Below are 56,538 nucleotides of genomic sequence, written 5' to 3' on the forward strand. Positions count from 1 at the left end.
TATGCAAGCCTCGGCGTCACCGTCACGCGCGTCATGACCGACAATGGCGCGTGCTACAAAGCCAAGGACTTTGCAAAGGCCTGCAAGGCGCTCGGGCTCAAGCATATCCGAACCAGACCCTACACGCCCAAGACCAACGGCAAAGCCGAACGCTTCATCCAGACAGCCTTGAAGGAATGGGCTTATGCTCGCGCCTATCCCTCATCCGAGCATCGAAAAATGCATCTGCCCGTGTGGAACCACATGTACAATTGGCACAGGCCACATGGCAGCCTAAAAGCGCAAACACCTATCAGTCGCCTCGGTCTCACCGGGGACAACCTCTTGAGGCTCCACAGCTAGTCGGCTTCGACCCGCTAGCGCAGCTCCGTCTCGGACATTCCGGTCCGGTTTGCCTGCCGCTCCGCCAGTTGATACAGAAGCGGTGAGGCTTCCTGGTGATTGACGCGCGGTGCATAGGACAGATAGGCAACCAGCGCGATAGCGAGGGTTGCAAGAAGTCCTGCAAGCCCGAAGATCTTCACTTCCTGATCCATGCTGTATCTCCTTCCATCACGCGACATCATGTCGTGCTATGCGAAGCCCTGGAGCTGCGCAGGATTGGATCGCGCGCTACAAATTGATGGTTCGTGCGCATAAGCGACGTGTCGGACCCTGCAGCAACGTCGACAACATCGCGGGCCGGCGAATTGTTCAACGCACCGCCATTCGCAATCGCTGCCTGTTCTCAGGCTACCGGCTGGCGGCGTTTGGCCGCCATCAACAGGTCAAGCTCCGTAGCGGAGGGGCCGAAACGTTCGTAAAGCCGGCGCGCCTCATCGACAGCCAGCCCATAGCGCGCCTGAAATTGCTCCAGCGTGCAGATTTCGCCCCGTATGGTTTTGCCCCGAACGCCCTTCAGTTCCGTCATTTCGTTGCTCCGCATGCTCATTCTGCGTCCCATCAGCCTCGTCTCGAGCGCCAACTGTTCCGGCCGGTTCATTGCCGGCATCCCGTCCCGCTTGATGAGCCGCAATCAGCGGTTCTCTGCGGGATCTGCATCGACAACGCCGTGACGAACTGCTTGTTCCCCGCGCTTTCCGGGCGTCGCTGCGGATGTTTCCAAGTGCACTGCGGGCAGAACCGATGGGTGGTGTGCCGGCTTGAAGGGGGGAGGAAACGTGTGCCGCAGTTGACAGCGCGGTCGCGCTCTGAAATGGTCCGCGCTGACCGCAAATCGCCTCGCACTGAGGCTGACAAGACAGGCGGTCATCTGGATCATGCGCCGGGTAAAGATGCCGGCCATGTGTGACCAGAGTCTCTCTTTAGACCAGTTTCCAGGCAGCCATGCAGTTTTGGATTGTGGCGGAAATGTGGTATGCGCGTAGCGCATAGCTGCAATGCAGCATTGGATGTCGCCGATGCGAGAATTTCTGTTATAGTCATACTTATCGAAGCAGCGCACCTCCTCCCGCGCAGTTTCGTCTTGTCGATGATCCATCTCCTCCTCCCAAGGATCGTCGGCCCAAGGCCTACAGACCTCCTCCTCCCGTCTGTCGGCCAGAATCAAGAGCCTGTCGCACCTCCTCCCGCGACAGGCTCTTTTTCGTTTCAGCGCATGGTTTCGAGGTTTGCGAGAGCCTGAAGGACTCTGGCTCGATGGGCGCGGCGTGCTTGAAAGCATGGCTCGGCGCGCCATATCGATGAGAACATCAGGCCGAGATGGGGATGTCGTCGGCCAATTCCGTTTCCAGCGAAATCCCCCTTCACGCCGCCTACAAGCGGGTCTCCGCAATTATTGAACTTGCGACAGCATTCTCAGCGGTTCTTGAAGAGGGTGCTGTCAGGGAGGTGACATGCCCGCTCGCACAATGATGATCGCTCTTCTCGGCTTTGTCGTCGCCGCGATCCTCAGCATTCTCGTGATCCAGCGCTTTGACAGCGGAGGCAAGGCAAAGGACACCCAGCCGCCAACCCCGCTGACGACGACGCCGGAAAAAGCCGCCGAGGAGACGAAGTAGGCAGAACTGCCGTGACTGCTTCGTTGCGACTGGCCGTGCGATGCATTGATGCATCGCGTCTTCCCGCGCAAGCTGAGGCTCATTCCATGTGGTCGTGCGACATCAGGGGGTCGCTACGGCGGTCTGTGGCGTGGGTTGCGTGCCTGCCTCCGGCGGAGTCGAGGGCTGGCTTCTAAGCGCCTTCACAGCCTCGATTACCTCCGGCACCAGCCTTGCAGCGCCTTGGTCGGAGATGTGATTGTCGTCGAAGTAGAGCATCGAGCCTGCGCCGTCGGCATTCAGGCACCGGTCTGCAAGCGGCTGATGACAGAAGGCGTCTGCCGCTTTCACCTTGCGCAGCCGGGGGTGCTGCAGGGTATCGAAGGCATCGATCACCGCCTTGTTGCGCTCGACATAGCGGGCATAGCTGGTCGTGATCAGCGGAAGCGGGTCTCCATTCATGATCATGCGCGCAACCGTATCCGGCACGTTCCAGCCGGCTTCCGGTACGGGATAGATCAGGACGACGTTCAGGCCACGGTCGAGATAGGCGCGGATATCGTCGAGATAGGCCTTGAGCACGCGCGCGCGCCGTTCTGGATCATCCTGGGCCCCCATCGAATCCCGGCGATCAAAGAGGTCGACATAGGTCGGTCGGCGATGCTCGATGCCGCCTTCGCCGTTGTCGAAGGGGCTGCCATCGACATAAAGCGACCAGCGGCTCAGCATGATCACCGTCTCGATGCCGCTGCGCGCGATGTAGTCTTCGATGCCGGTGAAGAACCGGTTGCAGCGCAGATGATATTTCGGATCCGACACCGCAAAACCCGAAAAACCGACACAGGCCGAATGGGCCATGACATAAAGTGGCTCGCCCGCGGCCGAAAAGCCGCGCAAGGCTTCGCCGGCCATGGCGCCTGCGTGGGAATCGCCAATCAGGATGGTTGGGCTCGCCGCTGTTCCAGGTGTCAGGCATGCCTTGACCGGGTGGGGAAGGGCCGCTTCTCCTTTGTCGAACAGGCATGTGCCCATCACCGGATCTGTCTTGCCGGCAGCGGCTGCCGCTTCGCGCGCGGCGGCTGGGACACGAAAAGCGAGACCTTCGCCGCTCTGTGCAACGAGCCCGATGCCGATCACCAGCGCGCCGCTTGCCGCCGTCACGCCAAGCGCCGTGACACCCGACCGGCGCGTGGGCCGCGCGCGGCTGCGGAAAGGCTGCTCTACACATCGCCAGCTGAGATAGGCCAGCACGAAGGCAAGCAGCGTCAGCAGCAGCATCCGCCCAAGCGAAGGTTCTGTCGGGCTCTGGATGCGTGCAAAGGCGAAGAGCGGCTGGTGCCAGAGATAGAGGCTGTAGCTGATCAGGCCGATGCCGGTCATTGCCTTATAGGACAGCAGCCGGGCAACCCGCGTGCCCGGTTGGGCAAAGAGAATGATCGCCAGAGCGCCCAGCACCGGCAGAAGCGCATAAAGCGAGGGAACGGGCGTGCTCGCATCATAAGCGACGACACTCACCGCAATGGCGGCAAGACCCAGCATCGCCGCCCCGTCATGACCCTTCTGATTTCGCTCGGACATCCAGAACGCCGCCAGCGCGCCGGTCAGGAGTTCCCAGGCGCGCGTGTGCGGCAGGTAGAAGGCCTCGGACGGCGCACGGCCCACGGTCCATTGCGCCAGGGCCAGACTGACGGCCGCGACCAATATGAGAATAGCCATGCGGGTCCGCGCCGGCAGCCGCCGCGTTGCCATCATGATCAGCGGGAAGAAAACATAGAATTGCTCCTCGACCGCCAGGCTCCAGGTGTGTAGCAGGGGCTGAAGCTCGGCATCGGAGGCGAAATAGCCAGTCTGAAGGGTGAAGAGGATATTGGAGACGAAGAGACAGACGGCCATCAGGCTCTTGCCGAAACTCGCCATCTGCTCCGGCAGCATGGTGATCCAGGCAAACGGCAGACAGGCGAGAATGACCAGGAAGAGTGCCGGCATGATCCGCCGGACACGCCGCTCGTAAAAGGCCAACAGGGAGAAGCCGTGCCCCCGCTCCGACGAGAGGATGATGCCGGTGATCAGGTAACCCGAGATGACGAAGAAGAGATCGACCCCGACATAGCCGCCGGAAAAGCCGGGCAGCCCTGCATGGAACAGCAGCACGGGCAGCACGGCGAGGGTGCGCAATCCGTCGATCTCGGGTCTGTGCTGCATGGGGCAGGCGGTCTCCCAAAGGTGTATACCAGGACATAGGCGGCAGGGCCGCGATGGCGGGAGGCGCCGGATACCAACATGGCCAGCCGGCAACGCATCGGTACGCGGCATCCGTCCCGCATCGAGATCGCCGGATCCTGCTATAAGACAATCCTGAAGCTGAGCACAAAAGTCTCTCCTTGCCCGAGGACAGCTCGTGCCGCATTTCCTCATCGTGTGTTGCAAAGAAGATCCGTCCGAGCTGATGAACGTCGATCTCGGCTGCGGTGTCAGGACAGCCGGGAGATAAAGGCCAGCTTCAGACCGAAGCCGATCAGCAGGATCGAAAACATGCCGCTCTGCAGCCGCTGCGTCAGGGGGTGCCTCTCCAGCCACCCTCCCAATCTCAGGCCGGCATGTGCATAGATCATATCGAAGCAAAGGCCCATGCCGACCAGGATGGCGCCGAGCAGGAAGAATTGTCCGGCAAGGCCATGGGCAGTGGACACGATGAACTGCGGCAGCAAAATCGAGCAGAAGAAAAGCGCCTTCGGGTTCATGATATTGGTGAAGAAGCCTCGGGAGACTGCGGAGGCAACATCAGTGGTGCGGCTCGCGCCCTCCGCATGCGTCGGTTCGGCATGTGTCAACGCGGATGTGCGGACCATGCGCAGGCCTAGCCAAATGAGATAGAGCGCGCCGGCGAAGCGGAGGGTGTCAAAGGCGACGGCTGATGTCTTGAGTAAGGCAGCCAGGCCACAGGCCGCGAGGCAGACATGGCCGGCGCGGGCCAATGCCAGGCCGATCGCCGTGGCGATGGCTGCGCGCCGCCCCTCGCGTGCGCTGGTTTGAAGCAGCAGCACCATATCTGCCCCAGGCGTGACATAGACCATCGCCAAGGCGGCCAAGAACAATTCCGGATCCTTCATATAAACCTCCCGCTTGCCTGTAGCAGCGTAGGATGGTTCGCCTGGGCATGTCCTTGCGAAGATGCTTCTGCTAGAAGCGATAATTGGCAGGATCTGCCACTCGTTGCCGGTTTTTTGGATGGAGATGCCGATGCGGCTGGATGGTTTGGATCGCCGGATTCTCGCGGCACTGCAGGAAGACGGGCGGTTGACCAATGTCGATCTGGCCGATCGGATCGGTTTGTCGCCGTCGCCCTGCCTGCGCCGCGTTCGCTTGCTCGAAAGCGCTGGCGTGATCAGAGGCTATCATGCGCAGCTTGATCGCAAGGAGGTGGGGCTCGGGCTAACCGTTTTCGTCAGCGTGAAGGTGGAGCGCCATCACGAGGAACCGGCGGCGCTTCTCAGTGACCAGATTCGCGCCATGCCGGAGGTGGTCTCATGCCATCTTGTCTCTGGCGAGGCGGATTTTCTGCTCCAGGTCGTCGTCCTCGACCTTCCGGCTTATGAGCAATTCCTGGTCGGCACACTGCTGCGCATGCCCGGCGTCAGGGACATCCGCAGCAATTTCGCAATCCAGACCGTGAAGGATCAAGCGCCTCTGCCGCTGGTGCATCTTCCCGTGTCGGGCGGCGAAACGGCGTGATGCCCCTGCGGTTGTCGAGGCTCTGTCTCACCGTCTTCTGACGGTCCTCAATCCCGGAACAGCTTGAAGCGTGTCGGGCGGAAGGCGATGCGATTGCCGTCACTGGCTGCGCGTTGCGGTGGCAGCTCGATTTCGACACGGGTGCGCGCGGCCCCGAGCTCGACCTCGACATGGCGGGTGCCAGCCACGCGCCGGCTCTGAACGACGATTCCGGCGAGGCATCCGCCGCAGCCATCCACCAGCTCGATATCATGCGGACGGAAGAAGAGCTTGGCCGGGCCATCGGCCTCGCCGGGAGCCGACAGGCCGATCAGCCGATCTTCGAGCCAGATCTGGCCCGCCTCGACGCGGATCGGCAGACAGTTGGACTGGCCGATGAAGCCATAGACGAAGGGCGAATTCGGCTCGTCATAGATCTCGTCGGGCGTGCCCACCTGCTCGATCCGGCCCTTGCTCATCACCACCACGCGATCGGCCAGCTCCAGCGCTTCGTCCTGGTCATGGGTGACGAAGACCGTGGTATGGCCGGTGCGGTCATGGATTTCGCGTAGCCAGCGGCGCAGCTCCTTGCGCACCTGCGCGTCCAGCGCGCCGAAGGGCTCGTCGAGCAGCAGCACGTTCGGCTCCACCGCCATGGCGCGGGCGAGCGCCACGCGCTGGCGCTGGCCGCCGGACAGCTGGGCCGGATAGCGCTTCTCCAGCCCCGAGAGCTGGACGAGATCGAGCAGATCGAGCGCGCGGCGGCGTATCTCCGCCTTGGCGGGCCGGCGGGCGGCCGGGCGGATCGTCAGGCCGAAGGCGACATTGTCCAGCACGGTCATATGGCGAAACAGCGCATAATGCTGGAAGACGAAGCCGATATTGCGTTCCTGCACGGTCTTGGAGGACGCATCGTCCTCACCGAAATAGATCGTACCGCGCGTGGGGCTCTCCAGCCCTGCGATCAACCGCAGCAGCGTGGTCTTGCCGGAGCCCGAAGGACCGAGCAGGGCGATCAGTTCACCCGAACGGATGTTGAGCGACAGGTTTTCCAGCGCCGGCAGATGGCTGAATTCCTTGCGGATGTCTTTTACGCGAACGTCCATGAATTTCGATCGAACCTGTTGAAGCGATCCTTGCGGCAGGCTGGTTTTCCGCTGGACCGAGGAAGACGTCAAGGCGCCGCCCGCCCGATCTTTATCGGGTCAGGGCGGCGCGGGGCAAATATCGTTCAATGCCGGCGGCTGGCGGCGATCTGGGCGCTGTAGCGTAGCTCCAGAAGCGACTTGATGACGAGCGTGACTAGCGCGAGCAGGGCCAGCAAGGCCGCCACGGCAAAGGCCGCGACAAAAGAATATTCATTGTAGAGGATTTCCACCTGCAGCGGCATGGTGTTGGTGACCCCGCGAATATGACCCGACACAACGGAAACGGCCCCGAACTCGCCCATGGCGCGGGCGTTGCAGAGCAGCACGCCATAGAGCAGCCCCCAACGGATGTTGGGCAGGGTGACGTACCAAAAGGTCTGCCAGCCTGAGGCCCCGAGCGACAGCGCCGCCTCTTCGTCGCTCGTGCCCTGTTCCTGCATCAGCGGAATGAGCTCGCGGGCCACGAAGGGAAAGGTGACGAACACGGTAGCGAGCACGATGCCGGGAACGGCAAACAGGATTTTGATCCCATGGCTCTGCAGCCAGGGGCCGAGAAGACTGTGGCTTGAGAAGAGCAGCACGAAGATCAGGCCGGAGACAACAGGCGAGACGGAGAAGGGCAGGTCGATCAAGGTTGTCAGGAAGGCCTTGCCCTTGAACTCGAATTTGGCGATCGCCCAGGACGCGGCGATGCCGAAGACGAGATTGAGCGGCACCGAAATGCCGGCGACCAGCAGCGTCAGCTGGATGGCCGAGAAGGTGTCCGGGTCCGACAGGGCGGAGAGAAATTCCTCCGTGCCGTTGCGAAACGCTTCGGTAAACACGACGACCAGCGGCGCGACAAGGAAGAGCGCCACGAAGAGGAGCGACAGGCCGATGATCACCACGCGTGCCGCGCGGCTTTCGGTCGTCGCAGCCCGAACGTTCGAGGATGCCGGCGCGTCGGCGGCAGAAAGACTTGCGTCAAGCGCCATAGCCGTACCTCCTCCGGCTCCAGGCCTGGATCAGATTGATGACGAGCAGCATGGCGAAGGAGATCATCAACATCAGGGCCGCAATGGCAGTGGCGGCCGGATAGTTGAATTCTTCCAGCCGGATGACGATCAGAAGCGGCGCAATCTCGGACACATAAGGCAGATTGCCGGCGATGAAGATCACCGATCCATATTCTCCGACACCGCGGGCAAGCGCCAGGGCAAACCCGGTCAGCACCGCCGGCAGCAGGCCGGGCAGCAGGATGCGGCTGACGGTCTGGAAGCGGTTGGCGCCGAGCGTGGCTGCGGCCTCTTCCACTTCGCGGTCGATCTCCTCCATAATCGGCTGCACCGTGCGCACGACAAAAGGCAGGCCAACAAAGATCAGCGCCATGACGATGCCCCAGGGCGTGAAGGCGATCTTGATGCCCAGCGGCGCCAGATGCGCACCGATCCAGCCATTGGGGGCATAGAGCGTGGTGAGTGCGATGCCGGCCACCGCCGTTGGCAGGGCAAAAGGCAGGTCGACCATGGCGTCGATGATCCGCCGGCCGGGAAAGCGATAACGAACCAGCACCCAGGCGAGCAGGACGCCGAAGACGACATTGACCAGCGCTGCCAGGAAGGCGCAGCCGAAGGAGATCCACAGCGCATGAACGGTGCGCGGATCGGCCGCCAATGACCAGAAGGTCTGCCAGCCCAGCGAACTGGAGCGCCAGGCAAGACCGGACAGCGGAATGAGGACGATAAGGGTAAGCCATGACAGCGTGACGCCGAGCGCCAGCCCGAAACCCGGGATGACGCTCGGCTGCCGAAATTGCCAGCCTCGATCAGAGGTTAGTGCCATCTCGTCTTATTGCCCCGGCTTGTAGAGCTGATCGAAGACGCCGCCGTCGCCGAAGAATTTCGGCTGTGCATCCTTCCATCCGCCGAAGTCGGCAATGGTCACGAGCTTGACGTTAGTGAAACGCTTGACGTCCTTGGGATCGGCCGCATCAGGCCGGAAGGGCCGGTAATAATGTTTGGCGGCGATCTTCTGCCCTTCGTCCGAATAGAGATACTTCAGATAGGCTTCGGCCACCTTGCGCGTGCCCTTGGCGTCGACATTGCCATCGACCAGAGCCACTGGCGGCTCGGCCTTGATGGAAATCGACGGAGTGACGATGTCGAAACTGTCGGGGCCGAGTTCTTCCAGCGAGAGATAGGCCTCGTTTTCCCAGGCAAGCAGCACATCGCCCAGGCCGCGCTGGACGAAGGTGGTGGTGGCGCCGCGCGCGCCGGTATCGAGAACCGGCACATGCTTGAAGAGTTTGGTGACATAGTCGAGCGCCTTGGCGTCATCGCCATTGTTGGCGGCGCGCCCATAGGCCCAGGCTGCGAGGAAGTTCCAGCGGGCGCCGCCCGATGTCTTCGGATTGGGCGTGATCACCTGGATATCGTCGCGCACCAGGTCGTTCCAGTCCTTGATGCCCTTGGGATTGCCCTTGCGCACCAGGAAGACGATGGTGGAGGTGTAAGGCGCGCTGTTGTTTTCGAGGCGGCCCTTCCAATCGGCCGGGATCTTCCCCGTTTCCTTGGCGATGGCATCGATATCGGCTTCCAGCGCAAGCGTCACGACATCGGCGTCGAGCCCGTCGATGACGGAGCGCGCCTGCTTGCCGGATCCACCATGCGAGGTCTTGATCGTCACCGTCTCGCCATTGTCGGCCTTCCATTTGGCGGCGAAGGCCGTGTTGAAATCCTTGTAGAGCTCGCGCGTCGGATCATAGGAGACGTTCAGCAGCGTCTGGTCGGCGTAAGCGAAGCCCAGCCCGCCGAACTGGATGCTCGTGGCCAGCAGGGCAAGGGTGACATATCGGGAAAGTCGCAAGCGTCGCATCGGGGTCTCCACCTTTTGTTATGCCTACTCTACAGATTGGGTGGAATACTGTAACGCAGAACATTCCGTCATCCCCACTGGCCGCGAAACGGCTAAGCGTTCTCAGCCGCTTTGGAGGAATGGTTTTTCACGCACAGTCTCGAAACACCTCTTTAGAATGTTTTCTCCATGCTTCAGCGCATCTTTTAACATGCTTGCCGCAAATCCGCCGTGTCGGTCTGCCGAGACCGCAGTTTCGCGGCGCCTTGCAGCCGAATCGTTTTTCCCGACTGTATGAAATCTGCTCGCCCGATGATCTCTCGCTTCCTTCTGCTGATTTCCCTCCTGTTTGCCGGCCTGGGCACGCCTTGGGCCCAAACGGCCACGCCGTCCACGACGCCGCCGCCTGCCGCAGCAAGCGGGCAGGGCGCGGCCGGCACGTCAGCGCCCGCTCAACCTCCCTCGACGGCGCCGCCGCAGGCCGGGTATGCACAAGCCGCCGCTTCGGACGACTCGACCCCCTCCAGTCAGGCCGGCATCGCTCTGGAAGCCGCGCGCCGCTCGCTCGCGAAGCTGACGGAACAGGCAGATCGCGCCCGTGACGACGACAACCGCCTGGCAGAGGTGAAGGCCTCGGTCGATGACGTGGCGCGCCAGATCAGCGATATTTCCGGGGGGCTCAGGCCCCGTCTCGACCAGATCAAGGCCCGTCTCGGCGAGCTTGGCGATGCGCCGGCCGCAGGGAGCACGGAGCCTGCCGTGGTCAGCGACGAGCGCAAGCGGCTGGTGGCCGAACGCAACGAGATCAATGCCGTGGCCAGCGCCGCCGATGATCTCTCCGGAAGGGCAAACCAGCTGTCCGGCCAGATTACCGAAACACGCCGCAATTTGTTCTCGGGCACGCTGCTGCGCTATACGGAAATCAATCTCGATGTTTTCACGGAAGGCAGCAGCGCCATCTTCGGCGAGGCCTATGCCTTTTATCAGAATGTCTCGTCCTGGCTGATCTTCGTCGTCAGCTACAAGCGCGTGGCGCTGCTGTCGGCCATCGTTCTGTCGATGATTTCAGCACTGGTGCTTCTGACCCTGACGCGGCGGCTCTTCTCACCCCTCATCGGGCGCGGGCGGCGCGAGATCGAGCCCAGCTATATCACCAAGCTGTCGATCGCCTTCTGGTCCACCATGGTGCCGACCGTGGCCTCGCTGACCTTCGCGGCGAGCAGCTATTTCTTCCTCCAGACCTTCAAGGTGCTGCGTCCCGACATCGCGCCCGTCGTTGCCAATGTGCTGTTCGGCGGCGCCGCGCTCGTCTTCCTCTGGATGATCTCGCACGCCGTGCTGGCGCCGGGCCATGGTGCCTTCCGGCTGGTGCGCGTGTCCGATCGCGGGGCAAACCGGCTGGTGACGCTGATCGTCATCATGGCGGTCGTCAATCTCCTGGATTATCTCCTCGGCACGATCAGCATCACGCTGCGCTCGCCGATCGTGCTCACCGTGATCAAGAGCTTCGTCGCGTCGATCATCATCGGCGTCATCCTTCTGTGGATGGCGATGATCCGCCCGATGCTGCCGCCGGATGCCGAACGCCATGGCGCGACCGACGTGCCCGGCCGGCCCTGGCCGAAGCCCATCCGCTTTTTGCTCATAGGCGCCGGGGCCGGGTTGATTCTCTGCGCGCTCGGCGGCTATGTCGGCCTGGCCCGCTTCATCGCCAGCCAGATCGTCATCACCGGCGCGATCCTGGTGACGATGTATATCGGCATTCTCACCGGCAAGGCGATCGCAAAGCAGGACGGCTTGGCGAAGACCGTCTTCGGCCGCTACCTGCAGCGCCGCTTCAAATTCGAGCAGGTGACGTTGGACCAGACCGGCCTCGCCGTCGGCCTGTCGATCTATGTCCTGGTCTTCTTCATCTTCATTCCGCTGATCCTTTTGCTCTGGGGTTTCAAGATCGCGGATCTGGAGGCCGGGCTTTACCAGGTGCTGACCAATATCCAGATCGGCTCGATCTCGATCTCGCTGGTCGGCATTTTCGGCGGCATCCTGCTGTTCGTCATCGGCTTCCTTTTCACCCGCTGGTTCCAGCGTTGGCTGGATTCGAGCGTGCTGGCGCGCAGCCGCGTCGATCTGGGCGTGCGAAACTCCGTCAAGACAGGCGTCGGCTATCTCGGCATGGGCTTGGCCGGGCTGATCGGCATTTCAGCCGCCGGGCTCAATCTTTCGAGCCTCGCCCTGGTGGCCGGCGCTCTGTCTCTCGGTGTCGGTTTCGGTCTGCAGAACATCGTCTCGAATTTCGTCTCCGGCCTGATTCTCCTGGTCGAGCGTCCGTTCAAGGTCGGAGACTGGGTGATTTCGGGAACGACCGAAGGCTTCGTCAAGCGCATCTCTGTGCGCGCCACTGAAATCGAGACCTTCCAGCGCCAGACGATCATGGTGCCGAACTCGCTGTTCATCAACGCCTCGGTCGGCAACTGGACCCATCGCAACAAGCTCGGCCGCGTCGATGTCCCGATTTCCGTCCATGGCAGCAACGATCCGCGCCATGTGATCGCCGTTCTGCGCGAGGCCGTGGCCGATGTGCCCAATATCCTGCGCAATCCGGAGCCGCTGATCTATTTCAAGGATTTCAGTCCCGACAAGCTGGAATTCGAAGTGCGGGTCTATCTGCCGGATATTCTCAATGGCTTGTCGGTTCGCACCGAAGTGCGCATCGCCGCGCTCGAGGCCTTTCGCAAGGATGGTGTCGCCATTGGCGGGCCGGCCGCGCCCGAAGTGCCGGTCAAAATCAGTCCCGACACGGCGCGGCTGCTGACAGCGCTCCTGGAAAAGGGCCGGGGACCGCATGACGAAGGCGACCTCGATCTCTCCGCCGCAAGGCACGCAGAGGATGAGCCGCCGACCTCGCGCGACGGGCCTTGAAGCGGCCTGCGCGCGCCAGTCGCGACAACTTCGCGCCATGTCGCAAACGGCATAGGCCGGATGCCCCAAGAATTGCATAGTCGGCGGCATCGGGGGCTTGCGCCGCAGGATGCGGCAGGCCGGCAACGCGAAGGGAACGGCAATGAAAACTCAGGCGCGCGCGGTGGTCATCGGCGGCGGCGTGGTCGGTGTGTCCACGCTCTACCACCTGGCCCGGAAGGGCTGGACGGACTCGGTTCTGATCGAGCGCAAGGAGCTGACCTCGGGATCGACCTGGCACGCGGCCGGCCTTCTGCCGCTGTTCAACATGAGCTACTCGGTCGGCCAGATCCACAAATATTCGGTTCGCTTCTATGAGGAGCTTCAGGAAGAGACCGGCATGAATGTCGGTTTCTCGAAGGTCTCCAACATCCGCCTGGCGCGGACGAAGGATCGCTGGGACGAATATATGTATTATGCCGGGATCGCCGAGACGATCGGCATCAAGGTCAATATCCTGACGCCTGAAGAGGTCAAGGAGATCTGGCCGCTCTGCGAGACCGAGGGGCTGCTGGGCGCGATCCAGCATCCCGACGACGGCTATATCCAGCCGGCCGACCTCACCCAGGCGCTGGCCAAGGGCGCGCGCGACCGGGGCGCCACCATCTATCGCAACACCAGCGTCACCGGCATCGAGCAGCTGGAGGATGGCCGCTGGAAGGTGACGACCGACAAGGGCGAGATCGTTGCCGAGCACGTCATCTCCTGTACCGGTTCCTTTGCCCGCAAGACCGGCGAGATGGTTGGCATCAACGTGCCGGTCATCCCCGTCGAGCATCAATATATCGTCACGGAACCGCATCCTGCCATTCTCGAGCGTAAGGCCAAGGGCCTGCCGGAAATGGGGGTCCTTCGTGAGTCCGACAGCGCTTGGTACATGCGTGAGGAAAATGGCGGCCTGCTGCTCGGGCCCTACGAGCACGGCGCGCCGGTCTGCTATGTCGACGGCCCCTCGGATGAGAGCGAATACGAGCTGTTCCAGGAAGAGCTGGAGCGGCTGATGCCGCATATCGAAACGGCCATGGTGCGTGTGCCCGCCTTTGGCCAGGTCGGTATCAAGAAGGTCTATAACGGCGCTATCGCTTACACGCCTGATGGCAACCCGATCGTCGGCCCAGCGCCGGGGCTGAAAGGCTTCTGGCTCAACGAAGGCCATTCGTTCGGCATCACCGCCGCCGGCGGCGCCGGCTGGCAGCTGGCCGAATGGATCGTCGATGGCGAGCCGACGCTGGATATGATGGGTGTCGATCCCCGCCGCTTCGGCCCCTATGCCACGGAAGGCTATCTCATCGCCAAGAATGAGGAAGCCTATGCCAACGTCTTCACCATGCATTACCCCGACGAGGAGCGCGCCGCCGCTCGCCCGCTGAAGACCACGCCCGTCTATGACCGGCTGAAGTCGATGGGCGCCGTCTTCGGTTCCGTCTATGGCTGGGAGCGCCCCAACTGGTTTGCCCCGGAGGGTTATAGCCTTGACGAAAGCGAACTGGGTGTCGGCGTCGATGTCCTCACCAACCATAATTATGCGCCGCCGCTCGAAGACGGCCGCATTGTCGAGAAGTGGTCGTTCCGCCGCTCCAACTATTTCGAGCATGTCGGCAATGAGGTGAAGAACGTCCATGAGAAGGTCGGCGTGCTCGACATGTCCGCCTTCGCCAAGATGGAAGTGTCCGGTCCGGGCGCGCGCGCCTGGCTGGAATCGATCTTCGCCAATGCGATCCCGAAGAAGCGGGGACGCATCGCGCTCTGCCATCTCCTGACCGTGCATGGCGGTGTGCGGGCCGAGTTCACCGTCTATGAATGGGCGCCGAACCGCTTCTATCTCGTCTCGGCCGGGGCTTACGAGGCGCATGACCATGATTATCTGCGCAAGCTCGCGCCGTCTGATGGCTCGGTGCGGCTCAGTGCCATCACCCAGCGCATGGGCGTGCTCGTGCTCGCCGGCCCGCGCTCGCGCGATGTCCTGCAGAAGCTCACCCGCACCTCGCTCGACAACAAGAATTTCCCCTGGCTATCGGGCAAGGAGATCTCGGTCGGCGTGGCGAGCGCCCATGCCCTGCGCGTCAACTTCGTCGGCGAGCTCGGCTGGGAGCTGCACCATCCGATCGAAATGCAGAACTACATCTTCGACCAGTTGATGCAGGCCGGTGCGGAATTCGGCATCAAGCCTTTCGGCATCCGCGCCATGCTCGCCATGTCGGTCGAGAAATCCTATCGCCTGATCCCGCGTGAAATGTCGATCGAGTACAATGCCTATGAATCCGCGCTCGACCGCTTCATCAAGCCGGAGAAGGAGTTCCTTGGAAAGCAAGGCCTGCTTGCCGGCAAGGAGAAGGGCCTGAAATGGAACTTCGCCACGCTCATCGTCGAAGGCACGACGGATGTCGACGCACGGGGCTCCGAGGCGATCTATAACGAGGCCGGCGTGCTGATCGGTCGCGCAACCAATGGCGCCTATGGCTGGCGCATCGGCAAGTCCTTGGCGCTCGCCATGCTACAGCCGGGCTATGCCGAAATCGGCACGAAGGTGAAGATCAAGATCCTGGGGACGCTCTACGATGCGACCGTGGTCGAGGAGAGCCCATTCGATCCGCAGAATGCGGCGCTGCGCGCCTGACGGACCAAGCAGGAACCCTTTGATCGACAATGTCAGGCGCAGGGCAATCCGCATGGATTGCCTGCGCCTGAATGGCTTTCTTAACCCTCTCGACAGGTGCTGGCGGGCTTGTCTTGGAAATGCCCACAGCTCCGCTATCACCTCAGTTTTTCTTAACCGCAGCGAAATTCTTCTGTTCTAGCTTCGTGCTTGAGGACAACTTTTCGCGAGCACTCCATGTCATTCTTCGGCGTTTCCGGAATGTATTATTCCGGTGAATCCTTGCAGCAGCACCGTATTGTGCTTGCGGAAGACTCCAATCTCTTCGCTTCGATGGTGTCGAAGCGGTTGAAAGAATTGCTCGATATCGACGTGATCGTGTGTCGTGACTACGAGGAGCTGACCTTCGCGATCGAGAACGCATCCTTCCCCGCGACGTTGGCTATCTCGAACATCAACCTGCCTGGCGCCGAGAATGGCGAAGCCCTCAACTACCTCGTCGAGATGAGCGTGCCGACCATCGTCTTTACCGGCACCTTCCACGAATCGACCCGCGACTCGATTCTGGCGAAGGAATTGGTCGATTACGTCATCAAGGACAGCGTGTTCGCGGTGGACATGCTCGCGGAGTCGGTCTGCCGCTTCCTTACCAATCACCGGCATCATGTGCTGATCGTCGATGACAGCCCGACGGCGCGGGCGATGCTGACCACCCAGCTCAAGCGCTACAATTTCCGGGTCAGTGCTGCCGATAGCGGACAGGCTGCTCTGCGCCTGCTAGCGGAGCATCCCGATATCGAGCTTGTCATCACCGACTATAACATGCCCGATATCGATGGTTTCGAGCTGACGCGGCGTATTCGCACCCATTACGGTCCGCACCAACTGCGCATCATTGGCGTGTCGTCTTCGACAAATCGCTTGCTTTCGGCGCGCTTTCTCAAAGCCGGCGGCAATGATTTCGTGGTTCGCCCCTTTATCAACGAAGAGTTCTACTGCCGCGTCAACCAGAACATCGACACGCTGATGAAGGTGCGCACACTGAGCGAGCGATTGCTCGCCAAGCCCGACGCAGCCTGAGACAGGCCTCCCACACATCGAAAAGGGCGCCTTGGTCGGGACCATGCGCCCTTTTTGGTGTGATCGGTCCGGCTCAGCGCGCCGGCTGCAGCGTCAGCTTGCGATCCGCACGCTCCTGCTGGGGCGAGCGGTTGTACAGTTCGCGATAACACTTGGAGAAATGCGACGCGGAGACGAAGCCGCAGGCGACCGCCACCTCGACCACCGGCATAGCGGACTGCACCAGAAGGTGGCGCGCGCGGTCGAGCCGGATTTCGAGATAGTAGCGGGCCGGCGAGCGGCCCATTTCCTGGCGGAACAGCCGCTCGATCTGGCGGCGGGACAGGCCGGCGCTATCGGCAATATCGATCAGCGACAGCGGTTCGGCCAAATTAGCTTCCATCAGTTCGATAATCTGCAGCACTTTTGCGTTCTGCACGCCGAGACGGGCGCGAAGCGGCAGGCGCTGCCGGTCATGAGAGCCGCGCACCCGGTCGGTCAATGCCTGCTCGCAGACGCGGTTCACCAGGTTCTCCCCGAAATCCTCGTCGATCAGGTTCAGCATCATGTCGAGCGAGGCAGTGCCACCGGCGCAGGTGTAGATATTGCTATCGATCTCATAGAGATCGGCATAGACATCGGCTTGCGGGAAGGCTTCGGAGAAGCCGGGCAGGTTTTCCCAATGGATGGCACAGCGCTTGCCATTGAGCAGCCCAGCGGATGCCAGGATATGGGCGCCCGTACAGAGACTGCCGATCGCCACGCCACGATTATGCGCCTCGCGCAGCCAGGCATTGACCGACTTGTTCTGGAAATCTTCGACATAGATGCCGGAACAGACGAGCACCATCGATGGACGGGTGGCGCCGCCGAGTGCCTTGCGCTCGTCTGCCAGGGCGCTGTCGACTTCCATGGCAATGCCAGAGGAGGAAATGACCTTCTGGCCATCGACGGAGGCCAGGCGCCAGCTATAGGCCTGATAGCCCAGCATGCGGTTGGCAATGCGCAGCGCCTCGATGGCGGCCGCGAAGGGCAGCATGGAAAAGTTCGGCACGAGGAAGAAGACGAGAGACCGCTTCGGCGTAAGGGGCTTTGTCATCGGCGTGATCCATCCTGAACGGTGGTTTCAAGGCGCCTCAAAAACCTTTGCCCTGTCTCCTCAGACCTCAGGCCACACCAAGGTTTTCACTGGCTGCCCTATTCCTTGCGCTCGCCTCTCGTCGCGGGCGGCTCTTTTACGACATTCGCACGGAGCTGTGCGACGTCATAGCCTTTATTTTTTGCGACATGATCACATATGCCTGATGCTTATGCAGATGCCTTGCATAGGCGCCGAGAAAAGCACCAATTCTGCGCTCTTCGGCAATGAGGCCCCCAGATGGTGGCAGGCACTCGGTAAGCTACGTAAAGCTCGTGAACAAGGTTCTTTTTCATTTGCGACATCGGCCTCTTGTGCATCGCGATGTCGGAAAAGGATATGTGCTGCAATGCGAGAGTGGTCTGATTGGCCCCATGCGAAAACGGCGCCCTTTGCCTATCCACCAAGCTGCGCCGTTTACATCGTTGTCAGATCACTATGCGGTTTATGATGGCCCATGAAGACGACCCGTCAATCGCGCCGCTCGTCCTGTCCGGCCCGAAAGCCGATGTCCTTGAGAAGATCATATGGCAAGGCCTCGAACGACCGTGCTTCCCGCTCCGCCCGCCAGGCGGAAAAAGCAGCGCGAACTCGGCGCTGAAGCACCTGAGCGAAAGAGGGTGAAGACGGGACTGAAGGCCCCAAGCTGAGCAGTGCCATTGTTCTGGTTCCTTTTGATGAAGATGTCTCAAAAGGTCGCGACCATGAGAGAAGGATGCCGCAACCTCATGCATCAATCAAACGAATAAGTTTTATAGCTATGATCAGAGATCGTGATGTTCGCCTGCGCGGTTCACGCCGAGATCGGCACGCAAGGCGGGTGTCAGACGAGCCAGCTGATCTCTCAGACGCTGGCGCTCAACACGATGGCGATAGGCTTGAATGAGCCGGATGATGAACGTCGGTATGTGGAGCTGTGCAACTTGAACGCGTACCGCTCGGCTGTCTTTCAGCGCGCCTTGCGTCCATACCCAATCCTCCGGCTGTGAAGATTTTCTCATAACCGTTCCTCCGCAATTCATCGTTCTGATTGACTGTCGCGGGAAAATGATCTTCAATCAAACGAAATGATGTGGCCTTATGATTCATTTAAATTGAAGGATGTGGGCGATGAACATGGTCTTTCGGCATACGCTGCCGCTTCTTGAGCTTGATGTGCTCAAGACCTTCGTCGCCATTGCGGAGACAGGCAATTTCACCAATGCGGCCGAGCGGGTTCACCGCACGCCTTCGGCGGTGTCCATGCAGATCAAGAAGTTGGAGGAGATGCTGAACGGTCCGCTCTTCCTGCGCGATGCGCGGTCCGTTTCCTTGACCACGCGGGGCGAGGTGCTGCTCGGCTATGCGCGCCGCCTGCTGGCGTTGAACAACGAGGCTGTCGCGCGTTTTCTCCTGCCGGATCTTAACGGCAGCGTTCGGCTCGGTGTGGTTGATGACATCAGCGAATGGGTCTTGCCGAATGTTCTCAAGGCCTTCGCTCAGTGCTATCCGAACATCATGGTCGATGTTCGCATCGCCAACAGCGCGACCCTGCGCAAGATGGTCGATGAACATCGCATCGACATCGCCATTTACAATTGCGGCTGCGACGGCGCGGAGGACGGCGAGATTTTGCTTCGGGAAACACTGGTCTGGGCAGGCGCGCGCTGCGGCAGTGCGCATTTGCGTGCACCCTTGCCTGTTTCCATGTGGGATGAGGGCTGCTCCTGGCGCAGCAGTGCGGTCTCGGCCCTGGAAAAGAGCGGGCGGGATTACCGGATTGCCCTGCTCAGCGCTTACACCAGCGGCCAGAAGGCGGCTTTGCGCGCCGATCTCGCGGTGGCGCCGCTCCCGCGCTATCTGGTTTCAGGCGATCTGGTTGCTTTGGGCGAGGCGGATGGCCTGCCGCCGCTCGGCGACAATCTCATTGGCATGCGCGTTATCGACGGCGCAACGCCGCCGGTGACGGCGCTGGCCGGCCACGTGCGCGATGCCTTCCATGCGATTGCTGCCGGCGATCGCGTGAGCGAGGCGGCGTGAGCCATTGAGGCTGATGAACGATCAGCCGTCCGACAGGCTCGCCGTTTCGCCCGGGCGCTTCAGCCAGCGCAAAACGCGGATTTCGTCATCGCTCATCCACTCGGTCAGCATCCGGCTCTTGCTGGGTCGCATGCGCTTGAGATCAACCAACCGGCCGGCTTCGAAATCCTCGAAAATGCGCGGGTGAATATAGGACGCTCGGCAGACCGCGCGTGTGTTAACGAGCTTTGCGGCAACCTGGTCGATCACCGCATTGACCTGTTGCTTGCGTTCACGCTGGCTGGTGGCGGGCGCCAGATCGGCGAAGGCGCTGGCCGCAAGGCGCGTCGCGCCCCAGGTGCGGAACTGACGGGACGAGAAATTGGCGCCGGCAATGTCTTTGATATAGGCGTTCACGTCGGCGGAGCCGACGCCGTGGCGTTTGCCGTCTTCATCCAGATATTGGAACAGTTGCTGACCGGGAAGTTCCTGCAGCGTCCTGATGGCGCGCACAATCCGGCGGTCGCCATGGCTGAGCTTCCACTCCTTGCCGGATTTTCCCTTGAAGTGAAACTGCACCTTCGAGCCGTTGACGGTGACATGCCGGTTTCGCAGAGTCGTTGCGCCGAAGGAGCCGTTCTCCTCCGCGTAATGCGCATTGCCGACGCGGATGAAGAGATTGTCCAGAAGCCAGACGACCGTCGCGAGCGCCTTTTCAAAACCTGGCTTTCGGCGGTTCAGGTCCTCGTCGACCTGGACACGGATTTTCGGCAAGCTTGCGGCAAATGCCGGAAGGAGCGCGAATTTGGCTTTGCCACGCTCGGCATGCCAGTCCGGATGGTAGCGATATTGCTTGCGTCCGCGCGCATCGATGCCGATCGCCTGGAGATGGCTGTTCGGAACAGGCGAAATCAGCACATCGGAATAAGCAGGCGGAATAGCGAGAGCGGCGATGCGCTCGATCTCGGCCGGGTCTTTCACCCGATTCCCCTGCGCGTCGTAATAAAGAAAACCGCGCTTGCCTTCGCGTCGGGTAATGCCGCCTTCCAGCGTCGAGAGGTAGACGAGCTCGCTCTGGACTTCCTGCAAAAGTTCGGCATCGGCCTGCTTTTCAGCAAGACTGTTCGCTTGGGTCTTCCGGGCGGGGGATGATGAGACGATCTGATCCACGATGGCGGTCAAACGCGGCGGCGGCGCCAAGGTTCCCGCAGCCAGATGATGGCGATCAAGGCCTCAGGCTTTTTCGCGACGAAGACCTTCCTCCAATATTTCGCGGATCAGCCGCGTATACGGAATATTCCGTTCTGCTGCCTTGCGCTTGACCTCCGACAGCAAGGCTCCCGGCAGCCTCATATTGAGCTGCGCAGACTTGCGCTCGAATTCGAATCGTACCGGCTTGAAGCCCGAAAGGTCGTAGTCCGACAGGTCGGCCGTCTCGACGAAGACGTCGGCTTCCTCATCGGACGCCAGGTCAGGAAGTGTTTTGAGGTCAGCCTTTTTCATAGTGGCGAATTTCCTTTGCATGCATGAAACGAGCGCTGATCGGCCTGATCAGCACCAGATCTTCCGCCTGCTTGAGAGCAAAGACAATAAAGGGAGAGCTTATGCTTGCGGCATTTCGGCCAGTTCCCATCATCCCATAAAAGCCCGCGCTCAACTTCGCTTTTATGAGACGCCTTTGCATCGGAGGGACAAGCCGTCGATGAGCATCATGTCGCCGGTGCATCTCCGGCTGCCTCGGCGGCCATGTCCGTCGGTTGTTCGATCACCTCTTCATCAAGGTTGCCGAGCCTTTCGCGCAGAGCCGCCTCGTCGGGGGCCGGCTCGCGGCGCCATGGCCGGCGTCCGTTGAGCACACCGGATTCATGAACGATTTCGGCCACATATTCCTCCTGCCGATAGGCCATGACATGAATGCCGGCAACGCCTTCGATCTCCTTCACCTCGTTGATGATGTCGATGCAGATCCGCTTTCCCTCGGCCTTCTGGTCTTCAGCCCCTTCCAGCCGGGCGATGATGCTGTCGGGAATATGGACGCCGGGCACATTGGCGCGCATCCAGCGGGCGCTGCGGGCCGAGGCCATGGGACCGACGCCTATCAGGATGAAACAGTGCTCGTGCAGCCCCAGCGCCCGCACTGTCTCCATGTAGCGTTTGAGCATCGGCACATCGAAGCAATATTGGCTCTGGACGAATTGCGCGCCGGCGGCGATCTTCTTGGCCAGCCGATAGGGGCGAAAATCATAAGGCGGCGCAAACGGGTTGATCGCCGCACCGAGAAAGACTTCGGGCGGGCAGGTGAGCTTGCGGCCGGAGAGGAATTTCGCCTGGTCGCGCATGATGCGGATCGTTTCCAGAAGCGACATGCAGTCGAGATCGAACACCGGTTTGGCGCCCGGCTGGTCGCCGGCCTGCACGCCATCCCCCGTGAGGCAGAGAATGTTGGAGACGCCCATGGCGGCGGCGCCCAACACATCGCCCTGGATGGCGATGCGGTTTCGGTCCCGACAGGCAATCTGCATGATCGGCGCATAGCCCATGCGGGTGAGAAGCGCGCAGATGCCGACCGAGGACATGTGGCAATTGGCGCCCGAGGCATCGACCGCATTGATGCCATCCACCCAGCCCTCGAAGATCGCGGCGCGGGCGTAGACTTCCTGCGGATCGGCGCTGTCAGGCGGATTGAGCTCGGCAGTCACCGCGAACTCGCCGCGTCTGAGAACCCGTTCGAGGCGGCCGCGCGAGCTATGGCCGGGCATGCGCTCGGGCGTGGTCATCGCCGCGCCTCTTCGGCCCGTTCGGCGTCGCGCTCGGCAGCAGCGCTCGCCGTCACGCGCAGCCAGGACGAGGTCTCCCGCAGTGACTGGTTGACAGGCTTCTGCACCGCCATGATCGCCTCGCCGCCGGCCATCTGCCGCGAGCCCTCCCACGCCATCACCCAGACGCAGGGCATATCCGGCTCGACCTCGCAATTGCCATTGGCCCGCACGCCACCGCAGGGGCCGTTGCGCAGCTGCTTGGGACAGTTCATCGGGCAGGACATGCCGGTGGAGGATAAGATGCATTGACCGCACATGCGGCAGTCGAAGAGGACGCCCTTCACCCGGCGTTCGACCGCCGTCACCGGCGCTTCGGCCCGTTGATAGCCGATGGCCTTCCACAGAGGATGCAGCAGCAGGAAGAAGCGCGCGAAGCGGTGATAGACCGTTTCGAGCAGCCGCGCATGACGCACGGCCCACAGCCGGATCGTGTAGCGCCGCTGATCGCGGCGATTGGGCGAGACGGCGGCTGGCGTATAGGCCCCAGTCGTTGCTTTGGCCCCGGCTGCGGCATTGCCCCGGTCGCGATGGGACGCCGGTGCCAGGCCGATCGTTCCCCCTTTTGGCGCATCGGCTGGTCGGTCGGCGCCTTCTGGCGCCTGATCTGGGGAAGGCGGAACGGAATGAGACATGGGCGCTGCTCCCGGTGGCCGGCGAGGTGAGAAACGCGACCGATCCATGCATCAGCTGTAATGAGCCCGGCCCACCCCTTCAAGGGCGCAAGGCGACACGGAACGGACATGATCGCGACGCGCAAGCGCCTGCTTTCGGATGAATTTTCGATCACGCGCATGAACTTTTTCGAAAGTTACACGTTTAAGCGACGAAGACGAGTTCTTCGATCGCATCATTCAAATGGCTTAGTGAGGACCCAACCGCCATGACCGTCAAGACTTTCGCAACCGCCGGCCTTCTGCTTTTCTCCGTTGTCGCGCTCAGCTCTTGCGGCAACACGATCCGTGGCATGGGCAAGGATACCGCCAACACGGTCAATGCCACGCAGGACGCCGGCCGCACGGTCCAGAAGGCTGCAAAGTAAAAGAACCAGTTTCTGCCCTTGGTCCAAACCGATCGATTTGGTCCATCGTCGCAAGATCGAGGCCGTGCACGGTTGTTACCGGCACGGCCTTTCTTATGAACGGTCAGAACGATAGGCTGCGGATGGTCGGCGCTTCCAAAGGTGCGACCATCGAGGATGTTAACGGATCATGCGCCTGCGCCTGAAGAGTCTGCTCGGTGCCCTCTGGATGGCGGGCGCGACGCCTGTGATGGCGGATGACGCCTGTCGTATCGTTCACCACGCCGGCGCTGACTATGCCGTTTGCAGCTTCGATCCGGCTAGGGATGCCATTGATCTCTTTCATACCGGACGTGACGGAAGGCCTTTCGGCGGGTTCTCGGCACTTGCGCGCGACCTCCGCCTCGAAGGACGGGCTCTGCGCTTTGCGATGAATGCCGGCATGTATGAAGACGATCTTTCTCCCGTTGGCCTGTTGGTCATCGGCGGTCGCGAACGAAAGACGGCAGCGCTCGGCGAAGGATGGGGCAATTTCTATCTTCGGCCGAACGGGGTCTTCTACCTGGCCGGCGGTAAGGCGGGCGTTATGGAAACCGGGCGTTTCGTCACGTCAGCGATCAGGCCCGATGCCGCCACCCAGTCAGGGCCCATGCTGGTCATCGACGGTGGCATCCATCCTGCCTTCCGGCCGCAAAGCGACAGTCTGCAGATCCGCAATGGCGTGGGCGTCGACAACAAGGGCCAGGCGGTTTTCGTGATCTCGCTCACACCGGTGCGCTTTTATGATTTCGCCACGCTCTATCGGGATCAACTAGACTGCGCCAATGCCCTGTTCCTAGATGGCCATATTTCCAGCCTTTACGCGCCATCGCTGGGCCGTTTCGATGGCGGACGGCCCATGGGGCCGATCCTCGCCGTGACACGGCCGATGCCCGGCACCCGGGATTGACCGGCCGTGCCAGCGGGGCAGGGCCTCAGGCTGGCGTGTCTTTTACGCCTTTGGATAGGCACGTTCCAGAGCCCTTGTCTTGACGAGCCCCGAGCGAAACGCCTGGAAGGCGGGATGATGGCTGGCGCGCGCCGTTTCCATCAAGCGTATTTGCAAGCGGCCGGGTGCCGTCTCTCCGAGCCAATGGCCCAGCTTTTCAAGCTTCATCGTGTTCAGAAGCTTTGCCTTGGTGGCGCGGTCAAGATGGTGGTTCAAGCCGTCCATCAGCTTCTCATCGCCCTCCGGCGTCTGCATCAGCACGCTCAGGGCCATCTGGTTCGCGCTATCTAATGTCGCCAAGGCATCGGCAACGACGGTTCGGTCGGCAAGTTCGCTCATATCGCTCCATTCTCCCGCGCCCTGGCCAAGATCAGGCCGGGCAGGGCAAAAAATCGAGCATGACAATGCCCGATGAAGCTGAAGCCGAACTGGAATCCACGAAATGACGTGGCGGAAGCGCTCGATGGCGCGGCGCGCCGGGCTGCTATCGGCGCGGAGAAGGCTCCAAGGCCTCGGGCATCACCCGCACGCTTGCGGCGAGATTGAGGCCGTAGACGGCAAGCGCGGTCAACACCCAGAGCGGGTCCGCGCGGTTGATCAGAAAGCTTTCCATCATGCCATTATAGGTCATGAAGGCCACGACCATGATGCAGAACTCGGCGAAAAAGCGGTTCTGCGGCCGGCGCACGGCGCGGCAATAATCGAAGAACGGTTTGATAAAGAAGAGCGCTATCAGCGGCAGACCGCCCAGAAAGCCATAGGTGACGATGGCATCGAGATAGACATTGTGCGCGGTAACGATGCCGCGCACATCCCAATTCGCCTCGAAATCCTTCTCCATGCCGAGAATGACGGGCGACTGCCAGAAGCTCGCATAGCCATGACCGAACCAGGGGTGATCGGGAATGCTGCGGCTGGCGAAGGCCCAGATGTCGTCACGGCCGGTAAAGGTCGGATCGGACATCAGCGTGGCGGTCAGATCATGCAGTCCGGCGAAATAGACGCTGCCGAGCGTTAGCGCCAGGATGATGACGGTGAAGACCGCGTGCAACGTCACGGTCAGCAGCGGACGCAAGGTCAGTGCGCCGACGGCAACGAACAAGATCGACAGCGGCAGGAAGCCGATGGTGGTCTTGGAGCCGGTATGCAGAACGAAATTGGCCGCCAGAAGCGCAATCAGAATGCCGCGGCGCGGCGCACCCGCCCGTGCGCAGTAGATGCCGAACATGCACAGGATCGAGAAGACGGGCGCGGTGATGTTCTTGTGGCTGAGATGCCCGCGCCAGAAACCGGCATGCCAAGCCTCGACCGTATCCGCCGTATGCTTGGCAAGGCTGGGTGCCAGAACGAGCATGGCATAGTTGATCAGGATCAGCGCCAGAATGGCATTGGCTCCCGCCTCGACGAAATCCTTTTCGCTTCGGGGCAACAGCAGCACCCCGGCCATGGGGATCATCACGATCAGCGATTGCATGACCCCGCGCGCGGATGCGGCCGGATCATAGGATTGCAGGCAGGAGCCAAAGGCAATGGCGAAGATGATCAGGAAGGTTGGTGTGACCGCCTTGATCAGCACTTTCGGATCGACGATCGACAAGAGCGCGAGGAGAAAGAGGCCGCCAAGGCCGAGATAGCCGACCTGGTTGATGACGTTGGCGGTGCTTTCGACCGTGCTCTCCGTCCCGTCACCGGGAAAGGGCTCGAAGGACAGGGTGAGGATGAAAAGTCCTGCGCCGGAGAGAAGCGCGGCAACGGCACGCATGATCCGCGCGCTCAGCTCCGCTCTGCTCGCCGGGAGAGCGGCGGCCGGCACGGCGTAGCTACGAGGGTCGGACGCGGCGGGCTGGGGCAAGGCAGTGGAACGCATGGCACAGACACCGCAAGAGGCCGGACGACACCGCCACGACACGCCTGTAACTGGCGCCGCAGCTCTGTCCAAGCTCTCAGACTAGACGCGGGTTTCCCGGCGCTCAAGCGGCGGCGGCCGGCAAAGCGTGCATAGGGTTACGGGAGACTGAAGGGGCGTTATTGTCCGTTCATAAATGCGCAGCGCCCGAGTGCCGGCCTTCGCAGCATTCGGCGTCATCCATTGAGTGGGGGGCAAACGCAGGCGTCACTCCGCGGCTGCCCTGCGCGGACCGTCCTGCTCGCCGGGAGAGACCATGGCCCCCACCATGGCGGAGAGTTCGACACGGCCGACCGGCCGGCCCGAGGCGTCCACGACATGGGCGACCGAGACGCGGTGCCCGCTCATCTGCCGTGCGGCGGCTTCGAGCACCGAGCCTTGCGCGATGGGCGGGCCTTCGGCCAATCCGACGAGCGGCGTCATCACGGTTTCCACCCGGATGACCCTGCTGCGGTTCACCTCCTTGACGAAAGCGGCGATGTAGTCATCGGCGGGACAGCGGACGATATCCTGGCCGCTGCCCTGCTGAATGACCTCGCCGTCGCGCAGGATCGCGATTTTGTCGCCGAGCCTCAGCGCCTCGTCCAGATCATGGGTGATGAACACGACGGTCTTCTTCAGCTCTTTCTGCAGGTCGAGCAGCACGGTCTGCATGTCCACGCGGATCAGGGGGTCGAGCGCCGAATAGGCTTCGTCCATCAGCAGGATTTCCGCATCATTGGTCAGCGCCCGCGCCAGGCCGACGCGCTGCTGCATGCCGCCGGACAGCTGGTTTGGATAGTGGTTTTCGAAGCCGGCAAGGCCCACACGCTCGATCCAGCCCATGGCGCGCCTGCGCCGTTCCACGCTTGGGACACCCTGGATTTCCAGGCCATAACAGGTGTTTTCGAGGATCGTGCGATGCGGCAGCAGGGCGAATTTCTGGAAGACCATGGCCGTCTTGTGCCGCCGGAATTCGCGCAGGTCGCGCTCGTTCATGCGGCAGATATCGACGCCGTCATAGAGCACCTCGCCGGCCGTCGGATCGATCAGCCGGTTGATGTGCCGGATGAGCGTGGATTTTCCCGAGCCGGACAGGCCCATCACCACCATGACCGCGCCGGCCGGCATGGAAATGTTGATGTCCTTGAGGCCGAGCACATGGCCATGCTCGGCATTGAGCTCGGCCTTGCCGATGCCCGCTTTGACCGCCTCGATATGGCTTGCCGCGCGCGGGCCGAAGATCTTGTAGAGGTTACGGATTTCGATCGCGTGGCTAGCCATGGACGACCTCCGAATGTTTCTGCAGCCTGCGGCCATAGGCTTGGCTTGCCCGATCGAAGATGATGGCGATGCCGACGAGGGCAAAGCCGTTGAGGAAGCCGATGGTGAAGAACTGATTGTTGATGGCCTGCAGCACGTTGCGGCCCAGGCCGCCGACGCCGACCATCGACGCGATGACGACCATGGCGAGCGCCATCATGATCGTCTGGTTGATGCCGGCCATGATGGTGGGCAGCGCCAGCGGGATCTGCACGTTCTTCAGCTTCTGCCAGGGGGAGGAGCCGAAGGCATCGGCGGCCTCCAGCACTTCCTTGTCCACCAGGCGGATCCCCAGATTGGTCAGCCTGATCATCGGCGGCAGCGCGTAGATCACCACCGAGATCAGGCCCGGCACCTTGCCGATGCCGAAAATCATCACGACGGGAATGAGATAGACAAAGCTCGGCATGGTCTGCATGACGTCGAGCACGGGGTTGACGACGCCCTGCGCCCGATCCGAGCGCGCCATGGCGATGCCGATCGGAATGCCGATGAGGATGGCGAGCAGGGTGGATACCGTGACGATCGCCAGCGTGATCATCGTATCGTTCCACAGGCCGAGAAGTCCGATGGCGACCATGGCGAGCCCAGCGCCAAGCGTGATGCGAAGGCTGCGGCTGGCGGCGAAGACAAGCGCCATCAGAATGGCCAACACCAGGATCCACGGCGCGCCGGTGAAGGAGCGTTCCAGCAGATTGAGGAACCATTGCAGCGGCGCCACCACCACATCGATGACATTGGCATAGGCGCGCACCAGCGCCTTGAAGTTCTCGTCGATGGTCTTGCGCACCACGCGAATGGTGCCTTCGTCGATGGCCGGGAACTTGCACAACAGGGTGGGAACGACGTCGCAAAGCGCCATGTCTTGTCCTCGATCGATCGTATCTCGAACGGCCTGGCCTTCAAGAGGAGGCCAGGCAGGAGGTCAGCTGTTCGGGCAGTCACACTGCCTTGGCCGGCAGATCAGAGCGATGCCTGCACTTTCTCGGCGGCCTCCGGCTTCAGCCAGCTCTTCCACATGTCGGGATAGGTCTTGAGGAAGTATTTGGCGGCATCCTCGTTCGTCGCCTGGTTCTCGTCCTTCCAGGCCAGCACCTTGTTCACGGTGCCATTGTCCCATTTGCGCGCCTTGACATAGTCCATGGCCACGCCCGCCTTCTCGGCAAACTGCTTGGTCACCACGGTATAGACGTCGGAGATCGGATAGGCATTGACCTTGGGCTGCGGGCAATCGGGAACTGCCGTGCAGGCATCCCATTCGGCTTTGTCATTGGGGACGCCGAAGGAGAGCTTCGTCATTTCATATTTGCCGAGGATCGGCGTCGGCGCCCAGTAATAGCCGAGCCAGCCCTTCTTCTTCTCGAAGGCGCTGGCGATCGAGCCTTCCTGGCCGGCTGCCGAACCGGTATCCACCAATTCGAAGCCGGCATCCTCTGCCTTCAGCGCCCGATAGAGATTGGCGGACGAGATCTGGCAGCTCCAGCCCGACGGGCAGTTGAAAACGGCGGCCTTCGAGGGATCTTCCGGCGCGGGAAACAGTTCGGGGTGCTTCAAGGCATCCTGAATGGTCTTGATGTCGGGATGGGCATCGGACAGGAATTTGGGAATCCACCAGCCTTCGACACCGCCATCGCTCAGAATCTTGGCGGCTTCGATCAGGCGGCCTTCCTTGACGGCGGCATCGAGCGGCGTGCGCACGGCATTGATCCAGAGTTCCGGGGCCATATCGGGCTGGCCCTTCTCGTTCATGGAGGTAAAGGTCGGCATGGTGTCGCCGGCAACGATGGAGACCGTACAGCCATAGCCGTTTTCGAGAATGATCTTGTCGACATAGGCCGCGACACCCGCTGAAGCCCAGTTCATTTCGGCAATGCTGACATCGCCGCATTCCGCGGCCCGTGCGCCTGTTCCCGTCAATGCGTAGAGCGCGGCTGCAAGGCAGGTGGATGCTAGAAAGGTCTTCATGTCGGTCGATCTCCCTGTTCTCTGGGTGGCAGTCTTCGAAACATGCGCGCCCGGGTCTTCGTCCCTGGCTATTCCTGTAAAGCGTGCGACTATCGGCGCCTCACGTCTTGGGCGCTCGTCTGATCCGGTGATCCTTCCTGCGCTATGTGCGGGAAGGCGCCCCGCCTCGTGTCGATCCTTCGTCAGGCATTGACCGCCCTGGCTCTCCTTTCGACATCGGCCGTCGATTTCGGCGCCAGGTCATGCAGGTCAAAAATTTCGCCGGGTTCGTAAGTATCTGGTTTAAGTCGAATTTTCGAACCGACATGTGATCCATTGGCGCCGTTGCAGCCGGCTGTCAACGTATTCCCCTTGGCCAGTGCTTGCCGGCTCTTTTGCTCGATTTCTAAGATCAGCCTAAGTATTTGAACCCGGAAATCAACTGCCTCTTTGATCGCCATCGCTCTGGCGCTGCGCTAGAGGCACGATATAGATGCGGGATTGGCAATTTCTGCGCCGCAGACGAGCAGTCTCGTCGCGGAAATGGTGTCAATTTGCTGTCGGATCAGGCAGCATTCTTGCCAGTTGTTGTCTAAGAGACGCGGGTTGTTCCATCTGCGGCATTTGCTCCGATAACGGGCCGTGCACGATTTTTTTTGGCCGTTCACAGGAATTTTTTCGTGACCCGCGGACACTAACGCTCCGGTAACTCTTCTCGCGCTATGACCTTCTTGCGGCCGCGGAAGCCGCACACCAGCCGGGTTTTCCAGTGTTGCGTACCGGCTTGGCGATATTCGCAGGGAACGGGTCTCCGCCTTTGTACCCGCCTGCATAGGGACCGCCTTGCGCTGGGCGCAACGCGGTCCCTTCTGCGCTTCCTCCCGCCATGCTGCCTGATCGTCGCTCTTCCTCACGTCATCCGGCGACGTCGCGCATTGACTCCACATGCCCTGGCGAACCAGAACGGCCTGAAACAGGGGGAATGGCGATGGTCAGGGCGATCATGCTGCAGGGAACGGGCTCGGATGTCGGCAAGACCGTGCTGGTCGCGGGCCTCTGCCGGCTGGCGGCACGAAGCGGGCTGAAGGTGGCGCCGTTCAAGCCGCAGAACATGTCCAACAATGCCGCCGTTGCCGATGATGGCGGCGAGATCGGCCGCGCGCAATGGCTCCAGGCGCTCGCCGCCGGCATTCCCACCTCCGTGCACATGAACCCGGTTCTGCTGAAGCCGCAATCGGAAACCGGCTCACAGGTCATCGTCCAAGGTCAGGTGACGGGCAGCGCGCGGGGACGCGACTATCAGGCCCTTAAACCCAGGCTGATGAGTGCCGTGCTCGACAGTTTCGCGCGCGTTGGCGAGGGGCGCGACCTCGTGATCGTCGAGGGCGCAGGCTCGCCCGCCGAGATCAACCTGAGGGCCGGCGACATTGCCAATATGGGTTTTGCCACCCGCGCCGGCGTGCCCGTCGTGCTGGTCGGCGATATCGATCGCGGCGGTGTCATCGCCTCCCTCGTAGGCACCAAGACGATCCTGCCGGATGAAGACAATGCGCTGATCGAGGGCTTTTTGATCAACAAGTTTCGCGGGGATGTGTCGCTTTTCGATGATGGTGTGGCGGCGATCACGCGCCATACCGGCTGGCCCTGCATCGGCGTCGTACCCTGGTTGAAGGCGGCCGGGCGTCTGCCGGCCGAGGATTCCGTGGCGCTCGAGCGACTGGTGCGCGGGCAGGCGCGGGCGCTGAAGGTGGCGGTGCCGGTACTACCGCGCATTGCCAATTTCGACGATCTTGATCCGCTGATGGCCGAACCTGCCGTGGAACTGGTCTTCGTCAAGCCCGGCGCGCCCCTGCCGGCGGATGCGGCCCTCGTGGTGCTTGCCGGCTCGAAGGCGACGATTGCCGATCTGAAGGCTTTGAGAGAGCAGGGCTGGGACCGCGATATCGCGCTTCACCTGCGCCGTGGCGGGCGCATCATCGGACTTTGCGGCGGATACCAGATGCTCGGCCGTCGTATCGCCGATCCGCTTGGTCTCGAGGGTGCGCCTGGCGCCGTGGAGGGGCTCGGCCTGCTCGATGTCGTGACCGAGATGGCCCCGGAGAAGACGCTGCGCAACAGCACTGGCTGGTCAGAGGAATTCGATGTGCCGCTCGGAGGTTACGAGATCCACCTCGGCACGACGCGGGGGCCGGATTGCGACCGGCCGCCGGTGCTGATCGACGGACGCCCCGATGGCGCGCGCTCGCCGGATGGCCGGGTGGTCGGAACCTATCTGCACGGGCTGTTTGCCAGCGACCCTTATCGCCACGCACTGCTGCGCCAGTTCGGCGTGGAGTCGTCGATGGCGAATTATCGGCAATCGGTCGACGAGGCTCTCGATGCTCTGGCGGACGAATTGCATGCGGTGCTCGATCCCCGCTGGCTCGATCGGCTTCTCAGCCGGTCGGGCTTATAATTCGCCTGAAGCCTCGCGGCGGCGGCGGTCGAGTTCTTCGCTGTAGCGGCGCAGCGTGTAGCTCTCGGTCAGGAGACCGGCCACGCGCCGTTCGATCATGTTGTTGACGACGGCCAGCGCGTCGCTTTCGCTCTTGTCGAAGAGCGCGGCGGCCTGCTTGGCGTTCATCGTCGGCAGGAGAATATCGTTTTTCAGCTTGATGAAGCTTTCCAGCCCCTGATCCTCGCCGTTTTCCTCCGTTGCACTGGCATAGACCTCGGGCACCAGAATCATCCCCACATACCGATTGTCCTCGTTGACCGCGACCACGCGCTGGGTCGAGCCAAGGGGGAAATCGCGCTTGAAATCCGCGAGGCTGCGATTTGCCGGCACGGTGCGCACATCCGCGCGCATCAGCCGCCCGACGGTGAGGTTGCGGATCCAGCCGACATCATGAGCGCTGCGAATGCTCTCGCCGCGCAGGTGAAAGCGCCATGTGGCAAAGGAATAGCCGAAGGTGGTGCGCGTGACGAAGGATGAGGTGATGACAGCGGCCAGCACCAGAACCGTAATCGGAAAGTCGCCTGTGATCTCCAAGGCCAGGAAGGTCATGGTCAGCGGTCCGCCGATGATCGAGACGGCCAGCGCGCTCATGCCCACGACGGCGTAGACGACCGGTGTCAGCGTGGCCGCTGGAAAGGCGAGCATGGCGCCGAAGGCAAAGATCTTTCCGAGCAAGGCCCCCATGAACAGCGAGGCAAAGAACAGGCCGCCGCGAAAGCCGGAGCCGATGGACACGGCCGAGGCCACGGATTTGAGCAGGAACAGGCCGGCCAGCATCGCCAGCGTCGGCTGGTTGGTCAGGTTGAGGTGCATGGCGCCATGGCCGCCGGAGAGAACCTGGGGAGAGACGGTGGCGAGCACGCCGACGACAATGCCGCCGATTGGCGGACGCAGCGGTGCGGGAATAGCACTCTTGCGGGCGAGCTCCTCGGTGAGCGACACGCCCTGCATGATCAGGATGCCGACGCCGGCGGCGGCGATGCCGAGCAGAATGGCCGGGGGATAATCGGCGAGTGTGACCTGCTCGAAAGCACCGATATCGATGACGAATTCATCGCCGGACAGGAGCCGCGCGACCAGATTGGCGATCAGGGCGGACACGATCACAGGCGTGAGCGAGATGATCGTATAGGAGCCGATGATCAGCTCGAAGGCATAGAAGGCGCCGGTGAGAGGCGCATTGAAGGCGGCGGCAATCGCGCCGGCTGCACCGCAGCCCAGCAGCAGCCTGGCATCCGCCCGCCGCAGCTGCAGGAAGGTGCCAAGCTTGGAGCCGACAGCCGAGGCCACCTGCGTATAGCCGGCCTCCAGCCCGACAGAGGCACCGAACCCGTTCGAAACGAGATTTTGCACGGCGACGATGATGCTGTCCGTCAGCGATAGCCGTCCACCATGCAGCGCATTGGCCTCGATCGGGTCGACCATGGGCTTCTTGCGCCAGCGGCTGAGGAAGAACAGCAGTAGGCCAAGGGCCAGCCCGCCGACGATCGGCGCCATGAAGACCGACAGCTCACCCTTAAGATCGCTCGAACTGAGACGTTCATGATCGGCAATGCCGAAGATCAGCCGATGCAGGCTGATCGAAAGATAGCTCATGATGCTGACGGCAATGCCGGCCAGAGCGCCGACGAGCGTGCCCGCCACGACCAGACCCACTTCGCTGCGCCGGGCAAAGGCCCGCAGACGCGCCGGCTCCAGAGGTTTGAGAAGATGGCGAAGTCTCGCCATCCATTCGTCTCTGTTCACCATGTCCTGCCTCTTATCCTCAAGCCGGGTCTGTCATCGGCGGCGCTTTGCCGCGCCGAGTGGAGGGAATTTGATATTTGCTCTCAAAGGCGCCGCGAACGGGTGCAAATGTCGAAATCAGACCACTGGAAGGCCGGCAGCCTCCGTTGACCATGTCTCCCGGCCTCCCTATCTTTCCTTTTATGCGTCGTCTGCAAGTGGGCGACTGCATGCGAGAGCCCGCCCGCCCGGTTTTCGCTTCGTGCCGGTGACCACTCCGCATGAGCGGATGGCGCTGTCACAAGGCGTGTCCGAAGCGGTGGCCATCGTGTCGCATGGGATCAACCCCGGGCGGACGCCTCCTCATCTACGAATCGTCCCTCGTTTCCCTGCTGCCGGTGCGCCACGACTGGCGGGCTCCTCGCCCTGCGGCAGGGATCAAGGCGCGCCTTGACGGCCATTCTGCCAGATGCGATGGCGCCATGTGCGGGTTCAGCAAGCGGCGCTGCCGTCGCGCCGCTTCTCCCGATGCCTGGGCTCGATGCTTTGGAAGGATTCCGTCATGACCGAGCGGCTGACCCTGGTGCTTGGTGGCGCGCGCTCCGGCAAGTCTCGCTTTGCCGAAGGGCTTGTGGCCGCGACAGGGCTGGACAAGCATTATCTCGCCACCGCCCAAGCCTTCGATGCCGAAATGCTGGATCGGCTGGCCCATCACCGGGCGAGCCGCGATGAAGCCTGGACGACGCATGAGGAGCCCCTTGATCTCGTGGACAGCCTTCAGCGGATCGCTGCGCCAGGGCGGATAGTGCTCGTCGATTGCCTGACGCTCTGGGTCACCAACCTGATGATGGCCGAACGGCCGATCGAGGCGGAAAGCGAGCGGCTTGTATCCGCGCTCGCGTCTCTTTCCATGCCGGTGGTGCTGGTCTCCAACGAGGTAGGTCTCGGCATCGTGCCAGACAATGCTATGGCCCGCGCCTTTCGCGACCATGCCGGGCGACTGCATCAATCCATTGCGGCGATTGCCGACACCGTCTATTTCATCGCGGCGGGCCTCCCTTTGAAGATGAAGGGGCATGCAGGCTCAAGTGATCCACTGATTTCTGAGCGCCACACCGGTTCATGACGTGCCCGTTTGGGCTCTGGAGCAGACCTTCGTCTGCGCAAGCCTCTTTTCCTGCCTGGCTAGATCTTGATCCGGTGCCTGCTTGCCTATACCAGCCCTAGTCGATGACGCCGTGCGCCGATTTGCCCCGATACGTAAGGACGATGCCATGACCGAGTTGACCGCCAGTGCTTTCGACCAGGCCGCAAAAGACGGATCTGCCGGCAACGCGCCGCTGACGGGCAAGATTCCCGCGACCGTCATCACCGGCTTCCTCGGTGCCGGCAAGACGACGATGATCCGCAACATTCTCCAGAATGCCGGCGGCCGGCGCATCGCGCTGATCATCAATGAATTCGGCGATCTCGGTGTCGATGGCGACGTGCTGAAAGGATGCGGCGTCGAGACCTGCACGGAAGATGACGTGATCGAGCTGACCAATGGCTGCATCTGCTGCACGGTCGCCGATGATTTCATTCCGACGATGACGGCCCTGTTGGAGCGCGACAAGCGTCCCGACCATATCGTTATCGAGACCTCCGGCCTCGCTCTGCCGCAGCCGCTGATCGCTGCCTTTAACTGGCCGGATATTCGCACGCAGGTCACCGTCGATGGCGTCGTCACCGTGGTCGACAGTGCGGCGGTCGCGGCCGGACGCTTTGCCGAGGATCACGACAAGCTCGCCGCGCAGCGCGTCGCCGATGACAATCTCGATCACGAGAGCCCGATCGAGGAGCTGTTCGAAGACCAGCTGACAGCGGCCGATCTGATCGTGCTCAACAAGACCGATCTCCTCGACGCCGCAGGGCTCGACCTCGTTCGGCACGAAGTGGCGGCACGCACGGCGCGCAAGCCGGTTCTGGTCGAAGCCAGCCAGGGCGCCGTGCCGGTTTCCGTCCTGCTTGGCCTGAATGTCGGCACCGAGAGCGATATAGCCAACCGCAAGTCCCATCATGAACTGGAACATGAGGACGGCGAGGAGCATGATCACGACGAGTTCGATAGCTTCGTCGTCGCGCTCGATGGCGTCGCCGATGCGCAAGTGCTGATCGAGCGGCTGCGGCACGTGATCGAGGCGCATGATATTCTCAGGCTGAAGGGCTTCGTTGCCATCGAGGGCAAGCCGATGCGGCTCCTGATTCAGGCGGTAGGCAGCCGCATCGACAGCTATTTCGACCGTCCCTGGGCAGCAGGCGAGCCGCGCGACAGCCGCCTGGTGGTCATCGGCCTTGCCGGGCTGGACCGGGCAGCGATCGAGCAGGCAATCCGGGCCTGAGCCTCGCCGGATCCTGCATAAGGGCTTTTGGGTCTCAAAGGCCTTCCTGCTGACCGTGACGGCTTCTGGGAGAGACCATGCATCTGCTTCTGGCGCAAAAGGGCACGATCGCCGATGGCGAGGAGGCCATCGATCTCGGCCAGACGCCGGGCGATCTCCTGTTTCTGTCGGCGGCCGATACGGAGCTTTCCGCCGTGGCGGCCGCGCGTGGAGATGCGCTTGGTCTCAGTCTGCGCGTGGCGAGCCTCCTGGCGCTCAAGCATCCGATGTCGGTGGACACCTATGTCGCGCGCATGGTGGCGCAGGCAAAGCTCATCGTCATTCGCCCGCTCGGCGGCGGCAGCTATTTCGGCTATTTGCTGGAGGCTTTTCATGCGGCTGCCCGCACCCATGGCGTGGCCATTGCCGTGCTGCCGGGCTGCGAGAAGCCGGACCCGAGCCTTGCCGCCTATTCGACCGTTGCGGAGGCCGAGCGGCTGGCTCTTTGGGACTATTTCACGCAAGGCGGCGAGGCCAATATGCGCGCCTTTCTGGCCTATGCGCAGGCCTTGGTGTTGGGCGGCGACCGGCCGCCCGCCGCAAGCCCGCTTCTCAAGGCAGGCATCTGGTGGCCCGGCCACGGCGTGATCGCGCCGGCCGAGTGGCAAAGGCGGCGCAGGCAAGGATCGTCGCGGCCGCTGGCGGCCCTCTGCTTCTACCGCGCTCTGGTGCAGAGCGGCGAGACGCAGGCCGTTGCCGCGCTGGTGGATGCGCTCGAGGCGGAAGGCCTCGATGTGCTCCCGGTCTTCGTCGCCAGCCTCAAGGATGCCGTGTCCATCGCCACGCTTGAGACGATTTTTGCCGCCGCGCCGCCGGATGTCGTGCTCAATGCCACGGGTTTTGCCGTCTCCGCGCCCGGAATGGATCGAAAGCCGACCGTTCTGGAAGCCAGCGATGCGCCCGTTCTTCAGGTGGTTTTTGCCGGTTCGTCGCGCGCGACCTGGCAGAATTCCGGCCAGGGCCTCTTGGCGCGCGACCTGGCCATGAGCGTTGCCCTGCCCGAAGTGGACGGGCGGATCATCACCCGCGCCGTGTCGTTCAAATCGGCCGGGCGATACGATGCCCGTGTGGAAGCGACGCTGCTTGCCCATGAGCCGGTGCCGGATCGCATCGCCTTCGTTGCCGCGCTGGCGGCAAACTGGGCGCGGCTACGGGCCAAGCCGCGCGGCGAGCGCAAGATCGCTTTGGTGCTCTCGAACTATCCGTCCGGGGAGGGGCGGATCGGCAACGCGGTCGGCCTCGATACGCCTGAGGCGACGGCCCATGTGCTCGAAGCGCTTCTGCAGGCAGGATATCATGTGACGGGCCGGCCGGAAAATGGCGCGGCACTGATGGCGCGGCTCACGGCCGTGCCAGGCGAGGCGGCTCTGTTGCCCGTCAAGGTTTACAAGGATTTCCTGTCCGGCCTTCCAGTTGAGATTCAGGATGAGGTTACCGCCCGCTGGGGAGCGCCGGAGGCAGATCCGGCCGTCGTGGACGGCGCGTTCCGGCTGAAGCTGCTTGATCTCGGCCATGTCACGGTCGCCGTTCAGCCTGCGCGGGCACCCGGGCTCGATCCGAGGGAGAGCTATCACGCCGCCGATCTCGTGCCGCCGCACGGATATCTGGCCTTCTACGCGTTTCTGCGCCACGGCTTTGGCGCCGACGCGCTCATCCACATGGGCAAGCACGGCACGCTGGAATGGCTGCCGGGCAAGGCGCTGGCGCTTTCCGCGCGCTGCTACCCGGAAGCGATCCTCGGTCCCGTGCCGCATCTCTACCCCTTCATCGTCAACGATCCAGGCGAGGGTACGCAGGCCAAGCGGCGCAGCGCTGCCGTGATCATCGACCATCTGACGCCGCCTCTGACGCGGGCCGAAAGCCATGGCGTGCTCAAGGATCTCGAGCGCCTGGTCGATGAATATTACGATGCCGCCGGCAGCGATCCGCGCCGGCTGAAGCTTTTGACACGCGACATTCTCGCCCTGGTCGGCGATCTCGGCCTTGACCGGGATGCCGGCATTCTGCCTGAGGACGGGGAGGCGGCGGCGCTGAAGAAGCTCGATGCCTATCTCTGCGACCTCAAGGAGATGCAGATCCGTGACGGGCTGCACGTCTTTGGACGCTCGCCTGAAGGGCGTCTGGCCAATGATCTCGTCGTGGCGCTCGCGCGCGCCCCGCGTGGCCGTGATGAGCCGGGCGCGGCAAGCCTGAACCGCGCCCTCGCGGACGATCTCGGCCTTCTTGATGCATCCGGCATGCCGTTCGATCCGCTCGACTGCGAGAGCGCTGCAGCCTGGGATGGCGGCCGTCCGGCTGTTTTGGCTCAAGTCAGCGATGGCCCTTGGCGCAGCGCCGGCGACACGGTGGAGCGCATCGAAATGCTGGCGAGCGCTCTCGTTGCAGGAGAGCGTCCGGTGGCGGATGGTTGGGTGAGGACGAAGGCCGTCATGGCCGAGGTCGAGGCCGTGCTCAGGCCCGCTGTCGCCGCTTGTGGGCCGGCCGAGCTTGCCGGGCTGATCCAGGGGCTCGACGGGCGTTTCGTTGCGCCTGGGCCTTCCGGCGCGCCGACGCGCGGCCGGCCGGATGTGCTGCCCACCGGCCGCAATTTCTACTCTGTCGACTGCCGCGCCGTGCCGACGCGCACGGCCTATGAGCTGGGCCGGAAATCGGCCGAACTGCTGATCCGCCGCTATGTTCAGGATCACGGTGACTGGCCTACCTCGTTTGGCCTGACGGCTTGGGGAACGGCGAATATGCGCACCGGGGGCGACGATATCGCCCAGGCCATGGCGCTGATCGGCGCCAAGCCGTGCTGGGATCCGGCCTCGCATCGCGTTACCGGCTATGAGATCATGCCCCTGGCAATGCTCGGCCGGCCACGCGTGGATGTCACCTTACGTGTTTCCGGCTTCTTCCGTGACGCCTTTCCCGACCAGATCGCCTTGTTCGACCGTGCGATCGCGGCGATCGGCGCGCTGGAGGAGGATGCCGCGGACAATCGCATCGCGGCCCGCATGAGAGCCGAAAGCGCGCGTCTCAAGGCAGAAGGCTTTTCGCCTGGAGAGGCGCAGCGTCGCGCGTCGTGGCGCGTCTTCAGCACCGAGCCTGGCACCTATGGCGCAGGCCTCGAACATCTTCTCGGCCATGCTGAGCTGCCGGATGCCGATCGCATCGCCAACGCCTATCTCGATGCCGGCAGCTTCGCCTATGGCGCAGCCGAGGCGGGCACGCCGGCGCGCGACATGCTCGCCACGAGGCTCGAAACCGTGGAAGCCGTGGTCCACAATCAGGACAATCGCGAGCATGATCTGCTCGACAGCGATGGCTATTTCCAGTTCGAAGGCGGCATGGGCGCCGCCGTTGCCAAGCTGTCAGGCGTCAGGCCCCGGCAGTATCACAATGATCACTCCCGCCCTGAGCGCCCCGTGATCCGGTCGCTGGAGGAGGAAGTCGGGCGCGTGGTGCGCGGCCGGGTGGTCAATCCAAAATGGATCGCCGGCATGATGCGCCATGGCTATAAGGGCGCCTTCGAGATCGCGGCGACCGTGGATTATCTCTGCGCCTTTGCGGCCACGACCGGCGCCGTGTCCGATCATCATTTCGACGCGGTGCATCGGGCCTTCGTCCTGGACGAATCCGTTCGTGATTTCATGCAAGCCCATAATCCCGCAGCCCTGGCGGACATGCTGGCCAGGCTCGATCAAGCCGTAGCTGCCGGTCTGTGGCAGCCCCGTTCGAATTCGGCGCGCGCGGGCCTGCGGGCGGCCGCGCGGGAAGGCGCGCTCTAGGACATGCCGTGCCCGCCAGCCATCAACCCTGCGCAAAGCAGCCTGAAAGAAAGACTCCAGTCATGAGCGAGACCGAAGACAACCTGCCGGGCGCGCAGAGCAGCGAGGAGGATCTGGCGCGTCATGCCGTCAAGATGGCCAAGAAGAAGGCCGCGCGCGACAAGATCATGGCCACCAAGACCGATGGCAAGGGCCTCATCATCGTCAATACCGGCAAGGGCAAGGGCAAATCCACCGCCGGTTTCGGCATGATCTTCCGCCATATTGCCCATGGCATGCCCTGCGCCGTCGTGCAGTTCATCAAGGGTGGTTGGGAAACGGGCGAACGCACGCTGATCGAACGCCACTTCGCCGATCTCTGCACCTTCCACACGCTGGGCGAGGGCTTCACCTGGGAAACGCAGGATCGCGCGCGTGATATCGCCATGGCCGAAAAAGCCTGGGAGACCTCGAAGGCGCTCATTCGCGACACTCGCCACTCGATGGTCCTGCTCGACGAAATCAACATCGCCCTGCGCTATGGCTATATCGACGCAGCCGAGGTGATCGCCTTCCTGACGACCGAAAAGCCCGCCATGACCCATGTGGTGCTGACCGGCCGCAATGCACGCGAGGATATCATCGAGATCGCCGATCTCGCAACCGAGATGGAACTGCTGAAGCATCCCTTCCGCGCAGGGATCAAGGCGCAGATCGGAGTGGAGTATTGAAGGGCGTCATGGCGTTTTAAGCGCGCTGTCGACATCCATGCTCTGATGAAGAATACCGATGATCGCGATGGCTTTATCGTCGATCCGATAGAATATGAGATGTTGACCCTCTGGAAAGCAGTAATAGTCTGGATGAAGATCGGGACGTCTGCGCCCAAGGCGTGGGTGAGCTGCAAGCCAGCTACATCGTTGCAAGATGCGTTTGATATAGATGTCGCGCTGCTGGTGCCCCCATTGCTTCTTCGTGTAGCGAGCGACCTGTCTCAGATCCTCGACAGCGCGGGGCGTGAGCCTGTAGATGGTCAAGACTCGTCCTGATCCACCTCGTTTTTAAATGCGTCGAAAGAGAAATCGTCGACAAATTCATCTCGATCAGCCTGTGCCGCCCCTTCCGCCAGATGGACGCGCAAAAGATCACGTTTGCTTTCGTTTTCTTCCATCATTTGCAAGGCATCACGAACAACGTCATCAGCCGACGCATAGCGACCGCTTTCGACCTGCTTTTCGACAAAGCGTTCGAGCCGCTGTTCCAAGTGAACGCTCATAGAGCCCATAAGGCAGTTCCCGCTCCACGTCCGTATACGGCGACGCGCCAACCTGACACTCTTCAGTTTCTATTAAGGCCGTCTATCGAAAGATATCATGAAATGCCGGCAGCGTTCTACCACCCAAGCCACAGCCGCAGCGGGTTGGTCGGGTCCATCAGCAGGCGAATGGCGAGGCCGACGCAGGTGATGACGAGCAGGGGTTTGATGATACGCGCGCCGTTTTTCATGGCGAAGCGCGACCCCACCTGGGCACCCAGGAACTGGCCGATGCCCATGGCGACGCCAAGCTGCCAATGAACCACTCCGAACAGGACGAAGACCAGGAAGCCGCCGAAATTGGAGCCGAAGTTCAAGAGCTTGGTATGGGCCGTGGCCTTGAGAATGCCGAAGCCGGCGAGCGAAATGAAGGCGAGCATGAAGAATGAGCCGGTGCCGGGGCCGAATATGCCGTCGTAAAAGCCGATGAGCGGCACGATGCTGGCCGAGAACGCTGCGACGGAGAGGCGCCGCTCGCGATCAAGCTCGCCGACATTGGGCTTCAGCGCGAAATAGAACGCGACGGCGATGAGCAGGAAGGGAAGGGCGAGCCGCAGGATATCGCCCGGCACGAACGTTGTCGCCACGGCACCGACTGCTGCCCCTGCCGCCGAGATCAGCGCCATCGGCATCTGCTCTTTAAGATTGACATGGCCTGCGCGGCCATAGGCCAGACTGGCCGAGCCGGAACCGAAGAGCGACTGCAGCTTGTTTGTTCCGAGCGTTTCCAGGGGCGGTATGCCTGCAAGCAGCATGGCCGGCACGGTGATCATTCCGCCGCCTCCCGCAATGGAATCGACAAAACCGGCGACGAAGGCAGCCAGGAACAGGAAGACGAGAAGGTGAAGGGCGATATCCAAGACATTTGTCCATTCGGCGGCATGCGGCCCTTTAGGTGGCCTACAAGGACGTCACGCTGCGTTTGCCGATCCGGTTCCGTCTGTCCCGACTTATGAAGCGGCAGCGGCCTTCTTTGTCAGAGCGGCGTGCGGGATGCAAAATGATTTCGGAGCATGATGATCTCTGTCCTGTGTCCTCTTGCGCCACGCCAAGCGCCACTGACGCTTCGCGCAAAGGCCGAGGTGGGGATGAAGGTATTTGACCCGTCATGGGTGCTTGGGTAAACCGGGCGACACCTGCCGGCCCTGGGAAGAAACCAGATCCGGTTTGCCTGACATGATCGGAGAGGCGGAAACACGATGTGGCGCGCGGCGGCAGACGGAAGGCGGGAGGAGGCAGAGCCATGCCTCGTGCTCGGCCTCGGCTGCGAGCGCGGCATCAGCGCGCAGGTCATGCTGGATCTGGCCGAATCTGTCCTGGCTGGTCTCGGTCCGGATGCGCCTGTGAGGCTGGCTGCCATTGCCTCGCTCGATCGCCGTCGCCTGGAGCCGGGTCTGCTGGCCGTCGCCGCGCAGTATCAAGTGCCGTTCCTCACCTTCCACGCAGCGCGGCTCGATCGCGAAGCGCCTCGCCTGAAAACGCCTTCGGCGCGCGTTCATGCGATCATCGGCTGCCACGGCGTGGCGGAAGGGGCGGCGCTTGCAGCTGCCGGTCCGGCCGGCCTTCTCATCGTGCCCAAGCAGATCAGACAGGGCGCTACGGCCGCCATTGCGGCCACCGACGTGAAATCCATGGCATTACAGGCGCTTGAGGACGAACACTGGAAAAGTGAATCATCTCCCTCATGCGTTGATTCAAGGATTGCCGGATTAGCCTGCGGGGGTGCGGGATGAGCGAAACGCTTTTTTCCGGTCTGCCGAGTCTCGAAGCGGGGACTGTCTGGCTCGTTGGCGCCGGTCCGGGCGATCCCGGTCTTTTGACGCTCCATGCGCTGAATGGCCTGCGCCAGGCGGATGTCGTCGTTCACGACGCCCTCGTCGATTCCAGCTGCCTTGCTTATGTGCGGCCAGGCGCGCTCATGGAATTTGCCGGCAAGCGGGGCGGCAAGCCCTCGCCGAAACAGCGCGATATTTCCCTGCGGCTGGTGGAACTGGCGCGTGCCGGAAAAAGGGTCTTGCGATTGAAGGGCGGCGATCCGTTCGTCTTCGGACGTGGCGGGGAGGAGGCCTTGACCCTGGTCGAGCATGGCATCCCCTTTCGTGTGGTGCCGGGCATTTCCGCAGGGATTGGTGGTTTGGCCTATGCAGGCATTCCCGTCACGCATCGCGACATGACACAGACGGTCACTTTTCTTACCGGCCATGATGCGAAGGGCATCGTGCCGTCGGGCATCGATTGGGAGGGCGTGGCCAAGGGATCGCCTGTTGTTGTCATGTATATGGCGATGAAGCATCTGGGCACCATCACGGCCTCGCTGATCGAAGCGGGGCGTCGTGCGGACGAGCCGCTGGCAATCGTCTGCCATGCCAGCACCGCGCGCCAGCAGGTGCTGGAAACCACGCTCGGCGCGGCAGCGGTGGCGGCGCTCGACGCCGGGCTCGAACCTCCCGCCATCGTCGTGCTCGGCGAAGTGGTGCGCCTGCGGGGCGCACTCGACTGGCTCGGCGCGCTCTCGGGCCGCGTCTTGTCGGCCGATTCCGCGCGTTGCGACCTCCGGAAGGATCCGGCATGAGCGGCGTGCTGATCGCAGCGCCGTCCTCCGGCTCCGGCAAGACGACCATCACCCTGGGCCTGCTGCGCGCACTGCGGGAGCGCGGCCTGCCGCTGGCGCCGGGCAAGGCCGGTCCCGATTATATCGACCCTGCTTTTCATACGGCCGCCTCAGGCGCGCTCTGCTTGAATTTCGACCCTTGGGCGATGCGTCCGGGGCTGTTGCAGGCCAATGCCGCCCGGCATGCCGAAGGTGGAAAGCTTCTGATCGTCGAGGCGATGATGGGCCTCCATGATGCGGCCATGGATGGGCGTGGCTCTCCAGCCGATCTCGCCACCTTGCTTGGTCTTACCGTAGTCTTCGTGGTCGATTGCGCACGCATGGCCCAGTCAGTCGCAGCACTGGTGGCGGGCTATCGAGGCTTTCGCCAGGACATCCGGTTCGGCGGCGTCATTCTTAATCGGGTCGGCAGCGACAAGCATGCGGCTATGCTAACGGGCGCGCTCGACGCGATCGGCATGCCGGTGCTGGGCATCATCAGGGCGGATCCGGCGCTGCGGCTGCCCGAGCGGCATCTGGGTCTGGTCCAGGCCGGGGAGCAGGCCGATCTCGACCGCTTTATCGATCATGCGGCCCTGCGGATTGCGGAAGGCTGCGATCTCGATGCGTTGACTGGTCTTGCTGCCGGCGTGCCGCCATCTGCCGCTGCGGTGCGGGGGCTGCCGCCGCTTGGCCAGCATGTTGCCGTCGCCCGCGATATCGCCTTTGCCTTTTCCTATCCGCATCTGCTGGAGGACTGGCGCCGTCAGGGTGCCGAGATCTCGTTCTTCTCGCCTTTGGCTGGTGAGGGGCCGCATCAGGATGCCGACGCCATCTATCTTCCCGGCGGCTATCCGGAGCTGCACGGCCCGGCGCTCGCCGCAGCGAGCGGCTTTCACGCCGGCATGCGTGCGGCAAGAGATCGCGGCGCGCGCATCTTCGGAGAGTGCGGTGGCTATATGGCGCTGGGGGAGGCGATCATCGACGCGGCCGGACAAACCCATGCCATGCTTGGCCTTCTGCCCGTCGTCACCAGCTTTGCTCACCGTCGCCGCCACCTTGGCTATCGGCGGCTGAGCCCTGTCGACCGGAGCTTTTTCGCCGGCGCTTTGGCCGCGCATGAGTTTCACTATGCGCAAATCGTTTCAGAGGGGGATGCCGATCGGCTTTTTCTGGCGCAGGACGCCTCGGGTGCCGATCTCGGCCCTGTCGGCCTGCGGCGGGAGCGGGTAGCCGGCTCCTTCATGCATCTGATCGATCTGGCCGAGGCCGCATGAGGATACGTTCTTGACCGATGATCCGCATCTGACACGTCGGCTCGCATTGTCCTCTCAGACGATCGTCCATGGTGGCGGCCTGACGGCGGCTATGCGCCACTATGGCGGCACGCATGCCGACTGGCTGGACGTCTCCACCGGCCTCAATCCATGTCCGCCTGAACTGCCTGCCATTCCCCGCGACGCCTGGCTGCGCCTGCCGGACGAAAGCGCCGATATCGAGGCGCGCCATGCCGCCCGCGATCTGTACGGTACGCGCACCATTCTGCCGCTGCCCGTCGCCGGTACACAGGCGGCGATCCAGTGCCTGCCCGGCATCCTGCCATTGGGCGCGCGCGCCGCCATCCTCTCGCCCACCTATGGTGAATACCGCCGTGTGTTCGAGGCCGGGGGGCATCCGATCGATCTGGTCGAGGATCTGGACGCGCTCGGTCCTGCCCACCGTCTGGTCGTCGTCGTCAATCCGAACAATCCCACAGGCCGCCTGGTCCGGCGCGATGTGCTGCTGGGGCTGGCGGAGAAACTGGCAGCTTCGGATGGCTATCTGGTCGTGGACGAAGCCTTTGCCGATGTCGCGCCGGATGAGAGCGTGGCGGATGCGGTCGAAGATCATTCCCGCCTGATCGTCTTGCGATCCCTCGGCAAGGTCTTCGGCTTTGCCGGGGTTCGTCTTGGCTTCGTCGTTGCAGCCAAGCCCATTCAGGCGCGGCTGCAGGCCATGCTCGGTCCCTGGTCCGTGTCCGGCCCCGCACTGGCCGTCGGCGCGGCCCTGATGCGCGGCGATCTGGACACGATCCGGGCGACCATCGCGCGGCGGGCACAGGGCCTGGACATGGCCTTGTCAGCGGCGAAAGTGACGGTTCTCGGCGGAACACCGCTGTTCCGGCTGGTGGACGTGGCGCATGCACGGCTCGTTCATGAGCGGATGGCGCAGGCCCACATCCTGACCCGCTTTTTCGACGCTCATCCGACCTGGCTGCGTCTGGGTCTGACCCCTTCCGCCCAGGCCGATCTGCGGCTCAGCACCGCGCTCTGCGATGCGCTGGCTCCCGGCGGATGGGCGTCGTGAGCCGCAGCGCGATCCTGCTCACCGGCCTGCTGCTCGATCGGTTGATCGGCGATCCGGACTGGCTCTGGCGCCGCCTGCCGCATCCCGTCGTCTTCTTCGGATCGGCGATCCGCATCCTGGATCGGCGTCTCAACCAGGCGCATGCGGCCTTTGCCGTTCGGCGCCGGCGGGGCGCTCTGGCGATTGTCCTGCTTCTTCTGCTGGCGGCCGCTGTGGGCGCCGCGCTTCACCGACTGGTTCACCTGGCAGGGCCGCTGACCGGCGGTCTTCTCGAAGCCTCGATCGTTTTCGTCCTCTTGGCGCAGAAAAGCCTTGCCGATCATGTCCTGGCGGTGGCGCGAGGGCTGCAGGATGAGGGGCTTGAGGGTGGGCGACGCGCCGTCTCGATGATCGTCGGGCGCGATCCGGCCTATCTCGACGCATCGGGCATCTGCCGTGCGGCGATCGAAAGCCTCGCCGAGAATTTTTCCGACGGCGTGGTTGCGCCGGCCTTCTGGTATGCCGTTGCCGGGCTGCCGGGCCTTGCGGCCTACAAGATGCTCAACACGGCCGACTCGATGATCGGCCACAAGAACGAGCGCTATCTGGCGTTTGGCTGGGCGTCTGCGCGGCTGGATGATCTTGCCAATCTGATCCCTGCGCGGTTTTCGATGTTGCTGGTTGCGGCCGGCGCCCGTCTTGCCCTCGGCCGGCGGTCAGGCAGCGACGCGCTCTTCGTGGGCATGCGCGACGCCGGCCTGCATCGCTCTCCCAATTCCGGCTGGCCGGAGGCAGCCATCGCCGGGGCTCTCGGCTTGCAGCTGACCGGCCCGCGCGTCTATGCTGGCCAAACCGTCGATGAGCCGATGATGAATGGCGCGGGCCGACGCGCGGCGTCGCCCGCCGATATCATGCGCGCGCTCGCCGTCTTTCAAGCAGCCTGCACGGTCCTGACCGGCCTCGTGGTCGTCTGGCTGCTCATCTCGATTTTGTGAGGGGCCATATCATGCAGAATTGTGTGGTTCGCGCGCGGCCCATTGGCATTTGCCCCGCAAGTTTCTATAGGTGCGCGCAAACACGAGATAACGAAGAGGTTTGAGCGTGACTGCTACATTCGACAAGGTTGCCGACATCATCGCCGAAACGAGCGAGATCGACCGCGAGACCATCACCCCTGAAAGCCACACGATCGACGATCTCGGTATCGACAGCCTCGACTTCCTCGACATCGTCTTCGCCATCGACAAGGAATTCGGCATCAAGATCCCGCTCGAGCAGTGGACGCAGGACGTCAACGAAGGCAAGGTTTCGACGGAAGAATATTTCGTCCTGAAGAACCTCTGCGCCAAGATCGACGCGCTGCGCGCCGCCAAGGGCTGAACCCAGGCTGATGAAACGGCGTTGCGCGTTCTGGCGCGCCACGTAGCGCTTCGCTGGAAACGCTTGGCACCGGCAGGGCCAGATCATAGACGCCATCGATTTGAGCAAGGCGGTGCGCAGTCCTCTGCGCTCCCGCACGAGCGAGCGGGGCTCGTGGCGGCCGGCTCTTTGATGTGCTCGCTCACACTCGCAGGGTGGTCCTCGCGTTTCGCCGTTTCAGACGGCGCCTTGCAGGGCGGCTTTGCCGTTTCAGCGTCGCGCTTCATAGCGTGGTGACGCGCGGCTCTTCCCGCTGCGCGACGTGACGCAGACATGCTTTGGCCGCACGGGACGACAGGCTCAGACGGACACGACAGGGATCGGACCGCATGCTTCTCGAATATTTCCAGATGATCGACCGTGTCGAGGCGGCGAGCGTCGAGGCAGGCACCCTGTCCGCGCGCTCCCTCGTGCCGATGCAGAGCCCCGTCTTCGAGGGACATTTTCCGGGCTATCCCCTGGTTCCCGGCGTCCTCCTGATCGAGACCATGGCGCAGGCGTCCGGGCTTCTGGTGCTGGCCAAAAGCGGTTTTGCCGCCATGCCCTTCCTGATGTCGGTGGACGGCGCGAAACTGCGCAGCTTTGTCGAGCCCGGCGCGGACCTCACGATCGAGGCAACGCTCGAGCATGACGGTTCGGGCTATGCGGTGACCAAGGCGCGCATCGAGGTTGGCGGACGCAAGGTGGCCGACGCGCAGCTCAAACTCAAGACCGTGCCCTTCGACCAGCTGCCGCTCGGCCCCGCCGTGCTGGCGCGGGCGGAGGAAATCGGCCTGCAGGCGGCGCTGGCCGCTTCCCATCAAGGAGAGTGACATGACTGGGACCGATCGGGATGTCGTGATCACCGGCATCGGCATCGTGACGAGCCAGGGGGTCGGCATAGCGCCGCATGAGGCGCTGCTGACCGCCGACACCGCGCCGACACCGGTGCTCGAACTGGAGAAGCTTGCGCCCTATCCCGTCCACCCCCTGCCAGCCATCGACTGGTCGCAACAGATCCCCAAGCGCGGCGATCAGCGGCAGATGGAAAACTGGCAGCGTCTCGGCGTCTTCACTGCTGGGCTGGCGCTGGAAGATGCCGGGTTGAAAGACGATGCCGAGGCCTGCGGGCGGATGGACATGATCGTCGCGGCCGGTGGCGGCGAGCGGGACATCAAGGTCGACAGCCTCATCGTCGACGAAGCGCTGAAGCGCAATGACCGCGAGCAATTGCTGAACGAGAAGCTGACGACGGAGCTGCGTCCTACGCTTTTTCTGGCGCAGCTATCCAATCTGATGGCTGGTAATATCTCGATCGTGCACAAGGTGACCGGCTCCTCCCGCACGTTCATGGGAGAGGAGGCGGCTGGCATTTCGGCGGTCGAGACCGCCTTTCATCGCATCAGGGCTGGCCAGTCCACGCACACGCTTGTTGGCGGCGCTTTTGCCGCCGAGCGGGCGGATATGCTGCTGCTTGTCGAGGCCATTGGTGCGCACAGCCTGCATCGCTGGCTGCCGCTTTGGTCGCGCGCCGAGGGCGAGGGCGGAGGCATGATCATGGGAACGGTCGGCGCCTTTCTCGTCCTGGAGTCGCGGGCCCATGCCAGGGACCGTGGCGCCAAGATCTACGCCACCATCGCCGATATCGGCGGCGATCGCGGCGCGCGCGACGAAGGGCGGATGGAGCGACGGCTGGAGCGGCTGGTCGAGCCGGCTCGGGATCGCGCATCCGACACCGTCATCTTTTCCGGCGCAAGCGGCGTCATCGACATCAGCCAGCGCGAAAAGGCAGCGCTTGAGGCAGCGCTCCCGGGCGCAGCTCTGCGCGGCTATGGCGGGCTCGCCGGCCATTCTCTGGAGGCGCAGTTTCCGCTCGGCCTGGCATTGGCGGCCCTTGCGCTGGAGGCCGGTGCCCGCGTTCCGTCCTTCGATCCAGCCGAGGCGGCAATGGCCAAGGCGGCCTCGCATGCCGTCGTGACGACGGTTGGCCATCAACGTGGCGAGGGCGTTGCGCTTCTCCTCGCCGAATCCCGGGAGGTTTAAGCCATGCGTGCGACCCGTGACCATCTTGGCCGGCCGCTGGTGGCAGTCACCGGCATGGGCGTGATGACGTCGCTCGGCCAGGGGCTCGACGACAACTGGCGGGCCCTGACCAGCGGCATCTCCGGCATCCATGCGATTTCCCGCTTTCCGACGGATGGCCTCTCGACCCGAATTGCCGGAACGGTCGATTTTCTCGATCTGCCCGTCCAGAATGCGGTCGAGCGCTCCTATGCCATGGCGCAGGAGACGACGATCGAAGCCTTGGCCCAGGCAGGCCTGTCCGGTGATTTCAACGGTCCGCTGTTTCTGGCTGCACCACCGATCGAACCCGAATGGAGCGCCCGTTTCGCCTTGGCGGACCGTGCCGGTCCGTCCGAAAAGCCTGATGATGCCTATGATCGTTTTCTGGCCGCCATGCGGGTCAGGCCCGATCCCGCCTTTCATGAGGCGGCGCTGTTCGGCTCCGTGTCCGAGCGGCTTTCGGATCGCTTCGGCACGCGCGGTCTTCCGGTCACCCTCTCGACCGCCTGCGCCTCGGGCGCCACGGCGATCCAGCTCGGCGTCGAGGCCATCCGACAGGGACGCACGGACAGGGCATTGACGGTTGCGACCGATGGATCGGTCAGCGCCGAATCCCTGATCCGCTTCGCGCTGCTTTCGGCCCTGTCCACCCAGAACGACCCGCCGCAGCGCGCCTCCAAGCCCTTTACCCGCGATCGCGATGGCTTCGTGATTGCCGAAGGCGCGGCAACGCTGGTGCTGGAGTCGCTGGACGCGGCGTTGGCACGAGGGGCGCGGATTCTCGGCATCCTCAAGGGGTGCGGCGAGAAGGCCGATCTGTTCCATCGCACCCGGTCCTCGCCGGATGGTGGCCCGGCCATCGCCACGATCCGCGCTGCGCTGGAAGATGCCGGACTTGGCGAAAGCGAGATCGGCTACATCAATGCCCACGGCACCTCGACGCCGGAAAACGACAAAATGGAGTATGGCGCGATGTCCGCCGTTTTCGGCGACCGTCTCCCTCAGATTCCCGTTTCGTCCAATAAGTCGATGATCGGTCATACGTTGACGGCCGCTGGCGCGGTGGAAGCCGTCTTCTCGCTGCAGACCATGCAGAAGGGGACGATGCCACCGACCATCAACTATCTGAACCCGGATCCCGCCATCATGCTGGATGTCGTGCCGAATGTGAAACGGGATGCGCAGGTGACGGCCGTGCTCTCCAACTCCTTCGGGTTCGGGGGGCAAAATGCCAGCCTGGTGATGACGGCCGAGCCGGCCTGAAGCGATTTACCAATGGATGCGCGCTGAGCCGCGCATCCTCGATCTTTCTGACGATTTTCTGACAAGGACATGCCGATGCGCGCGCTTCAGCTGCTCGACGACCGCAAGCTCGAGATCACCGATCTGCCGGAGCCGCCCGCACCTTCTGCCGGCGAAGTGACATTGCGCGTCAAGGCCGTAGCGCTCAACCATATCGACGTATGGGGCTGGCGCGGCATGGCTTTCGCCAAACGCAAGATGCCGCTGGTCATCGGTGCGGAAGCCGCCGGCGTGGTGGAAGAGATCGGTCCCGGCGTGGCCAATGTGCTGCCCGGCCAGCTCGTTTCCATCTACGGCGCGCGCACGTGCGGCCTCTGCCGCCCCTGCCGCGAAGGGCGGGACAATCTGTGCGAACACGTCTCCGGCGTGCACGGCTTTCATCTGGATGGCTTTGCGCAGGAGAAGGTCAATCTGCCGGCACGTCTTCTCGTGCTTGCGCCGCCCGGTGTGGACGCCATCGGTGCAGCCGTGGCTCCGGTGACCTTCGGCACCGTCGAACACATGCTGTTCGACAATGCCCGGCTCGAGCCGGGTGAGACGATCCTGATCCATGCCGGCGGCTCCGGCATCGGCTCGGCCGCCATCCAGCTCGCCAAGAAGATGGGCTGCACGGTTATCACCACCGTCGGCTCGGATGACAAGATCGACAAGGCCAAGGCGCTCGGTGCCGACCATGTCATCAACTACCGCGTCGATCGGTTTGAAGGCGTCGTGCGCAAGCTGACCCGGAAAAAAGGCGTAGACGTCGTGTTCGAACATGTCGGCAAGGACACATGGGCGGGATCGATGCTCTGCCTCAAGCGTGGGGGAAGGCTGGTGACCTGCGGCTCCACATCGGGCGTCTCCACCGACATGAACCTGATGATGCTGTTCCAGCAGCAGCTCAAGCTTCTCGGCTCCTTCGGCTGCAGGATGGAGAACATGGCCGACGCCATGCAGAAAATGGCGCGCGGCCTCGTGCATCCGGTCATCGACACGCTCGTCGGCTTTGACGATATCGAGCGGGCGCTGGAGCGGATGGAAGGCCGGCAGGTCTTCGGCAAGATCGTGCTGGCGCTTTGATGAGCCGGCTGCGTCAGATCCTGACCCGGCTCGTCCTTGGCGCGCGCCGTGCGCGCGAATGGACGATCGCGCAGCTCACCTTCCTGCCGCTGATCCTGATGAAGCTTCTGCCGGCGGATACGGCGCTCAATCTCATGGACCGCCTCGCGCGGACCATCGGCCCGCGGCTGAAGCGGCACAGGCTGGTGATGACCAATCTGCGGATGGCCTTCCCGGAGAAGACAGAGGAGGAAATCCAGGCGATCGCCTTGGAAAGCTGGGGCAGCATCGGCCGGATGGCGGCTGAATATGTCTTCCTCGACGAACTCTTCGATTTCGACCCGGACAAGCCGGGCGGCCGTGTCGAGGTGTCGGGCATCCCGCTATTCATGGAGCTGCGCGACTCTCCGCGTCCCTTCATTGTCTTCACGGCCCATACCGGCAATTTCGAGATGCTGCCGGTGGCAGGTGCTGCCTTCGGCTTAGGCGTGACCGTTCTTTTTCGTCCGCCCAACAACCCCTATGTGGCCGAACGCATCTTTTCCTTCCGCCAGAAGCGGATGGGGACGCTGGTGCCCTCTCATGCCGGCTCGTCCTTCGCGCTTGCCCGCCAGCTGGAGCGTGGCGGCGGGATCGGTGTTCTGGTCGACCAGAAGTTCAAGAAGGGGCTGCACACGCTGTTCTTCGGCCAGGAGGTGCAAACCAACCCGCTTTTGGCCAAGCTCGTGCGCCAGTTCGGCTGCGATGTGTATCCGGCCCGCTGCATTCGCCTGCCGAACAACCGCTATCGGCTCGAGCTTGAAGAGCCCATCACCATTCCGCGCAAGGCGGAGGGCAGCGTGGATGTCGAGGCCACGGCGCAGCTTCTCAACGACAAGGTGGAGCAGTGGGTGCGCGAATACCCGGGCCAATGGCTCTGGTATCATGATCGCTGGCGGATCAAGCGCACGCTCAAGCTTTAGAGCATGCGGATGCTTGTTGCCAACGCAGGCGCGCTAAGTTTATAAGCTGCGCCTTGCGTGGCATCCGGGATATGCCGCCGGGAGGCAGGCATATGGTGAAGTCGCTGATCGACAGCTTTTGGCATAAGCAGGAGGAGCTCTGTCGGGCGACCGCGGCTGGCGCCGAGGCCGATGTCGTTCGTCTCGATAGCGAGATCCAGCCTTTGCTGAACGCGATCCTCGAAGTGCGGTGCAGTGACCCCTGCGCGCGATCTCTTCAGATGGTGTTCCTCGCCGATCTCATTCGCGCGCATGCGCAGGACGCGAGCCTTGTGATCGATCACGCCGACCGGCTGGAACAGCTGGTCCGCCGGGATGCCGTGACGGACAGCCGGTCCAGCGGCGCCGGCAGATCGGAGCGGGTGGGTGAGGGAGGTGTCGAACAGATCGGCATCGACCTGGTGCTCGATGCCTTGCCAGACCGGGTGGCGATCATCACCTGTGACTATCGCTATCTCTATTCCAATGCCGCCAATGCCCGCCATCTCGGCGTCAAGCCGCTGCAGCTGATCGGCCGCCATCTGGTGGAATTCGTAGGCGAAACGCTGTTTGCCGACCGCATCCGCGGCCATCTCGACAAGTGCTTCCTCGGGGAGACGGCAGATTATGTGACGACGCGCGAGTTTCAGGGGCGCATGATCCGGCGGCGCTGTCGCATGATCCCGTTTCGTCATGCCCATGGTAGCCCGATCGTCGGGGCGGTCATCCTGCTCCAGGACCTCTCGGACCTGCCGGCCGTCCTCTACGCAGCCTGACCGAGCGCCGCCACGGCGCTCCGTACCGCTCTTTTCGCATGAGGCCCAAGAATCGCTTGAGCTTCTCCCGGTGAGATGCCAGAAAATCCGCGTTCGTCTGAGCGGCCCTCGAAGGCCGGTCGCACCTCGCGACAGGACGAACCGCATGCGCGGACAGGCAAAATCAGCTTGAGTGCGCGCGCTGCAGACCCGGTTCAACGGAGGCATCTCAAGTGGCAGAAGCGGAAATCGGCCTGATCGGCCTTGGCGTCATGGGCTCCAACCTGGCGCTGAATATCGCCGAAAAGGGCAACACGATCGCGGTCTTCAATCGCACCCCGCAGCGTACGCAGGAATTTTTCCATGAAGCCGGCGATCTGCAGGACCGCGTGATCGCCTGCGAGACGATCGAGCAGTTCGTTGCGGCGATCAAGCCGCCGCGCCCGATCATCATCATGATCAAGGCTGGCGAGGCCGTTGATCAGCAGATGGAGCTGCTGAAGCCCTATCTCCAGGCCCATGACATCATGATCGATGCGGGCAATGCGAATTTCCGCGATACAATGCGCCGGTTCGATGCGCTGAAGGACTCCGGCCTCACCTTCATCGGCATGGGCGTTTCCGGGGGCGAAGAGGGCGCACGCAAGGGCCCGTCGATCATGGTCGGCGGCACGGAAGACTCCTGGAAGCGCGTGGAAAAGGTGCTGACCTCCATCGCCGCGACCTATAATGGCGATCCCTGCGTGGCCTGGCTCGGCGAAAACGGTGCCGGCCACTTCGTCAAGACCATTCACAACGGCATCGAATATGCCGACATGCAGATGATTGCCGAGATCTACGGCATTCTGCGCGACGGCCTGAAGATGGACGCCAAGGAGATCGGCGAGGTCTTCGGCCGCTGGAACAAGGGCCGGCTGAACTCCTTCCTGATCGAGATCACGGAAACGGTTCTGAACGCCAATGATCCGCTGACGGGCGGACCGATCGTCGACGTGATCCTCGACCGCGCGGGCCAGAAGGGCACCGGCAAGTGGTCTGTCATCGAGGCGCAGAATATGGGCATTCCGGCAACCGGCATCGAAGCCGCCGTTGCCGCCCGCAGCCTGTCCTCGATGAAGGAAGAGCGCGTCGCCGCCGAAGGCATTCTCGGGCTGCCGGGCGCGCCGCTTGAGGTTGCCGATCGCGAGGCCTTCATCGCCGATCTCGAAAGCGCGCTGCTCGCCGCCAAGATCGGCGCCTATGCACAGGGCTTCGCGGTCATGGCCGCCGCGTCCAAGGAGTTCGGCTGGAACCTGCCGATGCCGACCATCGCCAAGATCTGGCGTGCCGGCTGCATCATCCGGTCACAGTTCCTCGACGCGATCACCAAGGCCTTCACCGACAAGCCGGATGCGGCCAATCTGATCGTCACGCCGGCTTTCGCCGAACTGGTGAAGGAAACCGATGGCGCCCTGCGCCGCGTGGTGTCCGCTGCCGTGACCTCAGGCCTGCCCGTTCCCGCACTCGCTTCCGCTCTCGGTTACTTCGACAGCTACCGGCGCGGTCGCGGCACGGCGAACATGATCCAGGCGCAGCGCGATTTCTTCGGCGCCCACGGCTATGATCGTGTCGATGGTCTGGACTCCCATCACGGCCCCTGGGGCAGTGGTCTGGTGTCGGAACGCTCCTGATAGGCTCAGGCGCAGGCATGAGACGTTTTTCGTCTCATGCTCGGTCCGGGAGACGAGAAGAACCTTGATGATACGGCGGTGTGTTCCGGCACGCCGCCGTATCTATGTTTATAGGGATCTGAAAGGCCGACACCGGACGGCGCGCCCCAGCGCCGTTACGCCTGCCGGCAGATGGCACCAATCAGGTTGACGAGGATCCGGGATGCCGTCAGGGCGGACAGGCCGTCCAGATCCTTCTTCGGATAAAGCTCCACCATATCGAATCCGGCAATCCGCCCACGCTGGCCAAGGGCGGCGATCAGGTCGATCACCTGCAGATAGGTAAGCCCGCCCGGGGTGCGGGCGGCGACACCTGGCATGATCGACGGGTCCAGTGCATCGCAGTCCAGCGTGATGACGATCCTGGCGCCGTCCGGTACATGTCTCACCGCAGTATGGATGCCGTGTTCGTGGATCTCCCGCGCCGTGACCAGTCGGCTGCCAAAATTTCGAGCGTCCTCCACTTCACCACGGCGCGCGCTGCCGACGCCGCGCAAGCCGAGCTGCACCATGCCTGCGATATGGGCCATTTCGCTGGCGCGCCGCATGGGGCTGGAATAGCCGAAGCGCTCGCCTTTCACCTCATCGCGCCAGTCGAGATGCGCATCGATCTGGACGATCCAGATCGGCTCAGCCTTTGCGAAGCCTTCGAGGAAAGGAATCACCACGGAATCATCGCCGCCAAGCAGGATTGGCACGGCGGGAAGAGCAAGGATCTCCTCTGTCTTTGCGGTGATGGCGGCGCGGTTGCGGGCATTGGCATGCGCCGCCGTTGCGATTTCGCCCTGATCGATACAGGAGATGGGCCTGTCCTGGAAAAGCGGACCGCCAAGGTCGAAATCCCAATGTGCGATCAGCGGCGCATCGGCCTGGCTGGCCGCCCGGATCGCCTCGGCCGCCAGCGCATAGCTGCTGCTGTCCTGACCTGGATAGCTCGTGCCATGGCCGGCGCTGAAGAGGACGGCACGCGGCGTCTCGCCCTCGGGAAGGCGATCGGGAAGGCCAAGGAATCTCTGGCTGGTCATCTTAAGGTATCCTGACGCTTTGGCCCGTGATCAAAAGCTATTGCTGCGCTGTCTTCGTCTTGATGGAGGGGGCGGGAGCAAATCCACCGGGCCCCTCAGCGAAAGGGTGTCTGGTCGGCATCCTCGCTGAAGCTCAGGCTTTGCAGCGTTTCCGGCGGGCGTCCGGCAATGCGGCCCAACACGGCCTTGGCAAGCTCGCGTCCGGCCAAGCGGATGTCTTCGCGCATGGTGATGACCTCCGGCCGCA

General features: G+C 62.8%; 54 protein-coding genes (1 of these 54 only partly in view). 27 read left to right on the forward strand and 27 right to left on the reverse strand.

Annotated elements, in window-relative coordinates; genetic code table 11:
* A partial coding sequence (locus tag BMX61_RS14460; RefSeq protein WP_139198934.1) for an integrase core domain-containing protein occupies positions 1-342 on the forward strand: 342 nt, incomplete at its 5' end.
* A gap of 14 nt (positions 343-356) precedes the next feature.
* Here the strand turns inward: BMX61_RS14460 and BMX61_RS14465 are convergent.
* A complete protein-coding gene (locus tag BMX61_RS14465) occupies positions 357-536 on the reverse strand; it encodes a hypothetical protein (protein WP_075626558.1) in 180 nt (59 codons plus the stop codon).
* 191 nt (positions 537-727) lie between these two features.
* Positions 728-910 (reverse strand): hypothetical protein, encoded by a 183-nt coding sequence (locus BMX61_RS14470; RefSeq protein ID WP_075626588.1) that lies wholly within the window; start codon positions 908-910, stop codon positions 728-730.
* 925 nt (positions 911-1,835) lie between these two features.
* Here BMX61_RS14470 and BMX61_RS24700 point away from each other — a divergent pair.
* Positions 1,836-2,000 (forward strand): hypothetical protein, encoded by a 165-nt coding sequence (locus tag BMX61_RS24700; RefSeq protein ID WP_170854950.1) that lies wholly within the window; start codon positions 1,836-1,838, stop codon positions 1,998-2,000.
* A gap of 102 nt (positions 2,001-2,102) precedes the next feature.
* On the opposite strand, the gene BMX61_RS14475 is transcribed toward BMX61_RS24700, so the two are convergent.
* Both BMX61_RS14475 and BMX61_RS14480 read right to left on the reverse strand, forming a co-directional pair.
* The gene (locus tag BMX61_RS14475; protein WP_075626557.1) at positions 2,103-4,181 is read right to left on the reverse strand and encodes an acyltransferase family protein; all 2,079 of its coding nucleotides are present in this window, start codon (positions 4,179-4,181) and stop codon (positions 2,103-2,105) included.
* Between the two features lie 269 nt (positions 4,182-4,450).
* Entirely contained in the window at positions 4,451-5,284 is an 834-nt protein-coding gene (locus BMX61_RS14480; protein WP_234794695.1) for a LysE family translocator, read from the reverse strand.
* Here BMX61_RS14480 and BMX61_RS14485 point away from each other — a divergent pair.
* Positions 5,214-5,711 carry an Lrp/AsnC family transcriptional regulator gene (locus BMX61_RS14485; RefSeq protein WP_075626587.1) on the forward strand — a complete coding sequence of 166 codons (498 nt, stop codon included), beginning with the start codon at positions 5,214-5,216 and terminating at the stop codon, positions 5,709-5,711. The genes BMX61_RS14480 and BMX61_RS14485 overlap by 71 nt on opposite strands.
* 47 nt (positions 5,712-5,758) lie before the next feature.
* Here BMX61_RS14485 and BMX61_RS14490 read toward each other — a convergent pair whose 3' ends face one another.
* The 4 genes from BMX61_RS14490 to BMX61_RS14505 all read right to left on the reverse strand — a co-directional run bounded on the left by BMX61_RS14490 (position 5,759) and on the right by BMX61_RS14505 (position 9,691).
* On the reverse strand, positions 5,759-6,796 hold the full coding sequence (locus tag BMX61_RS14490) for a sulfate/molybdate ABC transporter ATP-binding protein (RefSeq protein ID WP_075626555.1): 1,038 nt from the start codon (positions 6,794-6,796) through the stop codon (positions 5,759-5,761).
* A 125-nt stretch (positions 6,797-6,921) separates the two neighbouring features.
* The gene (gene cysW / locus BMX61_RS14495) at positions 6,922-7,812 is read right to left on the reverse strand and encodes a sulfate ABC transporter permease subunit CysW (protein WP_075626554.1); all 891 of its coding nucleotides are present in this window, start codon (positions 7,810-7,812) and stop codon (positions 6,922-6,924) included.
* A complete protein-coding gene (cysT, locus tag BMX61_RS14500; protein WP_075626553.1) occupies positions 7,802-8,659 on the reverse strand; it encodes a sulfate ABC transporter permease subunit CysT in 858 nt (285 codons plus the stop codon). The genes cysW and cysT overlap by 11 nt, the downstream gene beginning before the upstream one ends.
* Before the next feature lie 6 nt (positions 8,660-8,665).
* Complete coding sequence (locus BMX61_RS14505) at positions 8,666-9,691, reverse strand: sulfate ABC transporter substrate-binding protein (RefSeq protein WP_075626552.1); 1,026 nt, start codon at positions 9,689-9,691, stop codon at positions 8,666-8,668.
* A 291-nt stretch (positions 9,692-9,982) separates the two neighbouring features.
* On the opposite strand from BMX61_RS14505, the gene BMX61_RS14510 reads away from it, so the two are divergent.
* The 3 genes from BMX61_RS14510 to BMX61_RS14520 all read left to right on the forward strand — a co-directional run bounded on the left by BMX61_RS14510 (position 9,983) and on the right by BMX61_RS14520 (position 16,304).
* Positions 9,983-12,589, forward strand: a complete 2,607-nt coding sequence (locus BMX61_RS14510) for a mechanosensitive ion channel family protein (RefSeq protein WP_075626551.1) — start codon at positions 9,983-9,985, stop codon at positions 12,587-12,589.
* Between the two features lie 142 nt (positions 12,590-12,731).
* Positions 12,732-15,245: a GcvT family protein gene (locus BMX61_RS14515; RefSeq protein WP_075626550.1), complete on the forward strand. Its 2,514-nt coding sequence runs from the start codon at positions 12,732-12,734 to the stop codon at positions 15,243-15,245.
* 216 nt (positions 15,246-15,461) lie between these two features.
* On the forward strand, positions 15,462-16,304 hold the full coding sequence (locus tag BMX61_RS14520) for a response regulator (protein ID WP_075626549.1): 843 nt from the start codon (positions 15,462-15,464) through the stop codon (positions 16,302-16,304).
* A 73-nt stretch (positions 16,305-16,377) separates the two neighbouring features.
* On the opposite strand, the gene BMX61_RS14525 is transcribed toward BMX61_RS14520, so the two are convergent.
* Both BMX61_RS14525 and BMX61_RS24315 read right to left on the reverse strand, forming a co-directional pair.
* A complete protein-coding gene (locus BMX61_RS14525; RefSeq protein ID WP_075626548.1) occupies positions 16,378-17,382 on the reverse strand; it encodes a GlxA family transcriptional regulator in 1,005 nt (334 codons plus the stop codon).
* Positions 17,383-18,185: 803 nt separating this feature from the next.
* On the reverse strand, positions 18,186-18,479 hold the full coding sequence (locus BMX61_RS24315; RefSeq protein WP_139198936.1) for a DUF1127 domain-containing protein: 294 nt from the start codon (positions 18,477-18,479) through the stop codon (positions 18,186-18,188).
* A 52-nt stretch (positions 18,480-18,531) separates the two neighbouring features.
* Here BMX61_RS24315 and BMX61_RS14540 point away from each other — a divergent pair, with 52 nt between their 5' ends.
* Complete coding sequence (locus BMX61_RS14540; RefSeq protein WP_075626545.1) at positions 18,532-19,440, forward strand: LysR family transcriptional regulator; 909 nt, start codon at positions 18,532-18,534, stop codon at positions 19,438-19,440.
* 21 nt (positions 19,441-19,461) lie between these two features.
* Here the strand turns inward: BMX61_RS14540 and BMX61_RS14545 are convergent, their stop codons facing one another.
* The 5 genes from BMX61_RS14545 to BMX61_RS14560 form a co-directional block, all read right to left on the reverse strand.
* A complete protein-coding gene (locus BMX61_RS14545; RefSeq protein WP_407703773.1) occupies positions 19,462-20,589 on the reverse strand; it encodes a DNA topoisomerase IB in 1,128 nt (375 codons plus the stop codon).
* Positions 20,590-20,652: 63 nt separating this feature from the next.
* Positions 20,653-20,922 carry a BrnA antitoxin family protein gene (locus tag BMX61_RS14550; RefSeq protein ID WP_075626544.1) on the reverse strand — a complete coding sequence of 90 codons (270 nt, stop codon included), beginning with the start codon at positions 20,920-20,922 and terminating at the stop codon, positions 20,653-20,655.
* Positions 20,909-21,103 (reverse strand): BrnT family toxin, encoded by a 195-nt coding sequence (locus BMX61_RS24705; RefSeq protein ID WP_075626543.1) that lies wholly within the window; start codon positions 21,101-21,103, stop codon positions 20,909-20,911. The genes BMX61_RS14550 and BMX61_RS24705 overlap by 14 nt, the downstream gene beginning before the upstream one ends.
* Positions 21,104-21,128: 25 nt before the next feature.
* On the reverse strand, positions 21,129-22,196 hold the full coding sequence (locus BMX61_RS14555) for a methylenetetrahydrofolate reductase (protein ID WP_075626542.1): 1,068 nt from the start codon (positions 22,194-22,196) through the stop codon (positions 21,129-21,131).
* On the reverse strand, positions 22,193-22,870 hold the full coding sequence (locus tag BMX61_RS14560) for a methylenetetrahydrofolate reductase C-terminal domain-containing protein (RefSeq protein WP_092742788.1): 678 nt from the start codon (positions 22,868-22,870) through the stop codon (positions 22,193-22,195). Before BMX61_RS14560 ends, BMX61_RS14555 begins: the two co-directional genes overlap by 4 nt.
* A 248-nt stretch (positions 22,871-23,118) precedes the next feature.
* On the opposite strand from BMX61_RS14560, the gene BMX61_RS14565 reads away from it, so the two are divergent.
* Both BMX61_RS14565 and BMX61_RS14570 read left to right on the forward strand, forming a co-directional pair.
* Entirely contained in the window at positions 23,119-23,277 is a 159-nt protein-coding gene (locus BMX61_RS14565) for an entericidin domain-containing protein (protein WP_075626541.1), read from the forward strand.
* A gap of 169 nt (positions 23,278-23,446) precedes the next feature.
* On the forward strand, positions 23,447-24,205 hold the full coding sequence (locus BMX61_RS14570; protein ID WP_075626540.1) for a phosphodiester glycosidase family protein: 759 nt from the start codon (positions 23,447-23,449) through the stop codon (positions 24,203-24,205).
* Positions 24,206-24,247: 42 nt separating this feature from the next.
* On the opposite strand, the gene BMX61_RS14575 is transcribed toward BMX61_RS14570, so the two are convergent.
* The 6 genes from BMX61_RS14575 to BMX61_RS24320 all read right to left on the reverse strand — a co-directional run bounded on the left by BMX61_RS14575 (position 24,248) and on the right by BMX61_RS24320 (position 29,857).
* Complete coding sequence (locus BMX61_RS14575; RefSeq protein WP_075626539.1) at positions 24,248-24,583, reverse strand: hypothetical protein; 336 nt, start codon at positions 24,581-24,583, stop codon at positions 24,248-24,250.
* 145 nt (positions 24,584-24,728) lie between these two features.
* Positions 24,729-26,006 (reverse strand): O-antigen ligase family protein, encoded by a 1,278-nt coding sequence (locus BMX61_RS14580; protein ID WP_075626538.1) that lies wholly within the window; start codon positions 26,004-26,006, stop codon positions 24,729-24,731.
* A 351-nt stretch (positions 26,007-26,357) separates the two neighbouring features.
* Positions 26,358-27,413 carry a quaternary amine ABC transporter ATP-binding protein gene (locus BMX61_RS14585; protein WP_075626537.1) on the reverse strand — a complete coding sequence of 352 codons (1,056 nt, stop codon included), beginning with the start codon at positions 27,411-27,413 and terminating at the stop codon, positions 26,358-26,360.
* On the reverse strand, positions 27,406-28,314 hold the full coding sequence (locus BMX61_RS14590; RefSeq protein WP_075626536.1) for an ABC transporter permease: 909 nt from the start codon (positions 28,312-28,314) through the stop codon (positions 27,406-27,408). The genes BMX61_RS14585 and BMX61_RS14590 overlap by 8 nt, the downstream gene beginning before the upstream one ends.
* 101 nt (positions 28,315-28,415) lie before the next feature.
* Positions 28,416-29,417, reverse strand: a complete 1,002-nt coding sequence (locus tag BMX61_RS14595; protein WP_075626535.1) for an ABC transporter substrate-binding protein — start codon at positions 29,415-29,417, stop codon at positions 28,416-28,418.
* A 182-nt stretch (positions 29,418-29,599) separates the two neighbouring features.
* Positions 29,600-29,857: a hypothetical protein gene (locus tag BMX61_RS24320; RefSeq protein ID WP_139198937.1), complete on the reverse strand. Its 258-nt coding sequence runs from the start codon at positions 29,855-29,857 to the stop codon at positions 29,600-29,602.
* Positions 29,858-30,384: 527 nt separating this feature from the next.
* On the opposite strand from BMX61_RS24320, the gene BMX61_RS14600 reads away from it, so the two are divergent.
* On the forward strand, positions 30,385-31,851 hold the full coding sequence (locus BMX61_RS14600; protein WP_075626584.1) for a cobyric acid synthase: 1,467 nt from the start codon (positions 30,385-30,387) through the stop codon (positions 31,849-31,851).
* On the opposite strand, the gene BMX61_RS14605 is transcribed toward BMX61_RS14600, so the two are convergent.
* Positions 31,846-33,621, reverse strand: coding sequence for a chloride channel protein (locus tag BMX61_RS14605; protein WP_092742791.1), 1,776 nt, complete (start codon positions 33,619-33,621; stop codon positions 31,846-31,848). The two genes, BMX61_RS14600 and BMX61_RS14605, sit on opposite strands and share 6 nt — an antisense overlap.
* Positions 33,622-34,180: 559 nt before the next feature.
* On the opposite strand from BMX61_RS14605, the gene cobU reads away from it, so the two are divergent.
* From cobU to cobO, 4 genes are all read left to right on the forward strand, one after another.
* Positions 34,181-34,744, forward strand: coding sequence for a bifunctional adenosylcobinamide kinase/adenosylcobinamide-phosphate guanylyltransferase (gene cobU / locus BMX61_RS14610; protein WP_075626583.1), 564 nt, complete (start codon positions 34,181-34,183; stop codon positions 34,742-34,744).
* A 214-nt stretch (positions 34,745-34,958) separates the two neighbouring features.
* The gene (gene cobW / locus BMX61_RS14615; RefSeq protein WP_075626582.1) at positions 34,959-35,999 is read left to right on the forward strand and encodes a cobalamin biosynthesis protein CobW; all 1,041 of its coding nucleotides are present in this window, start codon (positions 34,959-34,961) and stop codon (positions 35,997-35,999) included.
* 77 nt (positions 36,000-36,076) lie between these two features.
* Positions 36,077-39,808 carry a cobaltochelatase subunit CobN gene (gene cobN, locus BMX61_RS14620; protein ID WP_075626533.1) on the forward strand — a complete coding sequence of 1,244 codons (3,732 nt, stop codon included), beginning with the start codon at positions 36,077-36,079 and terminating at the stop codon, positions 39,806-39,808.
* A 62-nt stretch (positions 39,809-39,870) separates the two neighbouring features.
* Positions 39,871-40,518, forward strand: a complete 648-nt coding sequence (gene cobO / locus BMX61_RS14625) for a cob(I)yrinic acid a,c-diamide adenosyltransferase (protein WP_075626532.1) — start codon at positions 39,871-39,873, stop codon at positions 40,516-40,518.
* Between the two features lie 6 nt (positions 40,519-40,524).
* Here cobO and BMX61_RS14630 read toward each other — a convergent pair whose 3' ends face one another.
* From BMX61_RS14630 to BMX61_RS14640, 3 genes are all read right to left on the reverse strand, one after another.
* Positions 40,525-40,824 carry a type II toxin-antitoxin system RelE/ParE family toxin gene (locus BMX61_RS14630; RefSeq protein ID WP_075626531.1) on the reverse strand — a complete coding sequence of 100 codons (300 nt, stop codon included), beginning with the start codon at positions 40,822-40,824 and terminating at the stop codon, positions 40,525-40,527.
* Positions 40,821-41,072, reverse strand: a complete 252-nt coding sequence (locus tag BMX61_RS14635) for a type II toxin-antitoxin system ParD family antitoxin (protein WP_075626530.1) — start codon at positions 41,070-41,072, stop codon at positions 40,821-40,823. Before BMX61_RS14635 ends, BMX61_RS14630 begins: the two co-directional genes overlap by 4 nt.
* A 107-nt stretch (positions 41,073-41,179) precedes the next feature.
* On the reverse strand, positions 41,180-41,962 hold the full coding sequence (locus BMX61_RS14640; RefSeq protein ID WP_075626529.1) for a TSUP family transporter: 783 nt from the start codon (positions 41,960-41,962) through the stop codon (positions 41,180-41,182).
* Between the two features lie 390 nt (positions 41,963-42,352).
* Between BMX61_RS14640 and BMX61_RS14645 the strand changes: the two genes are divergently transcribed.
* From BMX61_RS14645 to gndA, 13 genes are all read left to right on the forward strand, one after another.
* The gene (locus tag BMX61_RS14645) at positions 42,353-42,835 is read left to right on the forward strand and encodes a cobalamin biosynthesis protein (RefSeq protein ID WP_327216419.1); all 483 of its coding nucleotides are present in this window, start codon (positions 42,353-42,355) and stop codon (positions 42,833-42,835) included.
* The gene (cobA, locus tag BMX61_RS14650) at positions 42,832-43,674 is read left to right on the forward strand and encodes a uroporphyrinogen-III C-methyltransferase (RefSeq protein ID WP_075626527.1); all 843 of its coding nucleotides are present in this window, start codon (positions 42,832-42,834) and stop codon (positions 43,672-43,674) included. Before BMX61_RS14645 ends, cobA begins: the two co-directional genes overlap by 4 nt.
* Positions 43,671-44,969, forward strand: coding sequence for a cobyrinic acid a,c-diamide synthase CobB (locus BMX61_RS14655; protein ID WP_075626526.1), 1,299 nt, complete (start codon positions 43,671-43,673; stop codon positions 44,967-44,969). The genes cobA and BMX61_RS14655 overlap by 4 nt, the downstream gene beginning before the upstream one ends.
* Positions 44,970-44,979: 10 nt before the next feature.
* Positions 44,980-46,038: a threonine-phosphate decarboxylase CobD gene (cobD, locus tag BMX61_RS14660; RefSeq protein ID WP_267890828.1), complete on the forward strand. Its 1,059-nt coding sequence runs from the start codon at positions 44,980-44,982 to the stop codon at positions 46,036-46,038.
* Positions 46,035-47,012 (forward strand): adenosylcobinamide-phosphate synthase CbiB, encoded by a 978-nt coding sequence (gene cbiB / locus BMX61_RS14665; protein WP_234794696.1) that lies wholly within the window; start codon positions 46,035-46,037, stop codon positions 47,010-47,012. Before cobD ends, cbiB begins: the two co-directional genes overlap by 4 nt.
* Positions 47,013-47,118: 106 nt before the next feature.
* Positions 47,119-47,397 carry an acyl carrier protein gene (locus BMX61_RS14670; RefSeq protein ID WP_075626524.1) on the forward strand — a complete coding sequence of 93 codons (279 nt, stop codon included), beginning with the start codon at positions 47,119-47,121 and terminating at the stop codon, positions 47,395-47,397.
* A 368-nt stretch (positions 47,398-47,765) separates the two neighbouring features.
* Positions 47,766-48,248 carry a 3-hydroxyacyl-ACP dehydratase FabZ family protein gene (locus BMX61_RS14675; protein ID WP_075626523.1) on the forward strand — a complete coding sequence of 161 codons (483 nt, stop codon included), beginning with the start codon at positions 47,766-47,768 and terminating at the stop codon, positions 48,246-48,248.
* A 1-nt stretch (position 48,249) separates the two neighbouring features.
* Positions 48,250-49,458: a beta-ketoacyl-ACP synthase gene (locus BMX61_RS14680; RefSeq protein ID WP_075626522.1), complete on the forward strand. Its 1,209-nt coding sequence runs from the start codon at positions 48,250-48,252 to the stop codon at positions 49,456-49,458.
* 3 nt (positions 49,459-49,461) lie between these two features.
* Complete coding sequence (locus BMX61_RS14685; protein ID WP_075626521.1) at positions 49,462-50,742, forward strand: beta-ketoacyl-ACP synthase; 1,281 nt, start codon at positions 49,462-49,464, stop codon at positions 50,740-50,742.
* A 75-nt stretch (positions 50,743-50,817) separates the two neighbouring features.
* Positions 50,818-51,843, forward strand: a complete 1,026-nt coding sequence (locus BMX61_RS14690) for a zinc-binding dehydrogenase (protein ID WP_075626520.1) — start codon at positions 50,818-50,820, stop codon at positions 51,841-51,843.
* Positions 51,843-52,784: a lipid A biosynthesis lauroyl acyltransferase gene (locus BMX61_RS14695; protein WP_075626519.1), complete on the forward strand. Its 942-nt coding sequence runs from the start codon at positions 51,843-51,845 to the stop codon at positions 52,782-52,784. Before BMX61_RS14690 ends, BMX61_RS14695 begins: the two co-directional genes overlap by 1 nt.
* A 92-nt stretch (positions 52,785-52,876) precedes the next feature.
* The gene (locus tag BMX61_RS14700) at positions 52,877-53,578 is read left to right on the forward strand and encodes a PAS domain-containing protein (protein WP_075626518.1); all 702 of its coding nucleotides are present in this window, start codon (positions 52,877-52,879) and stop codon (positions 53,576-53,578) included.
* A 212-nt stretch (positions 53,579-53,790) separates the two neighbouring features.
* Positions 53,791-55,227, forward strand: coding sequence for an NADP-dependent phosphogluconate dehydrogenase (gene gndA / locus BMX61_RS14705; RefSeq protein ID WP_075626517.1), 1,437 nt, complete (start codon positions 53,791-53,793; stop codon positions 55,225-55,227).
* A gap of 155 nt (positions 55,228-55,382) precedes the next feature.
* On the opposite strand, the gene BMX61_RS14710 is transcribed toward gndA, so the two are convergent.
* Both BMX61_RS14710 and BMX61_RS14715 read right to left on the reverse strand, forming a co-directional pair.
* Positions 55,383-56,291 carry an arginase family protein gene (locus BMX61_RS14710; protein ID WP_075626516.1) on the reverse strand — a complete coding sequence of 303 codons (909 nt, stop codon included), beginning with the start codon at positions 56,289-56,291 and terminating at the stop codon, positions 55,383-55,385.
* Positions 56,292-56,386: 95 nt separating this feature from the next.
* Positions 56,387-56,538 carry the final stretch of a LacI family transcriptional regulator gene (locus BMX61_RS14715; protein ID WP_075626515.1) on the reverse strand. The gene runs 895 nt beyond the window's last position, so the window shows 152 of its 1,047 coding nt (coding positions 896-1,047); its start codon lies beyond the right edge, outside the window; its stop codon occupies positions 56,387-56,389.

Origin of the sequence: Xaviernesmea oryzae, from assembly GCF_900109605.1 — a bacterium.
Taxonomy (GTDB): Bacteria; Pseudomonadota; Alphaproteobacteria; order Rhizobiales; family Rhizobiaceae; genus Xaviernesmea; species Xaviernesmea oryzae.

Bases quoted from the DNA above. Each gene is read 5' to 3' on its own strand.
- BMX61_RS14465 (WP_075626558.1), bottom strand. From the start codon at position 536: ATGGATCAGGAAGTGAAGATCTTCGGGCTTGCAGGACTTCTTGCAACC.
- BMX61_RS14470 (WP_075626588.1), bottom strand. From the start codon at position 910: ATGACGGAACTGAAGGGCGTTCGGGGCAAAACCATACGGGGCGAAATC.
- BMX61_RS24700 (WP_170854950.1), top strand. From the start codon at position 1,836: ATGCCCGCTCGCACAATGATGATCGCTCTTCTCGGCTTTGTCGTCGCC.
- BMX61_RS14475 (WP_075626557.1), bottom strand. From the start codon at position 4,181: ATGCAGCACAGACCCGAGATCGACGGATTGCGCACCCTCGCCGTGCTG.
- BMX61_RS14485 (WP_075626587.1), top strand. From the start codon at position 5,214: ATGCCGATGCGGCTGGATGGTTTGGATCGCCGGATTCTCGCGGCACTG.
- BMX61_RS14490 (WP_075626555.1), bottom strand. From the start codon at position 6,796: ATGGACGTTCGCGTAAAAGACATCCGCAAGGAATTCAGCCATCTGCCG.
- cysW (WP_075626554.1), bottom strand. From the start codon at position 7,812: ATGGCGCTTGACGCAAGTCTTTCTGCCGCCGACGCGCCGGCATCCTCG.
- cysT (WP_075626553.1), bottom strand. From the start codon at position 8,659: ATGGCACTAACCTCTGATCGAGGCTGGCAATTTCGGCAGCCGAGCGTC.
- BMX61_RS14505 (WP_075626552.1), bottom strand. From the start codon at position 9,691: ATGCGACGCTTGCGACTTTCCCGATATGTCACCCTTGCCCTGCTGGCC.
- BMX61_RS14510 (WP_075626551.1), top strand. From the start codon at position 9,983: ATGATCTCTCGCTTCCTTCTGCTGATTTCCCTCCTGTTTGCCGGCCTG.
- BMX61_RS14515 (WP_075626550.1), top strand. From the start codon at position 12,732: ATGAAAACTCAGGCGCGCGCGGTGGTCATCGGCGGCGGCGTGGTCGGT.
- BMX61_RS14520 (WP_075626549.1), top strand. From the start codon at position 15,462: ATGTCATTCTTCGGCGTTTCCGGAATGTATTATTCCGGTGAATCCTTG.
- BMX61_RS14525 (WP_075626548.1), bottom strand. From the start codon at position 17,382: ATGACAAAGCCCCTTACGCCGAAGCGGTCTCTCGTCTTCTTCCTCGTG.
- BMX61_RS14540 (WP_075626545.1), top strand. From the start codon at position 18,532: ATGAACATGGTCTTTCGGCATACGCTGCCGCTTCTTGAGCTTGATGTG.
- BMX61_RS14550 (WP_075626544.1), bottom strand. From the start codon at position 20,922: ATGAAAAAGGCTGACCTCAAAACACTTCCTGACCTGGCGTCCGATGAG.
- BMX61_RS24705 (WP_075626543.1), bottom strand. From the start codon at position 21,103: ATGCAAAGGCGTCTCATAAAAGCGAAGTTGAGCGCGGGCTTTTATGGG.
- BMX61_RS14555 (WP_075626542.1), bottom strand. From the start codon at position 22,196: ATGACCACGCCCGAGCGCATGCCCGGCCATAGCTCGCGCGGCCGCCTC.
- BMX61_RS14560 (WP_092742788.1), bottom strand. From the start codon at position 22,870: ATGTCTCATTCCGTTCCGCCTTCCCCAGATCAGGCGCCAGAAGGCGCC.
- BMX61_RS14565 (WP_075626541.1), top strand. From the start codon at position 23,119: ATGACCGTCAAGACTTTCGCAACCGCCGGCCTTCTGCTTTTCTCCGTT.
- BMX61_RS14570 (WP_075626540.1), top strand. From the start codon at position 23,447: ATGCGCCTGCGCCTGAAGAGTCTGCTCGGTGCCCTCTGGATGGCGGGC.
- BMX61_RS14575 (WP_075626539.1), bottom strand. From the start codon at position 24,583: ATGAGCGAACTTGCCGACCGAACCGTCGTTGCCGATGCCTTGGCGACA.
- BMX61_RS14580 (WP_075626538.1), bottom strand. From the start codon at position 26,006: ATGCGTGCCGTTGCCGCGCTTCTCTCCGGCGCAGGACTTTTCATCCTC.
- BMX61_RS14585 (WP_075626537.1), bottom strand. From the start codon at position 27,413: ATGGCTAGCCACGCGATCGAAATCCGTAACCTCTACAAGATCTTCGGC.
- BMX61_RS14590 (WP_075626536.1), bottom strand. From the start codon at position 28,314: ATGGCGCTTTGCGACGTCGTTCCCACCCTGTTGTGCAAGTTCCCGGCC.
- BMX61_RS14595 (WP_075626535.1), bottom strand. From the start codon at position 29,417: ATGAAGACCTTTCTAGCATCCACCTGCCTTGCAGCCGCGCTCTACGCA.
- BMX61_RS24320 (WP_139198937.1), bottom strand. From the start codon at position 29,857: ATGGCGATCAAAGAGGCAGTTGATTTCCGGGTTCAAATACTTAGGCTG.
- BMX61_RS14600 (WP_075626584.1), top strand. From the start codon at position 30,385: ATGGTCAGGGCGATCATGCTGCAGGGAACGGGCTCGGATGTCGGCAAG.
- BMX61_RS14605 (WP_092742791.1), bottom strand. From the start codon at position 33,621: ATGGCGAGACTTCGCCATCTTCTCAAACCTCTGGAGCCGGCGCGTCTG.
- cobU (WP_075626583.1), top strand. From the start codon at position 34,181: ATGACCGAGCGGCTGACCCTGGTGCTTGGTGGCGCGCGCTCCGGCAAG.
- cobN (WP_075626533.1), top strand. From the start codon at position 36,077: ATGCATCTGCTTCTGGCGCAAAAGGGCACGATCGCCGATGGCGAGGAG.
- cobO (WP_075626532.1), top strand. From the start codon at position 39,871: ATGAGCGAGACCGAAGACAACCTGCCGGGCGCGCAGAGCAGCGAGGAG.
- BMX61_RS14635 (WP_075626530.1), bottom strand. From the start codon at position 41,072: ATGGGCTCTATGAGCGTTCACTTGGAACAGCGGCTCGAACGCTTTGTC.
- cobA (WP_075626527.1), top strand. From the start codon at position 42,832: ATGAGCGAAACGCTTTTTTCCGGTCTGCCGAGTCTCGAAGCGGGGACT.
- BMX61_RS14655 (WP_075626526.1), top strand. From the start codon at position 43,671: ATGAGCGGCGTGCTGATCGCAGCGCCGTCCTCCGGCTCCGGCAAGACG.
- BMX61_RS14675 (WP_075626523.1), top strand. From the start codon at position 47,766: ATGCTTCTCGAATATTTCCAGATGATCGACCGTGTCGAGGCGGCGAGC.
- BMX61_RS14680 (WP_075626522.1), top strand. From the start codon at position 48,250: ATGACTGGGACCGATCGGGATGTCGTGATCACCGGCATCGGCATCGTG.
- BMX61_RS14685 (WP_075626521.1), top strand. From the start codon at position 49,462: ATGCGTGCGACCCGTGACCATCTTGGCCGGCCGCTGGTGGCAGTCACC.
- BMX61_RS14690 (WP_075626520.1), top strand. From the start codon at position 50,818: ATGCGCGCGCTTCAGCTGCTCGACGACCGCAAGCTCGAGATCACCGAT.
- BMX61_RS14695 (WP_075626519.1), top strand. From the start codon at position 51,843: ATGAGCCGGCTGCGTCAGATCCTGACCCGGCTCGTCCTTGGCGCGCGC.
- BMX61_RS14700 (WP_075626518.1), top strand. From the start codon at position 52,877: ATGGTGAAGTCGCTGATCGACAGCTTTTGGCATAAGCAGGAGGAGCTC.
- BMX61_RS14710 (WP_075626516.1), bottom strand. From the start codon at position 56,291: ATGACCAGCCAGAGATTCCTTGGCCTTCCCGATCGCCTTCCCGAGGGC.